Below are 53,097 nucleotides of genomic sequence, written 5' to 3'. Positions count from 1 at the left end.
GACCGGCTTCTGACGCGCTGAGCGCGTCCCGCGCGCCCGGCGCCGGTTTCGGGTCCCGCACCAGCGGCGCGATCACCTCCACGGCCGCCGGCAGGCCCCCCGACGCGCGGTGGGCGAGTTGGCACACGGGGTCGTGGCGGGTCACCCGCAGCATCTGTGCGGTCTCGTCGATCGTGAGCGGTGCCAACAGCACCGGGTAGAGCCACGAGCGTGGGGACGTCTGCCCGTTCAGCCAGTGCTGGTGGCTGCCGTCGTGGCAGGCCGGCACCGTTCGGGCTCGCTTGTTGTGGTTCGGCGCCGCCTGCCACGGAGGCCGCCAGTCCGAACTCCATGCCCGATCCCACCGTCCGCTGGTCGTGACGAGCAGCAGCGGATCATGGTCGTCCGGCTCGCGCCGGAGGTGCCGTTCGCGGGCGGCCAGGAAGTCGGACAGGAACGTGCCGCCCGCCGGATGGTCGACGTTGTCGAGCAACAGCACCCAGTTGTGCAGGTGGTCAGGGCTTTCCGGGGCGACGCACGTGCACGGGTTGTGCAGGTCGGGCTTCGCGGTGCGCGGGTAGCTGGCCTGCACGTCGGCGAGGAAGGCGTCGGTGAGCCAGTCGGTCATCTCCTTGGTGCCCAAGGCACTCAGCCTGATGAGCGCGTCGACCGGGTTGGCGCCCTCCGCGTCGTCGAACTCGGCGTGAAAGCGCATGGCTCGGCCCAACCGCCGGCGTGTCGCGGCGCCGACGAGGTCCGGCAGAACCGTCCTGATCGTCTCCGCGATCGAGTCACGGACGAGGTCGGTCTGGCTCATCACGTCGGCCAATGGTCCGACGATTCGGTTGCCGATGTCCGCGGCTCTCGGCCGCTGGGCGAATATCCGGATCGCGTCGCGTAATTTCTGTTCCGCCTGCTCGTGGGTGAGCCCGTCGAGCGGTGTCTCCACCGCGATCATGCCGAGCGTGAACCGCGTGAACCGCACCCTTCGGCGGGCACGCCACTTGCGGGACAACCAGAACGCGAGCTGGGCGAGCACCTCGACCGTCGCCGGTGCCCGCTGTTCTGCCTCTGGCGTGCGCGTCCTGGCGAAGTCGAAGAAGGCGTGCACCACCCCGGCGCCGCAGTCACGGGACAACGTCCGCAGTGCGTGTGTCTTGCCCGCGCCGCTCGGGCCCAGCAGAACCACCACGGGAGCCGGTCGGGCTCGGCCGCCGCGTCCCCTGTTGTACAGCAGGTTCTGCGCGAGACGTGTGGAGTTCGACAGTTGTGGCTCCACGACGTTCCTCCGGTTTCTGGTGGGTCCCCTACCCGCGACCAGAGCTTTCCGTGCCGCGCGACGAGCGGTGTCCAGAATGAAGGCGCGTCACCCCAATGGGCCTTGCTTTCACCCGACCGAATTAAGCCCGGCTCGGAAATCTCAACTCTGGGTTTGTCGCGGCATCTTGCGAAACATCGGAGGTCTAGACCACACTCGAATCACCCTGCGAAAGGAGCCCGCCATGTTCAGGCGGCGACTGACGAACGTCCTCTCGATCACCCTGCTGGCCGGCGGTTTGGCCGTCGTCGCGCCGAGCCACGCCGTCGCGGCGCCCACCGACGGGTGGACGCAGCGGTCCTTCACCTACAGCATGCAGAAGCCGTGGAACCTCAGCCTCAGCCAGCGCTACCGGTATGACCAGGCGGCCGGCACGCACGCCATGTGGGTGTACAACACCGACGAGTCGCACACGCAGGACAGCGGCACCGACCCGCGCACCGAGATGCGATGGCAGCAGGAATACACGTCAGGACAACACATGTGGGACGGTGACATCTACGTGCCGTCCGGCACCGACGGCGCCACCGTGATGCAGATCCTCCGCGTGAAACACCCGTCCGGTACCCCCGCGACCGACTTCATGATCAACGCCGTCAACCAGAACGGCGGCACACTGCGCTACTACGACGGCACCGTGCTGCGGACCGGGATCTACAACACGTGGTTCAACCTGAAGGTCGCGCACAACGCCGGCACCGGGAAGATCCAGGTCTACTTCAACGACCAACTCGTCACGACCGTCAACGACCGCGGCCCGGCCACCCGCCACTTCAAGAACGGCGTGTACCACCACGGCCCCGGCCGCGCGGAGGCCAGGTTCCGCGAACTCCACTACTGGACCCGCTGATCCGCCCCGAGAAATGCGATGAAGGACGCCTTGCTCACCGGCAGCGTGAGGAAGGCGTCCTTCATCGCGAAGGCACTCACGCGGTGCCGCGTAGGGGAAGGCCCGCCGTTGTGTAGATGTCGTCGATCAGGGACATCGTGGCGATCGAGTCGGATGGTGGGGTGAGGTTGGTCGGTTCGCCCTTGGTGGCTGCGGCGAAGGCGCGCAGTTGGTGGACGTAGGTGGCCTCGCGGCTGAACTGTTCCCGGCGGCGCGTTCCGGCCGTCGTGACGGTGAAGCGTGTCCACACGTGGGGGCCGACGAAGTTGTTGACCGCCAGCGTGCCGTTGTCGCCGACCACGCGAGCCTGGATGCGGAGCAGGGTGCGTGACCACATCGACGCCGTCGCGCGGCCGGTGGCGCCGTCGCCCAGGTCGAAGTCCGCGGTCATCGCTCGGTCGATGCGTCGGTCGCGGCCGAGGGACACGGCTTTCGCCGCGGTGACGGTGGGTTCGGCGGGGGAGAGGAGGCGTAGGCAGTGCACGGCATAACAGCCGGCGTCCATCAGCGCGCCGCCGGCGAGGTCGTAGTTGTAGCGGATGTTGGAGAAAACGGGCAGTGGGAAGCACAACGCCGTCTCGACGCGGCGAACCCGGCCTAACTCTCCACTGTGGACGACCTCGTGCATCCGGTTGGCCAGCGGGTGGTACCGGTAGTGGAACGCCTCCATCACCACCAGGTCGGTCTCGGCGGCGGCGTCCGCCACTACTCGTGCCTGCGCCGCGTTGGCGGTGAACGGCTTCTCGCACAGCACGTGCTTGCCGGCCTCGATGGCGGCCAGGGTCCACTGCGCGTGCAGGCCGTTGGGCAGCGGGACGTAGACCGCGTCCAGCGACGGATCTGCCACCAGGTCGGCGTAGGAGTCGTGGACCGTCGGCACACCGTGCCGTGCGGCGAAGGCCGAGGCCCGGCCGCGATCCCTCGCCGCGACGGCGGCGATCTCCACGCCGTCGACGACCCGCGCCGGCTTGACCACCGCGGCCGGGGCGATGCGGGCCGCACCAAGTATTCCGATCCTCATTCCCGCCGAGCGTACCGGAGTCAGCCCAGCGTGTGCGCCGGCGCGGAGGTCTCCGCGGCGACCTCCGCGCCGTGCCGGTGTACACGTTGCAGCGCCACCCCCGAACGCGAGCTTCGAGGTGCGCTCCGCCCACCGATGCCGTTAACCCGCCGAAGCGTCGATCCCTGTGACGTGCGCAGATCAGCCAGGTGAGCGCCACCGCGGACGCGCCGACGCGACGAACGCGGTCACGGCACGCAGGTACACCTCGCCCCGCACATCGGGTGCAACGTCCGGCAGGTCGGGCACGGCACCGCAGGCGAGTGCCGCGCCCGCCCGCGCGGCGAGCCGGCGGAACGCGTCCATGGCGTCAGGACTCTCCGCCGCGAGGCTCGCGTGCACCCACTGGTTCAACGCGCCACACATCGGCGGCGGCAAGGGGAACGTTGTCTGGCCGCCAGAAGGCAGGCACGTGGTCGAGCCGACCGCGTTCGGAACACGTCGAGTCTCGTTCGGAACACGTTCGAACTGTGCCGATGTCATATGATCGCTCCGCGTCGGGGATCGACAGTACTGGGGGTATTGCCTTGCGTTCCTTGATGTCCGCTGCTCTTGTGCCGATGCTCGCCGCCGCGGCCATGACGGTCACCGTCGTGCCGGCGACGGCGGCACCCGCCGTGCCACGCGCGGCGCAGGACTCGTTGTTCACGCCGGTCTCGCCGGTGCGCGTGCTCGACACCCGGGACGGCACCGGCGGCGTGTCCGGGCCGGTCGGTCCGGGTCGCACCGCGACGCTGGCCCTCTCCGCCCGGGTGCCGTCCACCACGACGGCCGTGGTGTTGAACGTGACCGCCGTGACGCCGACGGCACCGACGCACGTGACCGTCTTCCCGAGCGGCCAGTCCGTACCGGTCGCGTCCAACCTCAACGTGGTGGCCGGGGACATCCGGTCGAACCTCGTGACCGTGGCGCTCGGCACCGGGCGGTCCGTCGAGCTGTTCAACAACTCCGGCAGCGTCCACGTGGTCGCCGACCTGGCCGGTTACTACGCGACCAGCGCCGGCTCCCTGTACACCGCGGAGACGTACAAACGCACGCTCGACACCCGGAACGAGGGTGGCCCGCTGGGGCCGGGCGGCACCCGGGTGCTCGACCTGACCGGCAGCGTGCCCGTGTCCGCGACCGCCGTGACCTTCAACCTGTCCGCCTTCGACACCACGGCGGACACCTTCGTCACGGCGTGGCCGGCGGGCACCCCGCGCCCGACCGCGTCGAACGTGAACCTGAACGCCGGTGGCAACCGGTCGAACCTGGTGACCGTCGCCCTCGGCGCGAACCGCCAGGTGAGCTTCTACAACCTTGCCGGCGATACGAACCTGTCCGTCAACCTGACCGGCTTCTACACCCCGGAGTTCGGCTCCGCCTTCGTGCCGCGGTCGCCGACACGAGTGTTGGACACCCGCTCCGGCGCGGGCGATCCCCTGGGCGCCGGCGAGAACGTCGTCGTCCAACTGGCATCGCACGTGCCAGCCAACGCCACCTCGGTCCTGCTGAACGTCACCGGGGTCGAGCCCGCGGCATGGACCCTCGTGCAGGTCTGGTCCGGCGACTACCAGCAGTACTACGCGTCGAACCTGAACCTGGGCGTCGGGGAGACCGCCGCCGTCCTCGCCGCGGTGGCGTTCGACCCGGCCCGGCCGGTTCGTGCGTACAACAACATGGGCAGCGTGCACGTGGTCGCCGACCTGGCGGGTGTGTTCGTCCTGCCCGAGGCGACGTGCACAGTGGACTGTGCCGAGACCTGGGGCTACAACCAGAGCTGGGAGTTGGGCACCGGGTCGCATGCCGCGTACTCGGCGACCGCCGCCCCGGTCGCCGGACTGTCCGGGGTCACCGCCGTCGCCGGCGCCTCGACCAGGTATGCCCTGCGGACCGACGGCACCGTCGCGGCGTGGGGACACAACGTTTTCGGTCAACTCGGCGGCGGCTGGTCCGGCGACTGGTCACCCGCCCCCGCCAGCGTGCCCGGCCTGACCGGCGTCACCGCGATCGACGCCGGGTACTACCACGCTCTCGCCCTACTGGACGACGGCACGGTGCGGTCGTGGGGCACGATGTTCGAGGGCGGATGGGGCAACGGCATGAACCAGTCCAACGTGCCGGTGCCTGTGCCCGGGTTGACCGGGGTCACCGCGATCGCCAGCGCGGGGTTCACCGCATACGCGTTGCGTGGCGACGGCACGGCGTGGTCGTGGGGGAGCAACAGTTACGGGGTTCTGGGCAATGGTTCCCCGGCGCAGGCCGCGGACTCGCCGGTCGCGGTGACCGGACTGACGGACGTGGTCGCCATCGCCGCGGGAGCGGAGAACGCGTACGCCTTGCGCGCCGATGGCACGGTGTGGGCCTGGGGCCGGGCCGACAGGGGGCAGCTCGGCACGGGTTTCGGGTGCGCCACCTGCAAATCCGCGGTTCCCGTTCAGGTGGCCGGGTTGACGGGGGTCACGAAGATCGCCGGCCACGACGCGGGCGGGTACGCGTTGCGGGGCGATGGCACGGTGTTGGCCTGGGGCGCGAACGATCAGGGCCAACTCGGTAACGGGGTATTCTGCGACACGTGCTTCTCCGCGGCGCCCGTCCAGGTGACCGGCCTGACCGACGTCACCGCGCTCGTCGCCGACGGCTGGGCCAACGGGTTCGCGTTGCGTGGTGACGGCACGGTCTGGGCCTGGGGTGCGAACAACTCCGGCCAGCTCGGCAACGGAGTCGCCTGCACCGCGCCGGCCAACTGCAGGTCGACGGTGCCGGTGCGAGTGGCGGGACTGACCGGCGTGTCGGCGATCGCGCCGGGCGCGGCGGTCGTGCCGGACTGAGGTTGCCGAAGTGCCCGGGCGGTCCGGCCAGACCGCCCGGGCACTCCGTCAGCTCACGGTGAGGTTGGAGTTTCCGCTGCTCTGGTATCCCTCGGTCGCGAGGATCATGTAGTACCGGAATGCTCCCAGGCCCATGCCGACGCGGGACCACGCGTCGAAGTGGGTGCCCGTGGAGATGGTGCCGCCGGTCTTCTTCGACTGCCGGACACTCCAGTACTGGGGGAAGGTCTTGGTGCCTTCGACGGACGGGGCGTTATACCGCATGGTGCGGTAGATGTCGTACGTGCCGCCGTTGCTGGTGACCGTGCCCCGGAACTCGCCCGTGGGGCGGTACGTGCCCCAGTTGTCGACGATGTAGTACTCCACGAGCGGGCTCGCCGTCCAGCCGTAGAGACACAGGTAGCCGTTGCCGGACGGGCTGAAGCTGCCCGAGTAGTTCACGTTCCTGCGGCTGCCGGTGGACCATCCCTTGCCGCAGACGAAGTTCCCGGTGTTGCGCCATGACGTGCTGTAGTTGCCGCCGCCGTTCAGGCCCATGGAGATGGTGCCCTGGGAATCCGTCCAGAACGAGTAGTAATACCCGTTGTGGGTGCCGGTCTGGTTCGTGTTGATCGTCTCGGCTTGGGCGGTGCCGGGCACCACGATCGAGGACGTGACCAGCGCCAGGGCGCCGGCGCCGCCGCCGATGAAGGCTCTGCGGCTGACCGAGCGAGCGGGGGCGTTGTCCATCTCCATGCTTCCTCCTCGTTGAGGCTGGCGCGGGCCAGGCAGCGTGATACGACCCAGGGTCGACGCGGTGGGTTTGGCCGGCCGTCACGCAGGTCGACGACCGGGGGACCAGGTCGGGCGGGGGTGACCCGGATCGACGGTCCGTGAGACCGCCGACACCTACAGTGTTGGGCTGGCTCCGGGACGTTGTCAACGGTTTTCGTGAATGTTACGGAACCAATTGCCTGCTCTTGTCTTGCTGCGGTCGATTCCGAAGGTCGGAACTATCCGGAAGTTTCGGAAAATTTCCGAACGCGGATCCCCTGCTCAGGTGGGCCATGATGGCAGGAGGAGGTGCTGACATGACCGGGAAACCGTTCGCGTCCTCGGCGGACCTCGCCGCGAAGGAAGAGACGTTCGAGGTGCTGGCCGACGGTGTGTACGCGCTGACCGCGGAGGGCGACCCGAACGTCGGCGCGATCGAGGGCGAGGACTTCCTCGTCGCGTTCGAGGCGCGGGCCACGCCGGTCGCGGCCCGCGAGTGGCTGGCGAGACTGCGTGAGCACACCGACAAACCCGTGCGGTACCTGGTGTTGAGCCACTACCACGCGGTGCGGGTGCTCGGTGCGTCCGCGTTCGGCGCCGACGTGATCATCGCGCACGAGAACACCAGGAAGCTGATCGCCGAACGGGGCAAGGAGGACTGGGACAGCGAGTTCGGCCGGATGCCCCGGCTGTTCAAGCAACCCGAGTCGATCCCGGGGCTGACCTGGCCGACCGTCACGTTCTCCGACCGGCTGACCATCGACCTCGGCGGCGACCGAGGCGAGTTGGAGCTTCGGTACTGCGGGCGCGGTCACACCGCAGGCGACATCGTGGCCTGGCTGCCGGGAGAACGGGTGTTGTTCGCGGGCGACCTGGTGGAGGCGCAGGCCGCGCTGTACACCGGCGACGGCTTCCACACGGACTGGTCGACCTCCACTTTGGACCGGGTGAAGGCGCTCGGGGCCGAGGTGCTCGTCGGCGGGCGTGGCGCGGTGCCGCGCGGCCACGAGGCGGTGGCCGCGGCGATCGAGCAGACCCGTGACTTCCTGCGGGTGATGCTGGACAAGGTCGGCGCGGTGCACGCCCGGGGCGGCACCCTGAAGGAGGCGTTCGAGGCCACCCACGAGGCGCTGGCGCCGAGGTACGGCCGCTGGCCGATCTTCGAGCACTGCCTGCCGTTCGACGTGCAACGCCTGTGGGACGAGTTGGACGGCGTCGACTGGCCGCGGATCTGGACCGCGGCACGCGACCGTGAGGTCTGGGCCCGCCTGCAGGGAGAGTGAGCGTCAGCGGACGGTGACGGCCATGCGCTGCACCATGTTGTTGGCCATGCCCTGCAGGTTCCACAGTGGATCGACCGGTTGGGCGCCGACCTCGTCGGTGGCCCGCACGCACAGCTCGTACTCGCCGCGTATGGCGTCCCACCGGGCGGACCAGGAACGCCACGCGTGGCGGCCGAGTGACTCGCCGAGGGCGGCATCGGTCCAGGACTGCCCGCCGTCGGTCGACAGCTCGACCCGGACCACCGGAGCCCGACCGGACCACGCCCGACCACGCAGCACGAGCGACCCGGCGTCGACGATCCGCCTTCTGGTCATGAAGTCCGGGAAGCCGGGCGGCATCATCAGCGCCCTCGGCAGGATCCGGGTCACCGGCTCCCCGGGGTCGTCGGCGTCGGCGCGCAGCCGGTAGGCCACGGCGTTCTGGTATCCGGTGAACCGCGACGCCAGCACCGTGATGTCCCGCAGCCACTTGACGTGGGTCATCCCGTACCAGCCCGGCACGACCAGCCGCACAGGCGCGCCGTGCTGGGGTGGCAGTGGCGCCCCGTTCATCTCGTACGCCAGCAGCACGTCGCTGCCGAGTGCCTCCTCGATGGGGAGCGCACGCTGGTAGTCCTGCTCGACCCCGCGCTCGGTGCCGTGGTCGTGGCCCGTGAACACGACGTCCACCGCACCGTCCAGCAGGCCGGACTCCCGCAGCAGCGGCGCGAGCGGGGTGCCGGCCCACCGTGCCGTGCCGACCGCCTCGTCCAGCCACGGCTGGCTGACCGGCCGGGGGAGCAGCCGCGCGCGACCGTTGCCCGCGCACTCCAGCGTCACGACCGTCTCGACCCGCGGCCGCGCCGTCAGCGCCGCCAGGTCCAGCTCGATCGGCGAGTAGACGTGCCCGCCGATCGTCAGGCGCCAGGACGCCGGGTCGACGAACGGGATGTCGTAGTGCACCAGCAGGTAGTGCAGACCCGGCGGGGTGAGGTCGTCACGCAGCGCTTCGAGCGGCATCCCGTGGTTGCGTGCCGCCAGCCGCAGTTCGTCAAGGGACACCGCCTCGTCCAGCGCGGCCACCCGAGCCTGTTCACCAAGGCGCACGGTCGACGTCATGACGACGCACCTCCTAATGCGACAGTCCAGCCTGACACCCGGGCCGGTGGTGCGCTACTCGTGGCCGGTCACCGGTTGGTGATGTCCTCGAAGACCAGGAACGTGCGGGTGCCGAGTACGCCGGGGATGTTCGGCAGCTGGTCGAGCACGAGGCGGCGCAGGTGCTGGTTGTCGACCGCGCGGACGAGGAGGATCACGTCGAACTCGCCGCCGACGAGGGCCATGTGCTTGATCTCCGGGATGCGGCGGAGGTGCTCGATGAGGTCGTGCCACGAGTTCTGCCGCACGGTGAGCGTCACATAGGCCGAAGTGGACAGTCCGGCGCGCGTGGGGTCGACCACGGCGGTGAACCCGACGAGCACACCCGACTCCCGCAGCCGTTCCAGGCGCACGTAGGCGCTGGCGCGGGAGATGTTGAGCCGTTCGGCGAGCACGCGGACGGCGAGCCGGCCGTCGCGGGTCAGCTCGCGCAGGATCGCCTGGTCGATGTCGTCGAGCGCCGGGGCAATCTGTCCAGCACCGGCGGTCTGGCTGGGTGTGCTGCTGGACATATGGCTCCATGGCGTTCGTGGGTCGGCACTCTGTCTTGAGTATGCGCCCCGTTCTGGTCAGAACGTAGCCGCTGGCCGCAGGATCGGAAGCGTTCTGTCTCGGGCGGAGGGTACGAATGGATGAACTGGGGTTGGTACGTCTGCTCGACGCCGACGGCGCCGTGCTCGCCGACGACCGGTACGTCATGCCGTCATCGGCGGTGCTGGTCGACCGGTACCGGGACCTGGTGCTCGGCAAGCGACTGAACGAGCAGGCGAGTGCGCTGGTGCGGCAGGGCCGGCTCGCGGTGTACCCGTCGTCGCGTGGGCAGGAGGCCTGCCAGGTGACCGCCGCCGCGGCGTTGCGGCCCGGTGACTGGCTGTTCCCGACCTACCGGGACACCGTCGCGATCGTGGCGCGTGGGGTGGACCCGGTCGAGACGCTCACGCTGCTGCGCGGGGACTGGCACTGCGGCTACGACCCGCGCCACCACCGCGTGGCCCCACAGGCGACGCCGCTGGCCACACAGCTCCCGCACGCCGTCGGGGTGGCGCACGCCGCGCGCCTGCGGGGTGAGGACACCGTGGTGATGGCGTTGTGCGGGGACGGCGCGACCAGCGAGGGCGACTTCCACGAGGCACTGAACTTCGCGGCGGTGTTCACCGCGCCGGTCGTGTTCCTGGTGCAGAACAACAAGTACGCGATCTCGGTGCCGCTCGCGAGCCAGTCCGTGGCGCCGTCGTTGGCGCACAAGGGAATCGGCTACGGCGTGCCGGCGGTGTTGGTCGACGGCAACGACACCGCCGCGCTGACGGCGGTCCTGGCCGCCGCGGTCGACCGTGCCAGGTCGGGTGGCGGCCCGACGCTCGTGGAGGCCGACACCTACCGGCTGGAGGCGCACACCAACGCCGACGACGCGACGCGTTACCGCCAGGACGACGAGGTGGCCGAGTGGGTGGAACGGGACCCGCTGCGTCGCCTGTCCGCACACCTCCGGGCACAGGGCGCGCTCGACGACGCCCGTGAGACCGCGCTGACCGAGGAGGCCGAGGCCGTCGCCGCCCGGATCCGGGCCGCCTTCGGCGAGGAGCGCCGACCCGACCCGGGCGAGCTGTTCACGCACGTCTACGCCACTCCCACGCCGCAGCTGGCCGCGCAGGCGGCGTTGTTGCGTGCCGAACTGGCCGCGAGTGGGCCGCCGGTGTCTGGACTGACGAGCAGCGCAGGCCCCGCGACCAAGGAGCCGGGTCGTGCAGCGCAGGAGGGAGGACACCGGGTACAGGCCCACTCGCCGGCGAGCGGAGCGAGCCGATCGAGCTCCAGCCCGGTGAAGCTGACGATGGCGCAGGCGATCAACGCCGCGCTGCGGGACGCGCTGGGCTCCGACGAGTCGGTGGTGGTGTTCGGCGAGGACGTCGGCCCGCTCGGTGGGGTGTTCCGGGTGACCGACGGGCTCACCGCCGAGTTCGGCGACCAGCGTTGCTACGACACGCCGCTGGCCGAGTCCGGCATCGTCGGCATGGCGATCGGCATGGCCATGAACGGGTTCCGACCGGTGGTCGAGATGCAGTTCGACGCGTTCGCCTACCCGGCGTTCGAGCAGATCGTCAGCCATCTCGCGAAGATGGCGAACCGCACGCGTGGCAGGGTGCGGCTGCCGGTGGTGGTACGGGTGCCGTACGCGGGCGGGGTCGGCGGCGTCGAGCACCACAGCGACTCGTCCGAGGCCTACTACGCACACACGTCGGGCCTGACCGTGCTGGTGCCGGCGACGAACCAGGACGCATACGGGCTGCTGCGTGCCGCGATCGAGAGCCAGGACCCGGTGATCTTCCTCGAACCCAAGAAGCACTACTTCACCGCCGAGGAGGTCGACACCGCGCTGTCGGTGCCGCCGATCGGCCGTGCCACGGTTCGCAGGCGAGGTGCGGACGCCACGCTGGTCGCCTACGGCCCGGCGGTGGCCGTCGCGCTCGCCGCCGCCGAGCTGGCCGCCACGGAGGGCCGCGACCTCGGGGTCGTGGACCTGCGCTCGATCGTGCCGTTCGACGACGACACCGTGATGGCGGAGGTCCGGCGCACCGGCCGCGCGGTCGTGGTCGCCGAGGCGCCTGGCTTCGCCTCGGTCGCCTCGGAGATCGCGGCCCGGATCGCCGAGCAGTGCTTCCACCACCTCGAGGCCCCGGTCCGGCGCGTCACCGGGTTCGACATCCCGTACCCGCCGCCGAAGCTCGAACACCACCACCTGCCCGATGCCGAACGCGTCCTCGACGCCGTCGACGACCTGCAGTGGGAGGTCTCATGAGCGGAGCTTGCGGAGCGAATCATCGAGCACAGCGGCGCCACGGAGCGGGCGAGGGGGCGGCATGAGCGTGGAAACCTTTACCCTGCCCGATCTTGGTGAGGGACTCACCGAGGCCCAGCTGGTCCGCTGGCTGGTCGGGCCGGGTGACCGTGTGGCCGTCGACGCGCCGGTGGCCGAGGTCGAGACCGCGAAGGCCATGGTCGAGGTCCCGTCGCCCTACGCGGGTCTCGTCGCCGCGCTCCACGGCGACGAGGGCGCCACGATCACCGTCGGCGCACCGCTCATCTCGATCACCACCGAGGCCACAGCCGCCTATGTCGAGGAGGAACGCGCCGGCTCCGGCAACGTCCTCATCGGCTACGGCACCGGCGGTGCGTCGACCACCCGCAGGCGCCGTGCGAAAGCGCCCGTTGTCGCCGCGTCCCACACGAGGGCGGCCGTGTCCTCGCCCGTGGTGCGGAAACTGGCCAAGGACAACGGGATCGCCCTCGACACGGTCCCGGGCACCGGCCCGGACGGCCTGATCACCCGGGCCGACGTCCAGCGGGCGATGACCTCCTCGACCTCGGACGCGCGGACCGGTCTCGGTGTCGCCGAACGCATCCCACTGCGTGGCGTGCGTGCCGCGATCGCCGCCACACTGTCCCGCAGCAGAGCCGAGATCCCCGAGGCGACGACCTGGGTCGACGTCGACGCCACCGAACTCGTCCGGCTCCGCGCCGAGCTTTCCGACGGTCCCGGCCTGCTGGCGCTGGTGGCCCGGTTCGTGGTCGCCGGGTTGCTTCGGCACCCGGTCCTGAACTCCACAGTGGACAAGGACGAGATCCGGGTCTTCGACGGCGTCAACCTCGGCATCGCGACCCAGACCGACCGCGGCCTCGTCGTGCCGGTCGTGCGTGACGCGCACCGGCAGACCGCACGCCGGCTCGGCGCCGAGATCCGCCGCGTCACGGCCGCCGCCCGCGACGGTTCCGCCGCCGTCCTGAATGGAGGGTCGTTCACACTCAACAACTACGGGTCATTCGGGGTGGACGGCAGTGCGGCCATCATCAACCATCCGGAAGTCGCCATCCTGGGCATGGGTCGCATTATGGAACGCCCATGGATCGTCGACGGCGAGATTCTCCCCCGGCACATCACCCAACTCTCGCTCGTGTTCGATCATCGCGTCTGCGACGGCGGCACGGCCGCGGGCTTCCTGCGTTTCGTCGCCGACGCGATCGAGTCGCCGAAGTCCGTGCTCGCCGATCTCTGATCAATAAAAAACCAAATCGCCGAAAATTTACGAAAATACGCCACTACTGCAACGATATTGTTGCTCGGAGCGACTCCCTCGTTGGCACGAACGACACAGGGGAATCACTGTTCCGGAGGACGGTATGGCTGGTGCGCGTGCATTGTCACTGGTAATTTCCCTGGCGTTGTTACCCGGTGCCAGTCCGGCGGTGGTGTCGGCGGAGGACGAACGAAGTCCCGGCGCGTGCGGCACCGTGGTCGGTGTGCCGACGCCGCCAGACGGCGCCCAGATCGTCGCGCCCGGCAGCGATCTGTCGGCCAGGACCAGGACAAGCCCGGCAGGCACGACGTTCTGGCTGAGCCCCGGCACGCACACCCTGGCATCGGACCAGTTCGGGCAGGTCATCCCGAAGGACGGCAACGTCTATCTCGGCGCGCCCGGCGCGGTGCTCGACGGGCAGGGGATCAACCGGGCCGCTTTCACGCAGCAGGCCGCCGACGTGGTGATCCGTGGCCTGACCATCCGTAGGTTCGTCCCGTCGGTGGACCAGGGCGTGGTCAACCACGACTCCGCGCCGCGCTGGGTGATCGAGGAAAACGTCATCGAGGACAACGACGGCGCCGCGATGATGGCCGGGAACGGTCAGCAGGTGCGTGGAAACTGCCTGCGGAACAACGGGCAGTACGGGATCAACGCCTACCGTCCCGGCGGGCTGTCGGACCTGGTCATCGAGGACAACGAGATCGTCGGCAACAACACCGACGACTGGGAGGTCCAGATACCCGGCTGCGGCTGCACCGGCGGTGTGAAGTTCTGGGCCGTGAACGGCGCCGACGTCCGCGGCAACTGGGTGCACCACAACCACGGCGCGGGAATCTGGGCCGACACCAACAACAACGACTTCATCATCGAGGAGAACCTGATCGAGGACAACGAGGCCGAGGGCGTGTTCTACGAGCTCTCGTACAACCTCATCCTGAGCGGGAACTCCTTCCGGCGCAACAATCTCGTGAAGGGCCGGTGGCGCGCCGAGCGTGGCGACAACTTCCCGGTCGCCGCGGTGTACATCAGCGAGTCCGGTGGGGAACCGCGGCTACCCGCCCGCACCGACATGATCGACATCCGGGGCAACATGTTCTCGGACAACTGGTCGGGCGTGACGTTGTGGGAGAACGCGGACCGGTTCTGCAACAGCCCGGCCAACACGTCCGGGCTGTCGTGCACCCCGTTCGTGCCGCTGGTCTCCAACTGCGCCGACCCGGGCATCACGTCGGCGCCGCTGTACGGCGACTGCCGCTGGAAGACGCAACGGGTGCACGTCCGCGAGAACACCTTCGAGTTCGACTCGGAGACGCAGGGATGCCGGTCGCTGTGCGGGCGGATGGCGGTGCTGTCGAACTACGGGACGTTCCCCACCTGGTCGCCGTACAAGGCCTGGACGGTCTCGGACGCGATCACCTTCCAGCAGCAGAACCGGTGGTATGACAACCGGTACTACGGACCGTGGACGTTCGTCGCGCACAACACCTCTCGCGGGTTGTCGGTCGACCAGTGGTTGGCGGCTCCGTACAACCAGGACGTGTGCAGCACCTTCGGCGATTCGACCGGCTGTTAGCGGGATCGCCTGCGGCCCCGGGACGGCGCGGGTTGGCGGCGGGGAGAGGGCTTGCGGGTCGCGGCCTTCCTCTCCGCCTGCGGCTGGGGGCGTCCCCGCGTGCTGTTGACGGTGCGGCCCCGGACGATGCCGATGAACTGCTCCATCAGGTCGGTGGTCTCCTCCTCCAGCCACGTCAGCGCGACACGTGACTCCGGGGCGAAGGTGACCGGCCGGTACGTGAGGTCCCTGCGGTGGTGCAGCCGCGCGAGAGACTGCGGGACGACGAGCAGCCCGACGCCGGCCGCGACCAACTCGACGGCGTCCTTGGTGGTGGCGGGGCGGTCGATCGCCTCGCGGCCGGGTGGGCGCGCCCAGTCCAGTGTGTCGTCGATGGGGTGGAGCACGACGGCATCGGCCACGTCCTCGACCGAGACCTCGTCCGCCGTGGACAGTGGATGGTCCTTGCCCACCACGATCACGGTCGTCTCGGTGTAGAGCGGGATCGCGTGCAGGCCCGTCCGGTCGATCGGCAGGCGCAGGAGGGCCGCGTCGGCCAGGGCGTCACGTACCAGTCCGGCGGCGTCGGCGTTGGGGACCTGGTCGAGGACCAGCGGCACGTCGGGCACCCGTTCCTGCCAGATCCGCACCCACTTGGCCGGCGTCACCCCGGGGACGTACGCGAGCCGGAACGATGAAGAAGCGCCCGTCACGACCGGCAGGCTACCGGGTCTGAACAGCGTCTCCAGCGCCGCCCGCTACCCTTCGGCAATGACGCGTAGGACGCTCCAGACGATGAAGCCCGCGACCGCGGCGAAGAAACTGGGCGTGTACCTCGAGGCAACGCCCACGGAGTTCCGGGAGGGTGTCGTCTCGCGCGACGAGCTGAACGCCCTCCAGGCCGACCCGCCAGAGTGGCTGCGTGAGCTGCGCCGCAACGGTCCGCATCCCCGCTCGGTCGTCGCGGCGAAGCTGCGGGTCTCGATCAGCGGGCTCGTGCGTGGCGGTGTCACCGACCCGCTGACGACCGAGCAGATCGAGGCGCTCAAGGCGGACAACCCCGACTGGCTGCAGCGGGAACGCACCACACAGGTCGAGGCCAGGAAAGAGTCCGCCCGCCTCAAGGCGGCGGCGGAGAGCATTCCCCGCCGCCCGAAGCGTGCCTAACCATCCAGTCTGTCCAGTGCCCCGGCGTACCCGGGCGAGTAGTGGGTGGCGATGTCCTGGCCGATGACCCCGCTGTCGCCGCCGACGTGGTGGGCGACGGGCTCCAGGTAGCCGGTGTCCGGCGACCACCAGTACACGTGCCTGCTGAGCGGGCGCTGACTGTCCTCATAGCACTCGGTGGCGACCCGGGCGATCTCGCCAACCGCGTACCCGGCCGCGGCGCCGTCCTTCAGCGCGTGGAAGATCAGCATGTTGTCGTTGGGCACCGCGACCAGCACGCCGTGTGACACGTCGGGGTCGCCGGTGACGGCCTCGACGACCCAGGGCAGGACCATCACGGTCGACGCGAGGTAGTCCGAGCCCTCGATGATGAAGATGCCGGCGTGGGTGGCGCACTCGTTCGGCACCTGGCCGTACATGTTGTTCATGCCGGCCTCGAGGAGCCGGTCGAACCCGTGCTGGCGCACCCGGTCACCGTTCAGGAGCGCGATGTAGTTGGGATAGTCGAGGGCGAGCACCATGAGCAGGTCCGGTGCCACCTCCAGCGCGTAGGGCCACATCTTCCGCGCGTCACCGTCGAGCGGCCGTAGCTTCACGTACATGCGGTCGAGCAGTTGCTCGGTCGGTCCGTCGAGATCCGCGTTCTTGCCCGTCAGCGCGTCGAGGATCTGGCCGAGGCAGTCGTCGACCAGCTTCGGCCACTGGTCGGTGGGGGCGCCGGCCACGGCGTCGAACACCGGGCCGAGACCGAACTCGAGCTCCTCCGGTGAGACGACCTCCATCCAGTCGTCATGGACCACCACCCGCATGCCGATGAAGACCGGGCTGCGCCGGACCAGGTTCCGCAACCGTTCGTGCTGGTTCGTCGTCAGGCTGTACACGGCGGAGAACGTACAAGATCAGCTCGTGCCGCTCAGGCGTTTGCCGGAAGCGGCGCAGCGGTGGCCGGAACTGGCCGCCGAGATCTGGATTTGGGCGTAAGGTTCGCCCGATGTGTGGTTGACGTCACCTGGCTTTATCTACATACTGCTGCCGCATCGGACGTTCGATGTAGAACGTTGATGCCCGAAGTGAGGTGTCATGAGTGGCTTGGTGATCACCCGCCGGCGACTTCTCGGCATGTTCGGTGCCACGGGTGCCGCGGCCGCGTTGTCCGCGTGTGGCAGCAGTCTCGGCGGCGGCGGCGAATCCTCCTCGGGAGGTGAGCAGGGCGGCGCGGTCAAGATCGGCCTGGTGGTCCCGCAGGCCGGGGTCTACGCGCCGGTCGGGCTCGACCTCCAGCGTGGCTGGGACCTCTGGCTGGAACAGCACGACGGCAAGATCGGCGGGTTCACCGCGACGACGGTCGTCGGCGACGAGGGCGAGACCCCGCAGACCGGTGTCGCCGCCGTGCAACGCCTGCTCCAGTCCGACAACTGCGACGTGCTGGTCGGTGTGGTCAGTTCGGCCACCGCGCTCGGAGTGCGAGACCTCGTGACCGAGTCGAAGAAGCTCCTGCTGGTCGCGAACGCCGGCGCCGAGGACATCACCGGGAAGGCCGCGTCGCCCTACATCTGGCGCACCTCCTTCACCAACGGGCAGGTCTCCGGGGTGATGGGCCGCTACCTGGCCGAACAGGGCACAAAGGACGGCGTCTTCGTGCTCGCGCCCGACTACGCCGCCGGCGCGGAGGCGACCGCGGGGTTCCAGACCGCGTACGAGGCGGCCGGCGGCGCGATCGCCGGCTCCGCGAAACCGCCCTTCGGCAAGACCCAGGACTACCAACCGTTCCTGTCGCAGATCCAGTCGTCCGGGGCCAAGGCCACGTTCTGCTTCTTCGCCGGCGCGGAGGCGGTCGCGTTCGTCAAGCAGTACCGGCAGTTCGGGCTTGCCGACACGATCCCCTTGTACGGTTCGGGATTCCTCACCGAGGGCGGCGTGCTGACCGCGCAGGGCGCCGCGGCGCTGGGTGTGCAGACGTCGCTGCACTACACAAGCGAGCTGGACAACGAGCACAACAAGGACTTCGTCGCGGCGTACAAGAAGAAGTACGACGCCGTGCCGACCGTCTACTCGGTACAGACGTGGGACGCGGCAGGCGTTCTGGACCGTGCGCTGAAGTCGGCGAAGGCCACCGACGGTGACGCGCTGTCGAAGGCGCTCGACGGTGTCGGGTCGATCGACGACAGCCCGCGCGGCGAGTGGAGCTTCGAAGGGCAGACACCGAAGCAGAAGTTCTACGTCCGCGAGGTCAAGCAGGCCGGCGAGGGCTTCGTCAACGCCGTGATCGCCGAGACCGAACCCGTCGGACAGGACAGCTGAGCCGCGCATGGGTGCCTGGTTCGACGCCAACCTGGTCAGCGTGCTCAACGGGGTCGCGATCGGCTGCCTGCTGTTCATCCTGGCCATCGGGTTGTCACTGGTGTTCGGGATGATGGACGTGCTGAACCTGGCGCACGGCGCCACCTTCCTGGTCGGCGCCTACACCGGCTGGGTCGTGGGCGGCACGGACCCCACCTGGGCCACGTTCCTGCTCGCACTGGCGGTGGCACTGGGCATCGGGCTCCTGGTGGGCGCCGGCATGTCGCTGCTGACCGAGCCGTTGCGCCGCCGCTCCCACCTGGACCAGGCACTCCTCACGCTCGGCGTGGCGCTGATCGTCGCCGAGCTGCTGTCGATCGCGTTCGGCAACGACGTGCAGGCCGTCGACGCGCCACCGGGGCTCGACGGCACCGTGACGCTTCTCGGCAGCGCCTATCCGACCTACCGGCTCGTGCTGATCGTCGTCGGCGCGGTGTTCGCCGTGGTGCTGTGGGCGCTGATGAGCCGGACGATGATCGGCACGGTCATCCGCGCCACGGTGGCCGACCGGGACATGGTGTCCGCCATCGGCATCGACAACCGCAAGGTCAAGCTCGCCGTGTTCGCGGCGGGCTCGGCGCTGGCGGCCGTCGCCGGTGTGCTCGGCGGCCCGATCTACGGCGCCAGACCGGGACTCGACTCCACCGTGCTGATCCTCGCGCTGGTCGTCGTGGTCATCGGCGGGCTCGGTTCCGTGCGCGGTGCGCTCGTCGGCGCGCTCGTGATCGGGCAGATCGAGTCGCTCGGCCGGGCCGTGCTCGCCGACGCGGCGTCGTTCCTGCTGTTCGGCGCGCTGGCCGTGGTGCTGGTGCTCAGACCGCAGGGCCTGTTCGCGGGAGCCGCGCGATGACCCGGGTGGTGCGGACCGGAATGCCGGTGGTGGCGTGGCTCGCCCTCGCGGCCGCGCCGGTGTTCCTCGCCCCGTACGCGACGACCACGCTCGCCAGGATGTTGGTGTTCGGGCTGCTGGCCGCGAGCCTCGCGTTGCTCGTGGGTGTCACCGGACTGCCGTCGCTGGGCCACGCCGCCTACTTCGGCGCTGGCGCCTACGCGGCGGGCTGGTTCGCCAAGAACGTCTCGACCACGGCGCCGCTCTCGCTGCTGATCGCCGCGGCGACCGGTGGTGTGGTGGCCGCCGCCACCGGGTGGGTCGCGGTCCGGGCTCGGGGCGTGTTCTTCCTGGTGCTCACCCTCGCCATCGGTGAGATCGTGCTCCAGGTCGCCGAGGTATGGGAGTCGATGACCGGCGGGTCCAACGGCCTGTACGGGATCCCGGCGACCACGATCGGCGGCGAGCCGGTCGTGCATCCCGCGTACCTGTACTGGTTCGTGCTGGCAGTGTTCGCGGTCGGTTTCGCGGTGCTGTGGCTGGTGGTCCGGTCGCCGTACGGGACCGCGCTGCGGGGCATCCACGACAACGAACCGAGGATGCGCGCGATCGGTTACCCGACCGCGCTGTACAAGTACACGGTCTTCGTCATCGCGGGGACCGTGGCCGGACTCGCGGGCGGCCTGTTCGCTGTGCAGCAGCGGCTCGTCACACCGGCCGACGTCGGGTTCACCACCGCCGCGCTGGCGCTCCTCGCCGTGATCATCGGCGGTGCCGGCAGCCTGTGGGGCGCCTGCGCCGGTGCGGGCCTGGTGATCCTCGTCCGCGACTCACTCGGGCCCACGCTCGACGGCCACGGCCCGCTCGTGCTGGGTGTCGTGTTCGTGCTGGTGGTGTACTTGATGCCGAGAGGTGTCGCCGGCATACGTCTGCGGAGAGCGTCGTGACCGTTTCCCTTACCTGCACCGGGCTCAGCAGGTCGTTCGGCGCGCTCAAGGCGGTCGACGACGTCGACCTGGCGGTGGCCCCGGGCAGCCGGCACGCGCTGATCGGCCCGAACGGCGCCGGCAAGACCACACTCATGCACCTGATCACCGGGGCGCTGCGTGCCGGCGCGGGGTCGGTGCGGTTGGGTGACGAGGACATCACCACGCTCTCGGTGGTCCGCCGCGCGCGGCTCGGCATCAGCCAGACCATGCAGCACGCCAGCCTGTTCCCCACGATGTCCACATCGGACAACGTGTTGCTCGCCGTGCAGCGTCGCCACGGCCGGATCGGGCTGTGGCCACAGCGGGCGTTGCGTGGGCGGGTGGAGACCTTGTTGGACCGGACCGGCCTCGCGGGTCGCGGCGACGTGCTCGTCGCGAGCCTGTCCCACGGCGAGCGCAAACAGCTCGAGTTGGCGGTCGCACTGGCATGCGAGCCGCGGCTGCTCCTGCTCGACGAACCGGCCGCCGGCATGTCACCCGCCGAGTCGGCGCGGCTGGCCGAGCTGGTCGAGGAGCTGCCCGCCGACGTGACCGTGGTGTTCGTCGAGCACGACCTGGACCTGGTGTTCCGGCTGGCCACCACGGTGACCGTGCTGCACCTGGGCCGTGTGCTGCTGACCGGCTCCCCCGAGGAGGTACGCGCCAGCGAGGCCGTGCGGGAGGCCTACCTCGGCAGCGGCCGGGACGAGCCGCTGTTCGTCGAGCGTGCGGAGGCATGAGCCATGGACCTTCGGATCTCCGGCCTGGTCTCCGGCTACGGTGGCAGCACGGTGCTGACCGGAGTGGACCTGGCACTCGGCGGCGGCGGCGCGTTGGCGGTCCTCGGTCGCAACGGCGTCGGCAAGAGCACACTGGCGATGACGGTGGCCGGCCTGGTGCGTCCCCGTGCCGGGTCGATCACGCTCGACGGCCACGAGGTGGCCGGCCGCCGCGCCGACGAGATCGCTCGCCGCGGTGTCGGCCTCGTGCCGCAGGGCAGGCGCCTGTGGGCCTCCCTGACGGTGCGCGAACACCTGGAACTGGCGGCACGGCGCGCCAACGCTCCACAGTGGACGATCGAGCGGGTCTACGAGGTGTTCCCCCGCCTCGCCGAACGCAGACGACACCTGGGCAGCCAGCTCTCCGGCGGCGAGCAGCAGATGGTCGCGATCGCCCGTGCCCTGCTGACCGGACCGTCGCTGGTGATCCTGGACGAGCCATCCGACGGCCTGGCACCCGTCGTGGTCGACCGGATCGCCGAGGTGATCCTGGACCTACGCGCGGACGGGGTGACCGTGCTGCTCGTCGAGCAGGATCTCCACCTCGCCTTCTCGGTGTGCGAACAGGTCGCGGTGATGGAGAAGGGTCGCGTCGTGCACGCAGCGTCCACATCGGACTTCCGAGGAGACCCGGACACCGCGCACCGCCTACTGGGCGTCGGCTGACCCAGTGCTGTGGCGGAATGCGTCCGCCGAACGGGAGTGTGGCCCGGTGGACGCGCGTTCACGCTGCGGGCAATGTCTCGAAAGACGCGCTTATGTCGTTGAACGTCCCCATCGCGTCTTTCAGGACACCAGCCACAGCGCGGCCCGGCGAGCCTTCGTGTCGCTAGAGCGTGGGGCTCGCGACCGTGACCGGCGCGCCGTCGCGACTCGCTGACGTGTACGCGGCCTCCAGGAAGGCGACCGTGTCGGCGGCCGGGCCGGCCGGGGACAGGTTCTCCGCCGCCGGATCCGCGATGAGGTCGGCGAAGGCGCGGATGGGCCGCTCGGCCGGGTAGATCTCGTCCTCGGCGAGTGGCGGGTCGAGACGTTCCACCGTGCCGTCGTTGCGGTGGATGGACAGTGTGCCGGCGAGCAGGTCCTGCAGCGCGTACCCCTCGGTGCCGTAGTAGCGCAGTTCCTGCTGGCTGTCCTGTCCTGGCCGGATCGAGCCGGTGGCCGCCATCGTGCCGATGCCACCCCCGGTGAACTGGAACGACATCGCGTCGACCACGTCGACCGCGAGGCCGAGGTTGCTCATCACCGCGCTGACCGACGCGACCCGCTTGCCGGTGACGTACAGGACCATGCCCATCGAGTGCGTGACCTGGGTCTGCCCGTGGCCGCCGCCGGAGATCTCCGGGTCGGCGTACGTGGACGCGGCCGGGCCGGTCACCGGGAACTGGAACACCGGCTCGTAGCGCTCCGGGCGACCCCGGTAGTACTCCTCGACCATCGACACGTACAGCCCGGACGTCAGCAGAACCTCGCCGATCTCCCCGCCCAGCACGGCCTTCCGCAGCCGCTGCGCTGCTCGCGTGTGCTGGTAGGTCAGGCCGACCATGAGTGTGCGGCCGGCCTTCTCGGCACGCGTGACCAGGTCGTAGGCGTGGTCGGCACGCAGGGTCATCGGCTTCTCGATCAGCACGTGCAACCCGGCGTCGAGCGCGGCCTTGACGTGTTCGTAGTGGTACACATGGGGAATCGCGATCACCACGCCGTCCACCAGCCCGGACGTGTACAGCTCCCGCGGGTCCAGGAACGTCTTCGCGACGTCGTAGGTGTCCGCCGCCCGTTGTAGGGCCGTCGCGTCGGGGTCGGCGAGCGCGGCCACCTCGGCGCCGTCGTACGCCTTCAGGCTGGGAATGTGGTGCTGCGTCGCCCACCAGCCGGTGCCGACGACGCCGATCCGAGGCTTGTTCATCGAATCCCCCTAGTCGAGGTGCCAGACCTCGTCGGCCCAGAACAGCTCGCCGTCGTCGTCGGTGATCCGCGCGATGATGTCGGTGAACCATTCCTGCCAGCGCTTGTTGACATCGGTCGCGCCCATCGCGGCGGTGGCCGTGGCACGGTCCGGATGGCACTCGGCGTACGCGTAGACCGTGGTGCCGCGCCGGAACAGCGTGTAGTTCGACCAGCCGGACGCGGTGAGCGCCTCGACCATCTCCGGCCAGATCTCGTCGTGCCGGCGCTGGTATTCCTGCTCCGTGCCGGGACGGAGCTCGAAGGTGAAGAAAGCACGTTCCATCGCGTCATCCCTTCTCGCGGTCGAGCCGGTAACGGTTCACCCAGTCCCAGTCGAACTCGATGCCGAGACCGGGGCGGTCGGGCACGGCCAGGTGGCCGTCCCGCAGAGGTGCGCGACCCGCGTCGATGTGCCAGAAGACCGGGTCGCGGTCCGGGTGGAACGCCTCGACGTACGTACCGTCCGGAGTGGACGCGATGAGGTGCACCGCGACCTGTGATTCCTCGTGGTGCCCCATCTGCACGCCGTAGCAGGCGGCCAAGCCTGCGACCCGGCGCCACTCGGAAGGCCCGCCGGACCACGAGGCGTCGTAGTTGCACACGTCGATGGCGCCTTCGGCGATCAGGTCGCGGGCCCCCGCCCTGCCGATCTCGCTCTGCCCGGCGCACACCGCGACCCCGGCCTTCAACCGCACGTCACGCATGCCGAGCCGGTCGTTGTACCAGCGGACCGGTTCCTCGAACCAGCGCAGGTCGTGTTCGGCGACAAGCCGGCAGAAGGTCAACGCCTCCTGGACCGTGTAACCCTGGTTGGCGTCGGCCATCAGCACGAAGTCCGCACCGCCTGCCTTGCGCGCGGTGGCGAAGCGCTCGGCGTCCTCGACCGGTGACGCGCCACCGACCTTGACCTTGCAGCCGGCGAAGCCAAGCTCGCGGTAATGCTCGATCTCGGCGCCGAGGTCGGCAAGCGACTGCCCGTAGTACCCACCGATCGCGATGATCGGCACCGACTTCCGGTAGCCACCCCACACGGTCGCCAGCGGCAGCCCGGCCACCTTGCCCACGATGTCCCACAGCGCCGAGTCGATCGCCGCCACGGCCATGATCGGCAACCGCCGGTAGGACAGGATGTCGAAGGTGGCCGGCACCATGTCCTCGTAGCGCGCCTCGACCTCGCGAGGGTCCTTCCCGATCAGCCGGGGCGCCAGCTGGTCGGCGATGATCCGCTGGATCGTGGCCTGCGCGGTGTCCTCGTCGCCGTTGTACGACTCGCCGACCACCCCCTCGTCGGTGTGCACCCGGGTGATCAGGGTCGCGCGATGGGACATCGAGTAGTACGAGCCCTTGAACGTGCGGACAAGTGGAACGGAGACGGGAATCGTGTCAACAGACGTGATTTTCACACTGTCTCCTTCATCGCGGCGGCTCTGGTCAGTCGGGCCCGGTCGGCCTCCGCGCGGGTCAGCTCGGCGGAGACGCGACCGCGGGAGAACACGACGATCCGGTCGGAGACGCGCAGCACCTCGTCGATGTCCGAGGACACCACGATGATCGCGACGCCGCGGCCGGCGAGGTCGGACAGGATGCGGTAGATCTCGGCCCTGGCACCGACATCCACCCCTCTGGTCGGTTCCGCGAGCAGCAGGACGGTGGCGCCGCGTTCCAGCCAGCGGCCCAGCATGATCTTCTGCTGGTTCCCGCCGGACAGCGTCTCGATTGGCTGACCGGCGCCCTTCGGCGCCACGATGCGCAGCTCTTCCTGCCAGCGCTGGAAAGCGGCCCGGGACGCGCGCGGGCTCAGCATGCCGAACCTGGCCTTGCGGGACCAGTCGGCCGCCGCGATGTTCTCCGCGGCGGACAGTCCATTGAGGACTCCCTGGGTCTTCCGGTCGACCGGGAGGAACCCGATGCCGGCCCGGATGGCCGCCCACGGGCCGGCCGGCTGGCCCGTGCTGTCCGCGACCGTCATCGTGCCGGCGTCGAACCGCCGCAGCCCGAACATCGCCTCGGCCAGCTCCAACGCGCCGCAGCCCAGCCGGCCGAACAGCGACAGCACCTCACCCGCGTGCGCGGTCAGGCTCACACCGTCGACATGACCGGCGAGGTGGACGTCCCGGACGGTCAGCGCGGCGTGCGCCGGCGGGTGCCGGGGCAGGTCGATCGAGGCGCCGATGTCCTGCCCGACCATGGCGGTGACCAGGGCGTGCTGGTCGAACTCGGTGACCGGGCCGGCGGCGGCGACGCGGCCGTCCCGGAACACCACCACGTCGTCCGCGATCTCGGCGACCTCGTCGAGCCGGTGGGTGATGTAGATGATCGCGACCCCGTCGTCCCGCAGCCGGCGCACGAACCGGAACAGGTTCTCGACCTCGGCGGCGGCCAGTGCGGAGGTCGGCTCGTCGAGGATCAGCAGTCGGGCGTCCGCGACAAGGGCCCGCGCGATCTCGACGATCTGCCGCTGTGCCACGCCGAGTTGTTCCACCGGGCGGTCCAGCGGCAGGTCGACACCGAGCTGGTCGAGTACGGTCCGCGCGGTGCGGCGAACGGCTCGCCAGTCGACCCGCCAGCCGCGCCGCGGCAGCCTGCCGAGGCAGATGTTCTCGGCGACGGACAGCTGCGGTGCGTCGAGGAACTCCTGGAAGATGGCCCGGATTCCGATCGCCTCGGCATCCCGCGGCGAACGGATGTCCACCGGTCGACCCGACACGCTGATCGTGCCGGCGTCGCAGCGGTGGTCCCCGGCGAGGATCTTGACCGTGGTGGACTTGCCCGCGCCGTTCTCGCCGAGGAGCGCGAGCACCCGGCCGCCGACGGCGTCCACGTCGACGCCGTGCAGCACCGGCACGTTGCCGAAGCTCTTGTACAGACCGCGAACTTCCAGACGGAACATGGATCAGTCCCGTCGCAGGCGACGAAGTTGGTCGAGGCCCACCGCGAGGATCAGCACCCCGCCGCGGGCGACCTCCTGCCAGAACGACGTGACGTTCAGGATGGTGAGTCCGTTGTTCAGCGTGCCGAGGATCAGCACGCCGACGAGCGTCCCGACCACCGTGCCCCGGCCGCCCGTGAGGCTGGCGCCGCCGAGCAGCACGGCGGCGACCACCGAAAGCTCCAACCCCTCGGCGGACAGGGGAGTGGCGGCCCGCAGTTGGGAGGTGAGGATCAGCCCGGCGAGCGCCGCGAGTCCGCCGCTGATCACGAAGAGCGCGAACAGATTGGGTGCCGGGCGGATGCCGACCAGGCGTGCGGCGTGCGGGTTGGCGCCCAGCGCGTAGATCCCGCGACCGAACGCGGTGTAGCGCATCAGCACGACGAACGCGGCGGCGACCAGCGCGAAGATCCACACCGGGGTCGGGACGCCGGCCAGTGAGCCGGAGCCGAGCCCTCGGAAGCCGTCGATGCCCACGGTCTGGCCGTTCGACACGAGCTTGGTGGCCCCGCGGAGCACCGACAGCATGCCGAGCGTCGTGATGATCGAGTTGATGCCGATCAGTGCGACCAGCCCGCCGTTGACCGCGCCGGCCAGCAGCCCACCGGCCAGCGCGGCGGCGACGCCCAACGCGAGCCCGTGGTCCTCGGCGACGACCGCGAAGAGCATGCCGCAGAACGCCGCCGCCGACCCAACGGACAGGTCCACGTTGGCCGACACCATGAGCAGCGTCGCCGGGACGGCCACGACGCCGAGGACCGCGACGGACAGCAGGATGTTGCGGAAGTTGTCGACGGACAGGAAGTACGGGGAGCTGACGGAGAAGTAGACGACCAGCGCCACCAGGAACAGGCCGAGGAGCAGTTGGGTCGGCAGCGCCGGCGCCCGCCGCCGAGGGGGTGCCTCGTCCGTGTGCTCGTTCGACATCACCGTGGCCACGGCCTACTTCTCCGCGGGGTAGATGTCGTCGATGTTCGCCGCGGTGATGAAGGTGTGCTCCATGAGCAGCGGGTCGGCTGCCGGCTTCTCGCCGTTCATCATCCGGATCATGTTGGGGACGACCAGTTCGCCGTAGTTCTCCGGGAAGAACCCGGTCGCGCCGGCGTAGAACTCGTCGGTGCGGATCAGGTCGTGCGCGCTGGGGTCGCCGCCGTTGCTGGCGAAGATGACCTGGCCCGCGCGGCCTGCCTGCTCGACGGCCGAGTGGAAGCCGAGGCAGGCGTCCTCGTTGAGGCAGAGGGCGACGACGTGGTCGGCGGCCGGGTGGGCGGTCAGCCAGTCCCGGCCCTTGGTGAACGCCGGCTCGGTGCGGTCCGCGTCGACCCTGGTCACGATGGAACCGGGCACGGTCTCGGCCCAGTCGTCGAAGTCGCCGTACTCGAGGTCCGGGCAGACCTGTTCGAGCCCCGCGATCGCCCCGTTGAGCCTTTGGATGCTCGGCTCGCCGGAGGCGAACCCCTCGAAGGTCACCACGGCGTCGAGGTCGCAGTTCCACTTCTGTTTGGCGAGTTCGCCCGCTCCGGCCCCGGTCATCTCGCCGGCGCCACGGTTGTCCGCGCCCATGAACGTCGCGCACGGCTTGTGCGGGATGTCGATCGCGATCACGGGACGGTCCCCGGCGAGGTCGCAGATGGCCTCGGCGATGCCGGCGTCGACCTGGAACTCGACGAGCGCGTCGACGCCCTGGGTGACGAACGTTCGCACGTTGTCGAGCGCGCGCTGCGGGTCGAGCTCGTTGTCGGCGTTCAGGATCTGGACGTTGCACTGTTCCGCGACGCGTTCGATGCCGGTGCGCACCTGCACCGCGAACGGCACCGACTCGCCGAGGTTCGCGAACCCGACCCGGCGACCCGCGCCGTCCTGACCCTGGCAGACCTCGGGCAGCTCGCCCCCCGCCGCTCCGGAACCCCCGGCACCGGAGTCGCACGCGGACAACAGCAGGACAGCGAGGAGGAGAGCGATCGGACGCATTCGACTCCTTCGTTGGAATCGATTCCTGTCGCAGCAAGACGCTAAGCGGCCTTCCTAGTAGGGTCAAGGGGTTGACAACGCGTGAACCGTGGCTTGTTGTGGAACCGTTTCGATGACCGGGGAGCGGACATGGCTGAACTGCAGATCGTCGACGCGCACTTCCACCTGTGGGACCACACGGCCGAGGGGCTCGCCTGGGACTGGCTCGTGCCCGGCACCGCACACCCGCTGCTCGGCGACATCAGCCCACTGCAGACCCGTGAGTACACAGTGGACGATTACCTTTCTGACGTTCGCCAGCACCGCGTGACGAAGGCTGTGCACGTCCAGGCGGCCATCGGCTCACCCGACCCGGTCCGGGAAACCGAATGGCTGCAGGAGTACGCCGACCGCACGGGTTTTCCGCACGGCATCGTGGCCCACGCCGACCTGAAGGACCCGGACGTCGAACGCGTGCTGGAACGGCACCGCGCCCACCGCAACATGCGGGGTGTCCGCGACTTCTCGTACGGCGACTACCTCGTGGAGGACTCCTGGCACCGCGGGTTCGCGTTGCTGGCCAAACACGAGCTGAGCTGCGATCTGGACTGCACCTGGGAGCGGATGGGCAAGGCGCGGAAGCTGGCCGACCGGTTCGACAACACGCTGATCGTGCTGGACCACGCCGGCCTACCCGAGGACCGCACCGACGAGTACTTCGCGAGCTGGCGGGCCGGGATGGCCACACTGGCGGGTGCGGACAACGTGGTGTGCAAGATCTCCGGCCTTGGCATGGGCGACCACATGGCCGGCGGCAGGTGGAGCGTGGACTCGATCCGCCCGTACATCCAGGGCTGCCTGGAGATCTTCGGCGTCGACCGCTGCCTGTTCGGCAGCAACTGGCCGGTGGACAGCCTGTTCGCCGACTACGGCCCCACGCTGGCCGCGTACCTGGAAGCCACCGCCGAACTCACCGAGGGTGAGCGTGCGGCGGTGTTCCACGACAACGCCATCCGCGTCTACCGCCTCTGAGAATTCTTCGTCGGTGGTGTCGGATGGCGCCGAGTGTGTTCGTAGCCAGGGTGAAGGACCGGCAACGGGCCGGTCGCCACTCACCGGAGGCCCACGATGTCCGCCACCACCGCCCCCGCGAAGCCCACGACCGACCAGGAGAACGTGAGCGCCACCCTGGTCGTCGCCGCGCCAGCCGCGCGGGTGTTCGCCGTACTGGCCGACCCGACGACCCATGCCGCGATCGACGGCACCGGCTGGGTGCAGGAATCCGCCGACCAGGCACCGCTGACCGAGGCGGGCCAGATCTTCCGGATGGACATGCATCACCCCGACCATCCCAACGGCGACTACCAGGTGGTCAACAAGGTCGTGGTGCTCGACCCGCCGCACGCCATCGGCTGGCTGACGGGCCAGGAGACCGACCACGGTGACCTGGAGTTCGGCGGCTGGATCTGGTGCTACGACCTGGCACCGCTCGGTCCGTCCGAGACCGAGGTCACGCTCAGCTACGACTGGTCGGCCGTGCCGCAGCACATCCGGGAATATCTCCAGTTCCCGCCGTTCGGCCCTGACCATCTCATCAACTCACTGCACCACCTGGCCGACCTCGCCGCACAAGCCCGGAGGACATCATGACCGCTACGTACACCTTCGACGTCTTCACCAGCCTCGACGGCTTCGGCGCCAACAACGGCGACTGGGGCGGCTACTGGGGCAAGCAAGGCCCCGAACTGCTCGAGCGCCGCCTCGCCTTGTACAGCGCGGAGCAGCGGATGGTCTTCGGCGCCAACACGTATCGCGCGCACGCGCAGATGCTGGCCTCGAGCACCGAGGAATCCGAGTCCTTTGACCCATGGGTCACCCGGATGAGGAACCTGCCGGCGACGGTGGTGTCGAGCACCCTGGTAGGACCGCTTGACTGGCCGGACGCGACGCTCGTGAGCGGAGACGCCGTCGAAATCGTCGCCCGGCTCAAGGAGGAGTCCGAGGTGCCGTTGCGCTCGCACGGCAGCCTGTCGCTGAACCGGGCGCTGATGGCCGCGGGTCTGGTCGACCTCGTCCAGGTGACGCTCTTCCCGGTGATCACCGGTCAGACCGGAGTGGACCCGATCTTCCGGGGTGGAGCCGACTTCGACCTCGAGCTGATCGAGAGCCGAACCCTCGACGGCCACACCCAGGAGCTCACCTACCGGCCCACCCCGCACGCCTGAGTCCTGCTCGACAGCGCAGGCCCGCTTCGCGGGCCCCCATAATCCCGCGAAGCGGGCCTCGCCCCGTCCGCCTCGGTTGACGCAACCCCCAGTGCGGCGGAGCGGGCTCTGCCGCCGGGCGCTCGGGCCCGGCGGAGCCTGTCAGCTCTCGGCGACCACGTTGCGGAACATCGCCTCGATCGGCGGTGCCGGCGCGGCCTTCACCTCGGCCACCGCGGCGTCGAGCTGGGCGATGACGTCGGCGCGGATCGCGTCGAGCTCGCGGAGTAGGCCGGCAGACTCGGCGTAGAGCGTGATCGGGTCCCGTTTCGACCAGGCCTCCAGCTCACCGTCCGGGCGGTACGGTCCGGTGTCGGTTCGCGAATGGCCGGAGTAGCGGTAGGTCTTCATCTCCAGCAGGGTCGGGCCGCCGCCGTCGCGGGCCCGGGCGACCGCCCGGCTGACCGCGGCGGACACCTCGTCGAGTGACTGGCCGTCGACTATCTCGGCGGGAATGGCGTACGACGCGGCCCGGTCCGCGAGGTCGGAAATCGGGGTCGTGCGGGGGAGCGGGGTGTACTCGCCGTAGAGGTTGTTCTCGATCACGAACAGCACCGGCAGTCGCCACACGGCGGCCAGGTTGAGCGTCTCGTGGAAGGCGCCGATGTTCGTCGCGCCGTCGCCGAAGACCGCGACCGCCACGTCGTCGCGGTCGCGGACCTGCGCGGTCAGTGCCGCGCCGGCGGCCACCGGGATGCCGGCGCCGACGATGGCGAACGTGGGCAGCAGGCCGACGTCCGGGTCGCACAGGTGCATCGAACCGCCGACACCGCCCAGCAGACCCACCGAGCGACCCATGATCTCGCCGAGCACGGCCGTCGGCGTGCAGCCGAGCGCCAGGGCCACGCCATGACCCCGGTAGGTGCACGTGACCGGGTCGGTCGGCCGCAGAGCGGCGGCGAGCCCGACAGCGACCGCCTCCTGACCCTCGCACAGGTGTGTCGTGCCGGACACGGTGCCTTCCAGGAACAGCGCCTTGACCCGGCCCTCGAACTCCCGGATCTCGATCATGCGCGCGAGCCGGCCGACCGGGTCGCTCAGCTGCTGCCTGCGTTCCAGGTTCGTGCTCATGACGCCCCCGCTCCCGCTCCGTGGCACCGGAACGTTCCGCAGGCTCCGCTCCACCGGCGCCCTCCGCGGGCTCGGTGACGTCCTGATTGTTGCCGTTTCGCTCCGCAAGCTCCGCTCATCGGGCCTCCCACCACGGTTTCGGCAGCCGGCCGGAGCTGATCAGCTCGCCGACCTGTTCCCGCACGTACTCCGCGCCCGGCACGTACCGTTCCTCCAGGGGTTTCGCGTACGGCACCGGCACGTCCGGCGCGGTGACGCGCACCACCGGCGCGGCCAGCACACCGAACAGCTCGGCCGCCACCCGGGACGCGACCTCGGTGCCCCAGCCACCGGTGAACGGGCCTTCCTCCACGATCACGAGTCTTCTGGTCCGGCGTACCGAGTCCAGTACGGCCTCGACGTCCCAAGGCAGGAGCGTGCGCAGGTCGATCACCTCGGCCGTCCAGCCGTCCGCGCCCTCGGCGGCGTCCAGGACCGTCGGCACGGTGCCGCCGAGGCCGAGGAGCGTCACGTCCTCGCCGGTGCGCCGCACGTCGGCGACCCCCAGCGGGATGACGCCGGCCTCGCCGGTGGTCACCTCGGTGCGCTCGGGGTAGAGCCGCCGCGGCTCCAGCACCACCACCGGGTCGTCGTCGCGGATCGCGGCCCGGAGCAGCCCGTACGCGGTCTGCGGCCCGGACGCCACGGCGAGCTTCAGCCCGGGGGTGGCGTAGCACCACGTCTCCAGGCACTGCGAATGCTGCGCGCCGAACCCGACGCCCGCACCGACCGACACCCGCACGGTCATCGGCACCGGGTAGTGGCCAGCGGACAGGTACCGGAACTTGGCGGCCTCGGTGACCAGCTGGTCCAGCGCCACCCCGAGGAATTCGCCGAACATGATCTCGACGACGGGGCGCAGCCCGGTCGCGGCCGCGCCAACGGCGGCCCCGAGAAAACCCATCTCGGAGATGGGGGTGTCCCGTACGCGCTTCGGGCCGAACTCGGCGAGCAGGCCGTCGGTCGCCTTGAACACCCCACCGGCCTCGGCGACGTCCTCGCCGAGCACCACCACCGTGGGGTCGTCGCGCATCTCGTCGGCCAGTGCCGTGGCCACGGCCTGCCGCATCCGTAGCTTCGTCATTGAGGCTCCTAGTGCATGAGGAATCCGCCGCTGACGTCGATCGTCGCGCCGCTGATGAACGACGCGTGGTCGCTGGCGAGGAAGACCACCGCGCCGGACACCTCCTCGGGCGACCCGAGCCGCCGCAGCGGTGTGTTGGTCACCAGCCGGTCCCGGACCTCGTCGTCGAGCCCGGTGACGAGCATCGGCGTCGTGATGTGCCCGGGTGCCACCGTGTTCACCCGAATCCCCTGTGGACCGTACGTGCGGGCGAGTCCCCTGGTGAGGCTGACGACCCCGCCCTTGGTGGCGCCGTAGACGGTCGACCCGCCGAACCCGCCGGTCCACGCGGCCTGTGAGGCGAAGGTGACGATGCTGCCGCCGCCGTGCTCGCGCATCGCCTCCGCCACCGCACGGCAGAGGAAGAAGGTGGCCTTGAGGTTCACGTCCAGCTGCCGGTCCCAGTCGTCCTCGGTCACGTCGGTCACCTCGGCGCGGCGGCGCAACACGGCGGCGAGGTGCGCGAGACAGCGCAGCGAGCCGAGGTCGGTCACGGCCCGCTCGATCAGCGTCTGGTGCGTGGCCAGATCGCACAGATCCGCCGCCACGCCGACATGTCCGTCGCCGGGCAGGCTCGCGACCGTGCGGTCCACGGCCTCCTGCTGGAGGTCCACGACCATGACCCGCGCACCGCACTGTGCGAAGGTCGTCGCCGTGGCGGTGCCGATGCCGCCGGCCGCACCCGTGACCACGACGCCCTGTCCCTCCAGCCCTGCGCCGAGACCGACCACGCTCATGACGCCGAGTCCATGCGGTAGCGGGCCACGACGTCCTCGCGGACCTCGATGCCGAGACCGGGTGCGCGCGTCGGTGGGCGCACCCAGCCTCGGTCGTGCCGGATCGGCACGGTGACCAGCTCGTGTTGCATGGGGTTGTCCAGCGGCTTGAACTCGATCAGCTTGGCCGCGGGCGTGCTGAAGCTCGCCGCGACGCTGGCCGCCGTGCAGATCGCCGAGGACCAGGCGTGCGCGTTGACCTGCCGGCGCCGCGCCTCGACCCGTTCGGCCACCCGGCGGAACCCGGTGAGGCCCTCCGCTCTCGCCGGGTCGACGCCGACCACGTCGACCGTGCCGGTGGACAGGATCCGCTCGAACCCCTCGACGGTCCATTCGCGTTCGCCGTACGCGATGAGCGTCTCGGTCTTGGCCCGCAGCGTCGCGTAGCCCTCCGGATCCCAGCCGCCGAGCGGCTCCTCGATCCACTCGATCGCGTACCCCTCGAACGCGCGAGTGCGTCGAACAGCCGTGGCGACGTCCCACCTGACCGCGTTGCCGATGTCGATCATGATCCGGGCGTCGGCGCCGAGCGTCGACCGCAACGCACGCACGTAGGCGACGTCGCGGTCGTGCTCGTAGCCGAGGCGGGCGTTCCCCCGCTTGCCGAACCCGACCTTCACCCCCTGCAGGCCGGTGGCCAGCCAGCCCTTGGCCTCGTCGGCCATCTCGTCGATGGACTCCCGGCTCGCGTGGCACGACGCGATGGCGGGCAACCGCTCGTGCACCGGCCCGCCGAGCAGGTCGAGCACGCTTCGGTCGAGCGCCTTGCCGGCCAGGTCCCACAACGCGATGTCGATGCCGGCGATCGCGTACGACGCGATCCCGCCGCCGTGGCCGTACCACCACGCGTGTTCCTTGAGCGCTCGCCAGATCGCGCCGGTCTGTGTGGGATCCCGCCCGACCACGAGGTCGGTCATCCCCTCCACGATGGCCTTCGTGGCCAGGGTGGCCTCCGGGAACTGGGTGATCGCCTCCCCCCAACCGACGGCGCCGTCGGTCGAGGTGATCCTGACCAGACACAGGTACCGCGTGGCGCCGAAGTCGTTCGGCTCGGGATAGCTCACCGGGATGGCCTCGACACGCGCGACCTTCACCAGCACCTCCGACTTCCACCGAAATCGATTCCAGAACACTATCAGCTTTGTTGCCCAGTGCCGAGAGGCTTGGTCGGCAGCCGTACAGTGGCCCGGTAACGGTTCCGAAGGTGGCGAACATGGGACGTGCGGAGAAGGTCACGGTGCGCGCGGTCGCGGAACGCGCTGGGGTGGCGGTCTCGTCGGTGTCCCGCGTGCTCAACGACCACGCCGACGTCAGCGATGGTCTGCGGGCCAGGGTGCTCGCGGCGGTCGAGGAGCTGGGCTACCAGCCTGACCCGGTCGCGCAGAGCCTGCGCAGCGGGGCCACCCGCACGATCGGCTGCATCGTCAGGGACATCGCGAACCCGCTGTTCGGTGACATCGTCAAGGGCGCGGAGAACGTGCTGCACGACGCGGGCTACTCGCTGCTGGTCAGTAACACCGACGGCGACATTCGCCGGGACGTCGACTACATCGAGCTGTTCCTGCGCAGGCGCGTGGACGGGCTGCTGCTGTCGCTGCAGGCCGAGGACAACGCCGACATGATCGCCGCGCTGCGGCAGGCCAGCTGCCCGCTGGTCCTGCTGGACCGTGACGTGCCGGGTCTGTCGGCCAGTGCCGTGCTGTGCGACCACTTCACCGGCATCGTGGCCGCGGTAGGGCACCTGGTCGCACTCGGCCATCGGCGGATCGGGCTCATCGCGGGGCAGCCGGTCATCCGGGCGTCGCGGGAACGCAAGCGCGGCTTCGACGAGGCCCTCGCGAAGGCCGGCCTCCCGGTGGCGCCCGAGCTGGTGCGGCTCGGCCCGTACGCCGCCGAGTTCGGCCACGCGAGCACACTCGAGCTGCTCGACCTGGCGGACCCGCCGACCGCGCTCGTGGCCGGCGGCATCCAGTTCACCATGGGCAGCCTGCGCGCCCTGCACGAACGCGGCGTGCGCATCGGCGCCGAGCTGTCGTTCATCTCCGCGGACGACATCGACTGGCTCGAACTCCACGACCCACCGATCAGCGTGGTGAAACGCGACCACATGCGCATGGGTCACCTCGGCGCCGACCTGCTGCTACGCACCCTCGGCGGCGAGGCGCACCCATGCTTCGAACCCGTTGGCACGACGTACATCCACCGCGCTTCGGTGCAACCGCCCGGCGTCAGTCGCTGAACACGAAGTCGTCGACGTAGGGCCGGCACTGGGTCATGATCGGCCTGGCACGCAGGTCGGTCCAGCAGGTGCGCCACCGGAGGGGGTGCGCGTTCGAGCCGAGCGGCTCGATGGAGATGACCCGTTCCGCACCGCAGCGGCCCGATTCGGTGTCGGTTCCGCCGTCCCAGGAATAGCTGAGCAGCAGAAGGTACCGGTCGCATTCGGAATCTCTGATAATGAACGAGTTCGGACCGTAGGTCAGGTCGTGGTCTCCGGCGTTGTACAGGACCGTGCCGGCACTGTTGCCCTGGCTGGAGGTCGCGGCACTGGCCGGGATGGCGAGGAACAAGGGTAAGACGAGCGCGGCGAGTAAAACGGAAAACCAGCGTTTTGACGACATCGGGAAGGTTCCTTCCGGTGAAAACAAACAGGGTCGAATTCCTGTTTAACGGACGCCGGGAACCCCCGCACGACGTCGCCCATTTATTGGGACGACGGCTGAGTGGCGCTCATGGACAGTCGGTCGGCGAGTTTCGTGACCTCGGTCCGTAGTTCGTCCGGGTACTCGATCCGGAACGGGCAGCCCAGCCAGGCGAGTACCGCCGCCGCCCACGCCAGGGTGTTGCCGCGGAGCAGCATCCGGACACCGTCGGGTGTCTCGGTGAGCGTCGCGACGGTGGCCGGCAGTTTCGTGCGCACGTCGGCGACCGTCGAGTCCAGGAGGACGGACACCTCCCGCGGGTAGGGCACGTCGGCGAGTCCGGACAGCACCCGGTGGATAGGGTCGAAGTCGGCCGGTACCTCGAACGTGCCGGGGACGAGGGTCGCGGTGGCGACGCGGTCGAGGCGGAACGTGCGCACCTCGCCGCGCAGGGAGTCCGCGCCCGTCACGTACCAGCGGCCGGAGTGGAACACCAGGCCGTACGGCTCGACGCGTCGCTCGCTCGCCCCGCCGCGCCAGCTCGTGTACGTGATCTCGACCGGCTGGCGGCGCCGGGCGGCGTCCGCGAGCACCAGCAGCACCGCGGTGCCCGGCGGGTTCGCCGACCACGCCGGCGCGGTGAAGTCCGCCGCGGACAGCAACGCGTCGAGCCGTCCGGCGAGCGCGAGCGGCAGCACCCGGCGCACCTTGGCGGACGCGCTGTCCGCCGCCTCGGCGGCCGCCGTGACCAGGCCCGCCCGGCGGCCGGCGACGAGACCCAGGACGACCGCCACCGCCTCGTCGTCGGTGAGCATGAGCGGCGGCAGCTTGTAGCCGGGGGCCAGCCGGTATCCGCCGTACCGTCCGCGCCGCGCCTCGATCGGGATGCCCAGATCGGTGAGGTGCTGGGCATACCGGCGCAGGGTCCGTTCGTCGACGGCCAGACGGTCCGCCAGTGCGCGCACGGTGTGCGTGCCACCGGTTTGCAGCAGCTCCAGAAGCGCCAGCACGCGCGCTGTGGGACGGGTCACACCGACGATAATACCGGGCGGATTCTGCCCGGTATTCGGCCTACCGTTCCTGGCATGACGACTTACGTGTTGGTTCCCGGTTTCTGGCTCGGTGGATGGGCGTGGCGTCCGGTCGCGGACGCGCTGCGTACACACGGGCACGAGGTGCACGCGTTGAGCCTGACCGGCATGGGGGAGCGGGTGCACCTGGCGCGGCCGGACACCGACCTGGAGGTGCACGTCACCGACGTGGTGAACCTGTTGCGCTACGAGGATCTCACCGACGTGGTGCTGGTCGGGCACAGCTACGCGGGCGCGGTGGTGATCACGGCGGCGGCCGACAGGATGCCGGACCGCGTCGCGAAGCTCGTGTTCGTCGACACCGGCCCGCTGCCGGATGGCGTCTCGCAGTCCGAGTTCGACGAGCCGGACGAGCAGGCGGCGAACGCGGCGATCGTCGCCGAGCACGGTGACGGCTGGCGGCTGCCTCCGCCGCCCTGGGCGGAGATGGGTGCCGACCTCGACCCGGACATTCTCGCGACGCTCATCGAGCGGTCGGTGCCACAACCGTGGTTGACCGCGACCACGCCGGTGTCGCTGACAGGTGCCTGGGAGAAGCTGCCGCGGCTGGGCATCCTGTGCGGCTTCACCGAGGAACAGGCCCGCGCCATGGCCGCCGCGCCGATGTTCCGGCACATGGCCGACGAGCAGTGGCGGTTCGAGGAACTGCCGACGTGGCACTGGCCGATGTTCACCCGCCCGCTCGATCTCGCGGAGATACTGCACAGCGCGGGGGAATAGCCATCGGTGGTGTGCCGACCTAGGCTGGGTTTGGTCGCATCCTTGGGGGAACGCATGGGACAGCTGCACGTCAGCGCCGAGTTCGACGAGATGGCACGGCGAGTCGAGGAGATCGCGCCCATCCTGCGTGATCAGGCCGAGGCGAGCGAGGAACTGCGCCGGCCCACGGACGAGGTGGTACGCGCGCTGACGGCGGCCGAGGTGCTGAAGATCAGCATTCCCCGGGCGTTCGGTGGCTACGAGTTCTCGCCGTCACAGGTGGTACAGACCATTGAACGGTTGTCGTACCACGAGGCTTCCGTTGGCTGGGCGGTGATGGCGGCGCAGATGGTCACCGGCTGCACCGGGGCCTACCTCGGTGCGGAGGCCGCCGCCGACCTGTACGCCGACGTGCCCGCCGGGCGGCACGCCATCATCGCCGGGCAGGGCACGCGGTTGGGTCAGGCGGTGCGCGTCGATGGCGGTTTCCGGATCAGCGGGCACTGGGGCTTCGCCTCCGGAATCCCGCTGGCCACCCACATCCACACCGCCGCCTTCTGCGCCGAGACCGGCCAGCCGTTGGTGTTCACGTTCCCCAAGGAGCTCGCGACACTGGTCGACAACTGGGACGTGCTGGGGCTTCGCGCGACCCACAGCATCGACTACGTGTGCGAGGACGTGTTCGTCCCGGCGACACACGTCTACGAGGCCACCACGACGGAGAACGTGCACGGCGGCGCGGTCTACCGCCTCGGTCTGGTGAACCTCGCGGCCGTCTGCCACACCGGCTGGGCGCTCGGCGTCGGCAGGCGGCTGCTCGACGAGCTCAAAGCCCTGGCACAGACCAAGACGGGCACGCACAACGCCTCGGTGGACACCGGCCACTTCCACGCCTCCTTCGCGCAGGCCGAGGCGAGGTTCCGGGCGGCACGCGCGTGGGTGATGGAGGTCTGGGCCGACAACGAGGCGACGCTGGACCGCGGCGAACACCTGAGCACGGAACAGGAAACGCTGACCCGGTTGATGCTCAACAACACGACCTGGTCCGTGCAGGCCGTCGGTCAGACCGTGTACCAGTGGGCCGGCACGACCGCCATGCGCCGGGGCGACCTGCAGCGGTACTTCCGCGATCTCAACGCGGGCACGCAGCACGTCACGTCCGGCCCGGTGGTGTTGCAGCACACCGGTAGGTGGTTGGCCGGCCTGGCCCCGGACGCCCACTGGCAGTTCCTGGACCTGGTGTCTCCCGAGTAGCGGTCACCGGTGCTCCTCCGCCCATGGGAGCAGCCGGCGCTCCAGGTACGCCAACCCGTAGAACAGCACGATGCTCATGACGCCGAGCAGTCCCATGGCGGCGAACGCCAGTGCGGTGTCCGCGCTGGACCCGGACGAGACGATGACGAAACCGAGACCGGCGCTGGCACCGACGAACTCCGCGATCACCGCCCCGATCACGGCCAATGAGACGGCCGTCTTCAGGCCGACGAAGATCTGCGGCAGTGCGTACTGGAAGCGCAGCTTGAAGAACTCCTGCCGACGCGTGCAGTCAAGGGAGCGCATCAGCTCGACGAGCTCCGCCGGCGTGGACTTCATCCCGGACGCGGTGGAGATGACCACCGGGAAGAAACACACCAGGAACACCAGGAGGACCTTCGGCGCGGGCCCGAACCCCAGCCACACCACCAGGATCGGCGCGATCGCGATCTTGGGGACCGCGTTGAGGGCGAGCAGCAGCGGGTAGATCGTGCGCTCCAGGATCGGTGAGGTCACGATGAGCAGCGCGATCGGTATGCCCACCACAATGGACAGTCCGAAGCCCTGCACCGTCTCCAGCAGCGTCACCCACGTCTGCTCCAGCAGGTAACCGGGGTACTCGCCGAACGCCGCCAGCACGTCGCCCGGGCTGGGCAGCAGGAACTCCTCGATCGCGAACACGATCGTGGCCAGCCACCACAACGCCAGCACGGCCAGCAGACCGAGCACCGGGAGCACGATGTTGGCCACCCGGGTCCGCACGGTTCGCTCACTCACCGGTCAGCAACTCGTGCAGCGCGCCGCTGACCGCGGCCACCCTGGCGGTGTGCGCGGTTCGCGGACGAGGGATGTCGACCTCGACGAGCTCGTGCAGCCGGCCGGGTCGCGGGGTGAGCACCGCGACCCGGTCCGCGAGCACGACCGCCTCCTCGACGGAGTGCGTCACGAACACGACCGTCCTCGGGTGTTCCCACCAGATTCGTTGTAGCTCTGCCGAAAGCTCGGTCCTGGTCAGCGCGTCCAGCGCGGAGAACGGCTCGTCCATGAGCATCACCGCCGGATTCTGGATGAGGGAGCGGCACAGCGACACCCGCTGCTGCATCCCGCCGGACAGCTCGTGCGGGAGCCGCGCGGCGAACCCGGCCAACCCCACCAGCTCCAGCAGCTCGTGCGCGCGTGCGATGTGCTTCTGCCGGTCCAGACCGTGGACCTCGACCGGCAGCAGGACGTTGCCCAGCACCGAACGCCACGGCAGCAACGCCGGACGCTGGAACATGACCGCCACGTCGCGACGTGGTCTCGTCACCGGCTCGCCGGCGACCAGTACCCGGCCGGCGGTCGGTGCGAGCAGTCCGGCGACGATCCGCAGCAGCGTCGACTTGCCGCAGCCGGAACGTCCGATCACCGCGACGAACTCGTGCTCGCCCACCTCGAGGTCGATGCCGTCCAGCGCCACGATCGGCTCGGCCTTCCCGTCGAAGACCCGGGACACCCGCTCCACGACGATCATCGAGTCAGGACGTCGGGGCCAGGTCGAAGGCCGCGATCTCGTCCGGCCGCAGCGTTCCCGGCGGAATCGCCCGCGCCTCGTCGAGCAGCTCGATGATCGTCGAGACCCGGTTCCGGTCGATCTCACCGAGCGGCCCGGTGAACCCGTCCGGCCTGGAGTACTCGGTCATCAGCCGCATCTCGGCGGCGGCCACCTCGGCGTTCTGTGTCGGTTGGTACTTACGGAGAATCCGGCCGGCCTCGTCGGGATGCTCGATGGCGTACCGCAGCCCGTCGAGCAGCGCGCCGCTGAACCCGCGCACCAGCTCGGGATCGCGGCCGGCCAGTTCCTTCGACGTGACAAGCATGTTGCCGTACAGGTCGGGCAGAAGATCCCCGTAGGGCAACACGATCGCCGCGCGGCCCTTCGCCGCCGCCTCGATCAGCGGCTTGCCGACCACGAACTGGCCGATCCCGTCGACCTGCCCGGACACCAGCAGCTGCGGCAGCGCAGGCGGAGCCGACGGCACGAACTGGACCGTGCTCGCGTCGATGCCCGCCGCCCTGGCGTACAAGGGGAACATCACCTGGATCGTCGAGCCAGGCGGGTCGCCGATCCGTTTGCCGACGAGGTCCGCCGGCTTGGTGAGGCCGCCGCCTTCGAGCCCGATGATCGCGGCGACGGTGCGTTGGTGGATCGCGGCCACCGCGGTGACCGGCAGCTCCTCCTTCGCCACCGTGATCATCGTGCCGGTGAAGTCGCCGATCCCGAAGTCCGCGCGACCGCCGGCCACCAGCTTGAGCACGTCCACCGTGCCACTGCCCGGGTTGATCGTGACGGCGAGCCCCGCATCGGCGAAGAAACCCTTCTCCTGAGCGACATACGCGTACGCGTCCCGCCCGAAAGTGCTGAACGACGTGAGATAGGTGACCTCGGTGGCGTCGGCTCGCGTACCCGGCTCGTCGCCGCAGCCGGCAACGGTCGCGGCCATGATGATCGCGAGACAAACTGAACGAATGGACCGCATGAGCGGCCTCCTTCCCCAGATGTCTCGACGAAACAACACCGCCGGGACTCCGGTCAAGAGCCGCCGGGATCCGGTGCCTCAGTGGCGTCCGGTTCCGAACCGCGCTTCGTCTCGCGCAGGACGAGCTTGCCGCGTTCGGCCGCCAGCCACTCGCTGACCACGGGGTCCATCACGTCGCCGCCCTGGCTCAGATGATCGGCGATCGCGTCCCTCAGCCGCTCGCTGCCGGCCATGGTCTCGACTTCCAGTACCGTGGTGGAGAACCGGGCGTGCCTCATCAACACCGTGCCGGTCTTCTCCTCGACCGCGACGGGTTTCGCCGTGTTCAGCACGACGACCCGCCAGCCCGTCACCTTCGTCACACGCAGCAACAGCGCCACCGGCGTCGCCAGGAGCAACAGCGCCAGTTCGACCAGCGCGAGCGCGAGCAGGATCAGTGCGATCACGAGGAAAAACATGGAGATCGCGTACCAGACGGGGTCGTTGCTCAGCCTTTTCGGCATCATCCGCCACGCCCAACCGACCCTGCTCTCCCGCCGCCAGGCCCCGACCTGTCGGACGACCAACCACGTGCCACCCATGGGATCGGTGATCTTCATTCAGCAATGATCGCGCAACGCCGCGCGCCGCGATGACGAAATCGGCAAGAGAACCGCGGCACACTCCCGAAACGCGCTCTAGTCGATGACCGCGGTTGCCTCGACTTCGACCAGGAGGTCGGGTTCTCCCAACGCCGAGACACCGAGCAGCGTGATGGGCTTGACCGGATCCACGCCCATCTTCTCGGCGGCCCGTGCGACGCCCTCGCCGAGCAGGGGCATCTTCTCGGGCTTCCAGTCCACGACGTAGATGGTCAGCTTCGCGACGTCGTCGAACGACGCGCCGATGGCATCAAGTGCCGTGCCGATGTTCAGGTAGGACTGTTCGACCTGAGCGGCGAGGTCGCCGTCACCCACGGGTCGCCCGTCGGCGTCGCGGGCGACCTGCCCAGCGAGGAACACCATCCTCGACCCGGTGGCGATCGAGAGTTGGCGGTACACGTCAGGCTTCGGCAACCCGTCCGGGTTGACCAGTTCCACGGCCATGTCTGCTCCTTTTGTCGGTGAGCTGAACATAGCATTGCCATGTATTGTGGCGTCGTGGTGAGGACGAAGGACCCCGCGGTGCGTGCCATGCTGATCGACCGCGCCGCACGGATGCTGCGGGAGCGGCAGCCGGTGACCCTTCGGACGGTGGTAGCCGGCACCGGTGTGTCCACCATGGCGGTCTACACCTACTTCGGTGGCATGGACGGCTTGTGGAAGGCCATGCGGCAGGAGGGTTTCACGCGTCTGGCGGCCAGGCTGACCACCGTCAGGACGACCGCGGACCCTGTCCGCGACCTGGCCGCCCTCGGCGCCGCGTACCTGTCCAACGCGCTGGCCTGCCCGGACCTGTACCGGGTCATGTTCGACGACGGCTTCGACCTCGAGGACCTGCCGGCCGCCGACGAGACCCTGCACACCCTGGTACGGGCCGTCGAGAGAGCCAGAGCGCAGGGCCGGTTCCGCGACGACGTCGATCCGCTCGAACTGGCCACGCAGAGCTGGATGATCGGTCACGGCCTGGCCTCGTTGGTCGTGACGGGACCCTTGCCGCGACAAACCCTCGCCCACGGCGTCCCCATGCTGACCGCGTTGTTCACCAGCGCAGGGGATGACCAGCCGACATGCCGTCGCTCCGTCGGGCGTGGCTGGCGGATCAAGTGAGCTTTTGTACGAGTCTTGTACTCGGTGTCGTCAGCATGCCCGCTGAACTGGACGAACGGAGCACGTTGATGAACGAGGTCTACACGAGACGCCGCCTGTTCACCCGAGGCGCGGCGTTCGGGGCGGCGCTGGCCGTGCCGGCGCTGGTGGGCGCACAGAGTGCCGCCACGGCCGACGTCACGGCGCTGGCGACGGTGGACATGGAGCTTGTGCTGCTGGCGGCCCAGGTCGATCCACCGAAGTCGGGCACGGGCACGACGCCGGGCGCCGCGTCACACGTGCTCGCCGTGGAGCAGGCGTTGCAGGCCAAGGGACTGCTTTCCTCGGCGCAGAGCGACGGGCACTACGGCACGTCGACGCTGGACGCGTACGCCGCGTGGCAGCGCAGCCTGGGCTACAGCGGGCTCGACGCCAACGGTGTCCCGGGGCGCTCCTCACTGACGCAGCTGGGCGCCGGCCGGTTCGACGTGACGCGGCCGGTGACGGTCGGGTCCAACACCGACTCCTACGGCGGTAGGCGGGTCAACACCCGGACCGCCGACATGCTGCGCAAGGCGGACAGCACACTTTCCTGGAGCCTGACCCTGACACAGGGTTCCTACACCTCCTCCAACCCCGACTCGGCCGGCACCCACGACGGCGGTGGCGTGGTCGACATCAGCGTGAGCGGCCTCACCACCACCCAGCGATGGCAGACCGTCAAAGCCCTGCGCACGGTCGGTTTCGCGGCCTGGCTGCGCACGCCGGAGCAGGGTTTCGCCTACCACATCCACGCCAACGCGGTGTCCGACCCGGACATGTCCCGGCAGGCCCGCGACCAGGTCCACGACTACTACTTCGGCAGGAACGGCCTGGCCACCCACGCCGCGGACAACACCCCGGAGGCGTACCGAGTCGCCTTCACATGGTGGGAGAAGTCCCAACGCGGCTGAACAGCACACACGCTGAGGGCCCGCTGGGCGGGCCCTCAGCGTCGGGTGATTCAGCCCAGCCGGGTCTCGATCGCCTCGATGATCTTTGGGCGGAGTTCCGCGGCGCGGATGACGGCGTCGACGGAGCCGACCTCGACCGCGCGTTGGATGTTGTGCACGCGGTCGAACTCGGTGGCCACCTCGCCGAGTTTTTCCGCGCGGACCGACGCGCGTAGTTCGTCCAGTTCCGCGGCCAGTGTGGCACGGTCGGTGCCGGCGGCGGCGGCCACGCGGGCCTCCAGGTCCCGCACCCGGGGGTCGGCCGCGGTGCGGGCGTTGACGTCGCCGGAGAACACCACCGCGGCGGCGGGTGCGCCGCCCAGTACCGAGGCGAACGAGCCTTCCAGCGCGAGCACGGTCATGTTCGGGTTCAGTGCCTTCGAGAACACCACGAACGCGCCGCCGTGGTACCGCGAAATGACACAGAAAACAATGGGCCCTCGGAAGTTCACGATCGAGCGGCCGATTTCCGCTCCGTACTCCAACTGCAGCTTGCGCATCGACTCCGGGGAGCCGTCGAAGCCGGACAGGTTCGCCAGCACCACCAGTGGCCGGTTGCCGGACGCCGCGTTGATCGCGCGTGCCGCCTTCTTCGACGAACGCGGGAACAGCGTGCCCGCGGTGTAGGTGTCGGGGCCGTCCGTTGGCGGGAAGCCGCGTCGCGGCACCGAACGCGACTCGATGCCGAGCAGGCACACCGGCAGGCCGCCGAGGTGCACGTCGGCCACCACCGCGGTCTCCGCGTCGGCCATGCCGGCCCAGCGTTCCAGCATCGGGTGGTCCTGGTCCGCGAGCGCGCGCATCACGGTCCGGATGTCGAACGGCTTCTTGCGGTCCGGGTTGGCCGTCGCCGAGAAGATCTCGCCCACCGTCGTGAAGTCGCCGATGGTGTGCGGGAAGTCGGAGATGTCGCGGTCGACGGGGTCAGTGGTGGTCACCCGCCGTGGCGCGGTCTCGCCTGGGGCGACGTAGCTGTGGTCGTAGTGCGCCATCAGCACGTCCCGGGCCGCGGGCAGGTTCGGCGCCCAGTACTGGGCCTGGCCGTTCGGGCCCATCACCCGGTCGTAGCCGCCGATGCCGAAGTTGTCCTCGGCCGACACACCGCCGGAGAAGTCGAGCGACTGCTTGCCGGTCAGCACCATCGCCGAGTCCGGCGTCATCACCAGGACGCCCTTGGTGTGCATGAGCATCGTGGCCTCGGCGTTCCAGTACGGCTGGGCGCCGACGTTGATGCCGGCGACCACGATGTTGATCTCGCCGCCGTCCTGGGTGAACTCGACGATCCGCTTGAGCGCCGCGGCCACCCAGTCCATGTTCTCCGTGCCCGACGACATGGAGATCCGCGCGCCGGCGGACAGCGCGTACCACTCCAGCGGCACCCCCATCCGCTCGGCCAGGTCCAGCGCGGCGATCACGCGGCGGCACTCCGGCTCCGACAGCGCGCCGAGCGCCTTCGTCGGGTCGCCGAGCAGCACGACCCTGGTGACGCCCTGAGGGTGCCGCTCGGTCGGGGTGGTCACCACGCCCGCGACGATCGCCGCGCTGTTGTGGCCCTTCGGCCGTGCGACCGGCACGAGCGCGTGGTGCTCGTCGAGGTCGTGCTCGACGAACCGGCCGAGCAGACCGGTCAGCTCATACGGGTACACCGTGTTGCGGCTCGCCGCGCGCAGCACCTTCAGCCGGTAGTCGTCGAGCGGCTCGACCGGCTCGTCCGACGGCTCGCCGACGGTCAGCTCGCGGCCACCGGTGGCGTCGAAGGTGATGCGTACGGCGATCTTGTTCAGCTCGCCGGTCTTCGGCACCCGCTGCCGAGCGATGAACAGGATCTCCTCGAGGCCTGCGCCCGCGGCGGTCGGCAGCACGCGGTCGGCGATCATCGCCAGCTCCGTGCGCCTGATGTCGCTCGGCGGCCAGACGTAGACCACGATCCGGTTGGTGTTGAAGCGGTTCCGGGTCCTGGTGCGGCGGATCGAGTCGAGGCAGGCGGCGATGGCGTCCTCGGCCGTCGGCAGCGCGACGAGCCTGCCGTCGTGCTCGCGCAGCTCGGTCAGGTCACGCACCTGGGTGAACGCGACGAGGCGTTCGTCGGACGGGTTCTCCCGCGCCACGCACCGGAACAGGTAGACCTCCTCGTCCGACGACGGCAGCCGGGTGAGGTCGAACTTGCGCAGCCGTTCCAGCTGCATCCGCTGCGCGATGTAGGGGTGCAGGCCGCGGATCAGCCGTTCCTCGGTCATCCCGGTGCTTGTCGGGCGGAACGTGACGTGGTGGTGCATCACCGCGCCGCTGCGGCCCGCGATGGTGGCGGTGAGCCTGCGGACCTGGTCCGGCAGTGGGTGCGCGCTGACGACCCGCTGCAGCGCGGCCACCAGCTCGTCGGAGTCCTCGGGCTGCTTCTCCCACGCGAGGTAGATGTCGGCGTCGATGACGTCGAGGTTGCCCCGGCTACTCGTCAGCTCCGCGAGCCCGCGCAGCGCGTCGGGCAGCGCCGAATAGCTCACCGCGGCGGAGACGACGCACGAGCCCGCGCGCTCGGCGACCACGAACGTGCACCCCGCGACCTCGTCGGTACGGACACCGGTGAGGCCCTTGTTGCCGTAGTACCGCCGGGTCAGCACCTCCAGCATGATCGCGTTGTCGAGGTCGTCGCGGAGGAGTCGTTGACCGAGAAGCCGCACCAGCGGCTCGGTGCTGCGCACCATCTCGGCGACCCGCTCGGCGCGGTCCGGCGCGGCCGGGTTCGCGTCCAGGTGGCGCAGGTGACCACGAACCGCGGCGTACACGCGGGCGCGGTTGCGGCGCAGCAGCGGCTGGCCGAACCAGGCGTACACGACGCCCCGCGCGAGGTCGGCGACCACGGGGAACCGGACCTGCGTCGCCGCGACCAGCCGCTCCAGCGCGATACCGGCGGGGTCGCGCAGCGTGTCGTCCGGCGGCGCCTCCTTCAGCCACGCACGCAACAGGGTCGTGACGACACCGACGTCGGTGGCCGCGCGCTGTTGGGCCAGGAAGATCCGGAACACGGCGGCTTCGAGCTCGGGGGTGCGGTCCAGTTCGGTGACGCCGTAGTGCCCGAGCACCTTGCCGAGCTTGGCCTGGAACGTCTCCGGCAGCCCGGCCCGCTCCACGTCGAGGCTCTGCAGGTAGGTGTGGAAGTACTCGCGGGCGCTGTGCACGTGCGTGTCACTGCCGGTGTCCTCGCCCGTCTGCCGGTTGCGGCTCAGCTCGGCGAGGTCGGCGAACACGCCAACGAGCTCGAGCTCCTCGACCAGCGGCCGGTGACCGTCCTCGGTGGCCGCCCGGCGCGCGGCGAGGTACCCGTCGAGCACCCGGCGTTCGTCGAGTGGGTCGACGTCGAAGCCCAGCAGCAGGTTGCGCAGGTCCTCCTGGCCACGGCGGGTGCGTTCCCGCGACGGGACCGTGCGGGGGGCGACGGGCAGGTCGATCTCGACGGACTCGCTGGCCGCGGTGTCCTCGGCCTCGTCGCCGCCGAGCGGTTCCAGCCGCAGCAGCGGGGCGCCGGCCGCCACCTGGCTGCCCACGGACACGACGCATTCCTTGAGGCGGGCCTTGAACGGCGCCCGCAGCACCGCCTCCATCTTCATGGCTTCCAGCACCAGTACCGGCGCGCCAGCCTCGACCTCGTCGCCGACCCGCAGCGGTGTGGCGACCACGAGCGCTGGCATGGGGGAGCGCAGGACGCCGCCCTCGTCGCGGCTGACCCGGTGCGTCACGCCGTCCACCTCGATCAGGTGGATCGGCCCGTGTGTGCCGGTGAGCAGGCGGTACCTGTTGCCGTTGACGACGATCTGCCCGGTGTGCCGGTCGAAACGGTCGAGATCGACGTCGGCGGTACGCACGTCCCCGCCCGCCTCGATGCCGACGCGGAACCTCTGCGCGCCGACCCGCGCGACCCGGACGCGGTAGGCGGCGCCACGGAGCTTGAGGTCCAGCGGCTGGCCGCTCTCGTGCCGCGCCTGGGGACGGCCGCCGAACGCGGTGGACAGCAGCCGCTGCTGCTCGGCGCGTTCCTCCTCCTCGTACGCCTCGATGGCGGCGGCCGCCAGCGCGATGCCGGAGTGTCGGTGCGAGACGAGCCTGCCCTCGCCGCGGACGCGGTCGATCCAGCCGGTGTCCGCGCTGGCGTCGATCACCTCGGGCTGGTCGAGCAGGTCGAGCACGAAGCTCTTGTTGGTGGCGCCGCCCTCGATGATCACCGTGGTCTCGGCCATCGCCCGCCGCAGCCGCCCGAGCGCCTCGTCACGGTCGCGTCCGTAGGCGATGATCTTGGCGATCATCGAGTCGAAGTCGCCCGGGATGGTGTCGCCCTCGCTGACGCCGGTGTCTACCCGGATGCCCGGCCCGCTGGGCAGGTCCAGCCGCGCGATGCGGCCGGGGGAGGGCGCGAAGTCGCGGTCGGGGTCCTCGGCGTTGAGCCTGGCCTCGATGGCATGCCCGCGTTCCACCGGCGGCTCGCCGACGAGCCTGCCGCCGCCCGCCACGTGCAGCTGCGCCTTGACCAGGTCGAAGCCGGTCGTGGCCTCGGTGATCGGGTGCTCGACCTGCAGGCGGGTGTTGACCTCGAGGAACGCGAAGAGCCGGTCGCCGGGGTGGTAGAGGAACTCCACGGTCGCCGCGCCGCGGTAGCCGACCGCGACGGCCAGCCGCTCGGCCGACGCCTTGAGTTCACCGGCCTGCTCCGGGCTGAGCACCGGCGATGCCGACTCCTCGATGACCTTCTGGTTGCGCCGCTGCACCGAGCAGTCGCGGACGCCCAGCGCCCACGCGGTGCCCTGGCCGTCGGCGATCACCTGGACCTCGACGTGCCGGGCGCCGGTGACCAGGCGCTCCAGGAACACGACGCCGCTGCCGAACGCCCTGGCGGCCTCCTGGCTGGTGCGCTCGTAGGCGTCGACCAGCTCGGCCTCGCTGGTGATCATGCGGATGCCACGGCCGCCGCCGCCCGCGGTCGCCTTCAGCATCAGCGGATAGCCGATCTCGGTCGCCGCCTGCTTCGCGGCGTCGAGCGTCTCCACGGCGCCGCGACTCCACGGCGCGACCGGCACGCCGACCTCCTCGGCGAGCAGCTTCGCGCCGATCTTGTCGCCGAGCTTCTCCATGGCCGCGGCTGCCGGCCCGACGAACGTGATGCCGATCCGCTCGCACAGCTCCGCGAAAGCGGGGTCCTCCGCGACGAAGCCCCAGCCGACCCACGCGGCGTCGGCCTTGGTCTCCACGAGGGCACGTTCCAGCAGTTTCAGGTCGAGGTACGGCCGCGCGGACGCCGGCCCCAGGTCGTAGGCGACGTCCGCCTCACGCACGAACGTGGCGGTGCGGTCGACGTCGGTGTGGAGAGCGACGGTCTCGATCCGCGCCCCGGTCTCCGCGGCCAGTTCCCGGACGGCGTGGATGAGCCGCATCGCGGCCTCACCACGGTTGACGATGGCGACACGACTGAACACCCGGACCGAGCCCTCCAAGTTGGCGGTGTGCGTTACCCGCGCCATTGTCTAGCGCCTCTACAGCCTTCCCGGTACCGGCTGGTCGGGGTATGTCGCCTCGGACGCATGCTATGGCTCCCCGGTTGTGGGGATCGGCCAACTTCGGCCGTGTACGGCAGGACGATCCACTGCGCAAGTCGTTGTGGAAGGAGATTCCACATTGCGGACAGATGTTGTCGGGTTCCTGGCCGTGTGGGTTGATGAGTGCCATGGCTCGGTTGTTGCGTCGGTTCCACACGTTGGCTCGCTTCGAGGCTGACGCCTGGGCGGCCCTGCGGTTCGCGACGTCCTGAGGTGCGGCGGTGACGCCAGCATCGCCGCCCCTCGCCGGTCAGGGGATGGGGCCATGAGCGTCGAGGCGTTCCTCGCGAGCGCACGGGCCGAGATCGACCGCGTCGACCCGCACCGGGCGCGCGAGCTGCAGTGGGAGGGCGCCCTGCTCGTGGACCTCCGGCCGTATCACAACCGGCTCGCCGAGGGCGAGATCGAGGGCGCGCTGCCCATCGAGCGGGTCGCGCTGGAGTGGCGTCTCGATCCGGCCGGCCAGCACCGCATCCCGGAGATCACGGCGGACCGCACGGTGATCGTGTTCTGCGACGAGGGCTTCGCGTCCAGCCTCGCAGCCCGTGACCTACGGCGCATCGGCCTGCCCCACGCCACCGACATGATCGGCGGGTTCCGCGCGTGGGACCAGGCAGGCCTGCCGGTGATGGCCGGGGGCTCACTCGCGATCAGTTAGGTCGGCCGGTGCCCTGAAAGACGCGATCGGGACGTTCAGCGACATGAGCGCGTCTTTCAGGACATCGCCCGCTCCCGGAGTCGGCGGAGTCACAGCGCCAGCCCGGTGATGAGTAGCCCGACCAGTCGGCGTGCGTCGTAGTCGGGATCGCTTTCAGAGCCTATGCAGAGGTTGCCGACGCCGCGCATGAGTTCGTAGGCCGCCACGTCGGCGCGGATCTCGCCGGCGGCGGCCGCGGCGTCGAGCAGTTGGGCGCACACCGGCACGAGGCGGTCGAGGAAGTAGGCGTGCAGCGTGTCGAAGCCGGCGCTGTCGGACCGCAGCACAGCGGCGAGCCCGTGCTTGGTGACCAGGAAGTCGACGAACAGGTCGATCCACCGCGTCAGTGCGGCGTGCGGTGTCGCGCTGCTGGCCAGCAGGGTCGGACCGGCCTCGGCGCACGCCTCCACCTGGTGCCGGTAGACGGCGACGATGAGGTCCGCCCTCGTCGGGAAGTGGCGGTAGATCGTGCCCATCCCGACACCGGCCCTGGCCGCGATGTCGCGAACCGGCGCGTCCACGCCCGAGGTGACGAAGACCGCGGCGGCCGCCTCGAGCAGGGTCCTCTCGTTGCGCCGGGCGTCCGCCCGTTTGGACCGGGCCGCGCCCGCGTCGCTGTCGTTCACCGTGCTGCCTCCACTACCCAGCTTGCCAAAACGGAACAGTGCTCCGTATCGTTAACGGAGCAGCGTTCCGCTTGCTCATGATGGCAGACCACTGGAGGAACACAGTCATGCAGTACCGCACCCTGGGCCGCACCGGTGTCCAGGTCAGCTCGCTCGCGCTCGGCGCGATGAACTTCGGCAAGATCGGGCGTACCAGCCAGGAGGAGGTCACGGCGGTCGTCGACGCCGCGCTCGAGGGCGGGATCAACGTCATCGACACCGCCGACATGTACAGCGCCGGCGAGTCGGAGGAGATGGTCGGCAAGGCCGTCGCCGGTCGCCGTGACGACATCGTGCTGGCCACGAAGGCGACCATGCCCATGGGGGATGAGCGCAACCATCGTGGCAGCTCTCGGCGCTGGCTGGTCACCGCGCTGGAGGACAGCCTGCGCCGACTCGGTGTCGACCACGTCGATCTCTACCAGGTCCACCGGTGGGACCCGGCCACCAGCGACGAGGAGACGCTGTCGGCGTTGACCGACCTGCGGCGCGCGGGAAAGATCCGGTACCTCGGCTCGTCGACCTTCCCCGCCTACCGGATCGTGCAGGCCCAGTGGGCCGCCCGCGAGCATCACCTGAGCCGTTACGTCACCGAACAGCCCAGCTACTCGATCCTGCAGCGTGGTGTCGAAGCGCACGTGTTGCCCGTGACCGAGGAGTACGGGATGGGCGTGCTGGCGTGGAGCCCGTTGGCCTCCGGCTGGCTGTCGGGTGCGGTCCGGGAGGGCCGGGAGATCACCACCAGCCGGTCGACGTTCATGCCGGACCGCTTCGACCTCGCCGTCCCCGCCAACAGGGCCCGGCTCGAGGCCGTCGAACAGTTGGCCAAGGTCGCCGACCAGGCCGGCCTGACCATGATCCAGCTCGCGCTCGGGTTCGTGACCGCGCACCCGGCCGTGACCAGCGCGATCATCGGCCCCCGGACGCTGGAGCACCTGCACTCGCAGTTGGCCGCCGCGGACACCGTGCTGCCCGCCGACGTGCTCGACGCGATCGACGGCATCGTTCCACCCGGGGTCGACCTGGCACCGGACGAGAAGTTCGACACCCCGCCCGCGCTGCTCGACCCGGCCCGGCGGCGCCGCTGATGTCGCACACCCGGTTCGGGATCATGACCGCGCCCATGCAGGTCGACTACCACGACGTCCTGCGGGTCTGGCGCGAGGCGGACGAGATCCCCGAGATCGAGCACGCCTGGCTGTTCGACCACCTCATGCCGATCGGCGGCGACCCGAACGGGCCGGCCTACGAAGGCTGGACAATGCTGTCCGCCCTCGCGGCGCTGACCCGACGGCTGCGCCTCGGCCTGCTCGTGACCAGCAACCGCTTCCGGCCGCCCGCGGTGCTGGCCAAGATCGCCGCGACCGTCGACGTCGTCTCCGGCGGACGGCTCGACTTCGGTATCGGCGTCGGCTCACGCCCCGGCCACCCACTGGCCCGGCGCGAGTACGAGGCCCACGGCCTGCCGTTCCACGACTCGGCGCACGCCGTGGGGAGCCTCGCCGAAGCGTGCGTGGTGATCCGTCGCCTGTGGACCGAACAGGAACCGTTCGACTTCGCGGGTACCCACGTCCAGCTCACCGGGGCGTACGGCAACCCCAAACCCGTCCAGCGGCCCCACCCGCCGATCCTCATCGGCGGACGCTCGGCGCCGACGCTCCGCGTGGTCGCCGAGCACGCCGACCTGTGGAACATCCCGGGTGGCGACATCGACGACGCAGTTCGTCGCAGCACACTGCTGGACCGCTACTGCGCCGAGATCGGTCGCGACCCCGCGTCGATCACCCGCTCGATCCACCTGCCCGTCTCCTACGACCGCCCCGGCGTCACCCGCGACGCGATCGACCAGGCAGTGGACGCCGGCTTCGAACACATCGTCCTCGGCCTCCCCGCGCCCTACCCCGCCGGCGTCGCACGATGGGTCTCTGACGAACTCATCAGCCCCCGGCCTAGATGATTGATTCCGTGAAGTTGGTGTTAGTGGTCGTAGGCGATGAGTGATGGTTTGCTGGTCACGCCGGTGGTCCAGTTGTGCCAGATGGCTGCTGCCATGGCCAGGAGGCGCTGGGCGACGCGGGTGAACACGCCCGCGGGGGTGCGTCCGCCGTGGTGTTCGAGGCCGAGTTGGCCTTCAATGTTTGGTTGACCGACTCGATCCACTGGCGGACGCCGCCGAGGTTGCCGTTGCGGTAG

Annotated in this window: 49 protein-coding genes and 3 pseudogenes; 24 read left to right on the top strand and 28 right to left on the bottom strand. The window is 69.9% G+C overall.

Annotated features, from left to right (window positions below; translation table 11 throughout):
- Nucleotides 1–1,258 (bottom strand): annotated as a pseudogene (locus VF106_RS19735) (hypothetical protein); the annotation flags it as partial.
- 223 nt (nucleotides 1,259–1,481) lie between these two features.
- Here VF106_RS19735 and VF106_RS19730 point away from each other — a divergent pair.
- Nucleotides 1,482–2,147, top strand: a complete 666-nt coding sequence (locus VF106_RS19730; RefSeq protein WP_330841226.1) for a hypothetical protein — start codon at nucleotides 1,482–1,484, stop codon at nucleotides 2,145–2,147.
- A 76-nt stretch (nucleotides 2,148–2,223) separates the two neighbouring features.
- On the opposite strand, the gene VF106_RS19725 is transcribed toward VF106_RS19730, so the two are convergent.
- Nucleotides 2,224–3,207, bottom strand: a complete 984-nt coding sequence (locus tag VF106_RS19725; RefSeq protein ID WP_330841225.1) for a Gfo/Idh/MocA family protein — start codon at nucleotides 3,205–3,207, stop codon at nucleotides 2,224–2,226.
- 180 nt (nucleotides 3,208–3,387) lie between these two features.
- Nucleotides 3,388–3,600 (bottom strand): hypothetical protein, encoded by a 213-nt coding sequence (locus VF106_RS19720; protein WP_330841224.1) that lies wholly within the window; start codon nucleotides 3,598–3,600, stop codon nucleotides 3,388–3,390.
- Between the two features lie 185 nt (nucleotides 3,601–3,785).
- Between VF106_RS19720 and VF106_RS19715 the strand changes: the two genes are divergently transcribed.
- Nucleotides 3,786–6,056: an RCC1-like domain-containing protein gene (locus tag VF106_RS19715; RefSeq protein ID WP_330841223.1), complete on the top strand. Its 2,271-nt coding sequence runs from the start codon at nucleotides 3,786–3,788 to the stop codon at nucleotides 6,054–6,056.
- Between the two features lie 48 nt (nucleotides 6,057–6,104).
- On the opposite strand, the gene xynA is transcribed toward VF106_RS19715, so the two are convergent.
- Nucleotides 6,105–6,791 carry an endo-1,4-beta-xylanase XynA gene (gene xynA, locus VF106_RS19710; protein ID WP_330841222.1) on the bottom strand — a complete coding sequence of 229 codons (687 nt, stop codon included), beginning with the start codon at nucleotides 6,789–6,791 and terminating at the stop codon, nucleotides 6,105–6,107.
- A 335-nt stretch (nucleotides 6,792–7,126) separates the two neighbouring features.
- Between xynA and VF106_RS19705 the strand changes: the two genes are divergently transcribed.
- Nucleotides 7,127–8,092 (top strand): MBL fold metallo-hydrolase, encoded by a 966-nt coding sequence (locus VF106_RS19705; RefSeq protein WP_330841221.1) that lies wholly within the window; start codon nucleotides 7,127–7,129, stop codon nucleotides 8,090–8,092.
- Between the two features lie 3 nt (nucleotides 8,093–8,095).
- On the opposite strand, the gene VF106_RS19700 is transcribed toward VF106_RS19705, so the two are convergent.
- A complete protein-coding gene (locus VF106_RS19700) occupies nucleotides 8,096–9,190 on the bottom strand; it encodes a sulfite oxidase (RefSeq protein ID WP_330841220.1) in 1,095 nt (364 codons plus the stop codon).
- A gap of 68 nt (nucleotides 9,191–9,258) precedes the next feature.
- Nucleotides 9,259–9,741, bottom strand: coding sequence for an Lrp/AsnC family transcriptional regulator (locus tag VF106_RS19695; protein WP_330841219.1), 483 nt, complete (start codon nucleotides 9,739–9,741; stop codon nucleotides 9,259–9,261).
- 116 nt (nucleotides 9,742–9,857) lie between these two features.
- On the opposite strand from VF106_RS19695, the pseudogene pdhA reads away from it, so the two are divergent.
- The 4 genes and pseudogenes from pdhA to VF106_RS19675 all read left to right on the top strand — a co-directional run.
- Nucleotides 9,858–10,910, top strand: a pseudogene (pdhA, locus tag VF106_RS19690) (pyruvate dehydrogenase (acetyl-transferring) E1 component subunit alpha); the annotation flags it as partial.
- Nucleotides 10,911–11,060: 150 nt separating this feature from the next.
- The gene (locus VF106_RS19685; protein WP_330841227.1) at nucleotides 11,061–12,026 is read left to right on the top strand and encodes an alpha-ketoacid dehydrogenase subunit beta; all 966 of its coding nucleotides are present in this window, start codon (nucleotides 11,061–11,063) and stop codon (nucleotides 12,024–12,026) included.
- 61 nt (nucleotides 12,027–12,087) lie between these two features.
- The gene (locus tag VF106_RS19680) at nucleotides 12,088–13,281 is read left to right on the top strand and encodes a dihydrolipoamide acetyltransferase family protein (RefSeq protein WP_330841218.1); all 1,194 of its coding nucleotides are present in this window, start codon (nucleotides 12,088–12,090) and stop codon (nucleotides 13,279–13,281) included.
- A 124-nt stretch (nucleotides 13,282–13,405) separates the two neighbouring features.
- Nucleotides 13,406–14,878 carry a right-handed parallel beta-helix repeat-containing protein gene (locus tag VF106_RS19675; RefSeq protein WP_330841217.1) on the top strand — a complete coding sequence of 491 codons (1,473 nt, stop codon included), beginning with the start codon at nucleotides 13,406–13,408 and terminating at the stop codon, nucleotides 14,876–14,878.
- Here the strand turns inward: VF106_RS19675 and VF106_RS19670 are convergent.
- Entirely contained in the window at nucleotides 14,875–15,570 is a 696-nt protein-coding gene (locus tag VF106_RS19670) for a LysR substrate-binding domain-containing protein (protein WP_330841216.1), read from the bottom strand. The two genes, VF106_RS19675 and VF106_RS19670, sit on opposite strands and share 4 nt — an antisense overlap.
- A gap of 82 nt (nucleotides 15,571–15,652) precedes the next feature.
- On the opposite strand from VF106_RS19670, the gene VF106_RS19665 reads away from it, so the two are divergent.
- A complete protein-coding gene (locus tag VF106_RS19665; RefSeq protein WP_524535858.1) occupies nucleotides 15,653–16,024 on the top strand; it encodes a DUF5997 family protein in 372 nt (123 codons plus the stop codon).
- On the opposite strand, the gene VF106_RS19660 is transcribed toward VF106_RS19665, so the two are convergent.
- Nucleotides 16,021–16,905: a DUF1444 domain-containing protein gene (locus VF106_RS19660; protein WP_330841214.1), complete on the bottom strand. Its 885-nt coding sequence runs from the start codon at nucleotides 16,903–16,905 to the stop codon at nucleotides 16,021–16,023. The genes VF106_RS19665 and VF106_RS19660 overlap by 4 nt on opposite strands.
- A gap of 199 nt (nucleotides 16,906–17,104) precedes the next feature.
- Between VF106_RS19660 and VF106_RS19655 the strand changes: the two genes are divergently transcribed.
- Genes VF106_RS19655 through VF106_RS19635 form a run of 5 tightly spaced genes read left to right on the top strand, consistent with a single transcriptional unit; the run spans nucleotide 17,105 to nucleotide 21,606 of the window.
- On the top strand, nucleotides 17,105–18,325 hold the full coding sequence (locus tag VF106_RS19655; RefSeq protein ID WP_330841213.1) for an ABC transporter substrate-binding protein: 1,221 nt from the start codon (nucleotides 17,105–17,107) through the stop codon (nucleotides 18,323–18,325).
- Between the two features lie 7 nt (nucleotides 18,326–18,332).
- Nucleotides 18,333–19,214 (top strand): branched-chain amino acid ABC transporter permease, encoded by an 882-nt coding sequence (locus VF106_RS19650; RefSeq protein ID WP_330841212.1) that lies wholly within the window; start codon nucleotides 18,333–18,335, stop codon nucleotides 19,212–19,214.
- Nucleotides 19,211–20,140, top strand: coding sequence for a branched-chain amino acid ABC transporter permease (locus VF106_RS19645; protein ID WP_330841211.1), 930 nt, complete (start codon nucleotides 19,211–19,213; stop codon nucleotides 20,138–20,140). Before VF106_RS19650 ends, VF106_RS19645 begins: the two co-directional genes overlap by 4 nt.
- Nucleotides 20,137–20,901, top strand: coding sequence for an ABC transporter ATP-binding protein (locus VF106_RS19640; RefSeq protein WP_330841210.1), 765 nt, complete (start codon nucleotides 20,137–20,139; stop codon nucleotides 20,899–20,901). The genes VF106_RS19645 and VF106_RS19640 overlap by 4 nt, the downstream gene beginning before the upstream one ends.
- A 3-nt stretch (nucleotides 20,902–20,904) precedes the next feature.
- Complete coding sequence (locus VF106_RS19635) at nucleotides 20,905–21,606, top strand: ABC transporter ATP-binding protein (protein ID WP_330841209.1); 702 nt, start codon at nucleotides 20,905–20,907, stop codon at nucleotides 21,604–21,606.
- Between the two features lie 163 nt (nucleotides 21,607–21,769).
- Here VF106_RS19635 and VF106_RS19630 read toward each other — a convergent pair whose 3' ends face one another.
- Genes VF106_RS19630 through VF106_RS19605 form a run of 6 tightly spaced genes read right to left on the bottom strand, consistent with a single transcriptional unit; the run spans nucleotide 21,770 to nucleotide 27,787 of the window.
- Nucleotides 21,770–22,846 (bottom strand): Gfo/Idh/MocA family protein, encoded by a 1,077-nt coding sequence (locus VF106_RS19630; RefSeq protein ID WP_330841208.1) that lies wholly within the window; start codon nucleotides 22,844–22,846, stop codon nucleotides 21,770–21,772.
- 9 nt (nucleotides 22,847–22,855) lie between these two features.
- Nucleotides 22,856–23,170: an L-rhamnose mutarotase gene (locus VF106_RS19625; RefSeq protein ID WP_330841207.1), complete on the bottom strand. Its 315-nt coding sequence runs from the start codon at nucleotides 23,168–23,170 to the stop codon at nucleotides 22,856–22,858.
- Nucleotides 23,171–23,174: 4 nt separating this feature from the next.
- Nucleotides 23,175–24,290, bottom strand: coding sequence for a mandelate racemase/muconate lactonizing enzyme family protein (locus VF106_RS19620; protein ID WP_330841206.1), 1,116 nt, complete (start codon nucleotides 24,288–24,290; stop codon nucleotides 23,175–23,177).
- On the bottom strand, nucleotides 24,287–25,777 hold the full coding sequence (locus tag VF106_RS19615) for a sugar ABC transporter ATP-binding protein (RefSeq protein WP_330841205.1): 1,491 nt from the start codon (nucleotides 25,775–25,777) through the stop codon (nucleotides 24,287–24,289). Before VF106_RS19615 ends, VF106_RS19620 begins: the two co-directional genes overlap by 4 nt.
- 3 nt (nucleotides 25,778–25,780) lie before the next feature.
- Nucleotides 25,781–26,755, bottom strand: a complete 975-nt coding sequence (locus tag VF106_RS19610) for an ABC transporter permease (RefSeq protein ID WP_330841204.1) — start codon at nucleotides 26,753–26,755, stop codon at nucleotides 25,781–25,783.
- A gap of 3 nt (nucleotides 26,756–26,758) precedes the next feature.
- Nucleotides 26,759–27,787, bottom strand: a complete 1,029-nt coding sequence (locus VF106_RS19605) for a sugar ABC transporter substrate-binding protein (protein WP_330841203.1) — start codon at nucleotides 27,785–27,787, stop codon at nucleotides 26,759–26,761.
- Between the two features lie 129 nt (nucleotides 27,788–27,916).
- Here VF106_RS19605 and VF106_RS19600 point away from each other — a divergent pair, with 129 nt between their 5' ends.
- The 3 genes from VF106_RS19600 to VF106_RS19590 all read left to right on the top strand — a co-directional run bounded on the left by VF106_RS19600 (nucleotide 27,917) and on the right by VF106_RS19590 (nucleotide 29,991).
- Nucleotides 27,917–28,798, top strand: a complete 882-nt coding sequence (locus VF106_RS19600; protein WP_330841202.1) for an amidohydrolase family protein — start codon at nucleotides 27,917–27,919, stop codon at nucleotides 28,796–28,798.
- A 96-nt stretch (nucleotides 28,799–28,894) separates the two neighbouring features.
- On the top strand, nucleotides 28,895–29,416 hold the full coding sequence (locus VF106_RS19595; protein WP_330841201.1) for an SRPBCC family protein: 522 nt from the start codon (nucleotides 28,895–28,897) through the stop codon (nucleotides 29,414–29,416).
- Entirely contained in the window at nucleotides 29,413–29,991 is a 579-nt protein-coding gene (locus VF106_RS19590; protein WP_330841200.1) for a dihydrofolate reductase family protein, read from the top strand. The genes VF106_RS19595 and VF106_RS19590 overlap by 4 nt, the downstream gene beginning before the upstream one ends.
- A gap of 141 nt (nucleotides 29,992–30,132) precedes the next feature.
- Here VF106_RS19590 and VF106_RS19585 read toward each other — a convergent pair whose 3' ends face one another.
- The 4 genes from VF106_RS19585 to VF106_RS19570 all read right to left on the bottom strand — a co-directional run bounded on the left by VF106_RS19585 (nucleotide 30,133) and on the right by VF106_RS19570 (nucleotide 34,133).
- Nucleotides 30,133–31,101, bottom strand: coding sequence for a thiamine pyrophosphate-dependent dehydrogenase E1 component subunit alpha (locus tag VF106_RS19585; protein ID WP_330841199.1), 969 nt, complete (start codon nucleotides 31,099–31,101; stop codon nucleotides 30,133–30,135).
- Nucleotides 31,102–31,216: 115 nt separating this feature from the next.
- Nucleotides 31,217–32,224 carry an alpha-ketoacid dehydrogenase subunit beta gene (locus VF106_RS19580; RefSeq protein ID WP_330841198.1) on the bottom strand — a complete coding sequence of 336 codons (1,008 nt, stop codon included), beginning with the start codon at nucleotides 32,222–32,224 and terminating at the stop codon, nucleotides 31,217–31,219.
- Nucleotides 32,225–32,232: 8 nt separating this feature from the next.
- Nucleotides 32,233–33,000, bottom strand: coding sequence for an SDR family NAD(P)-dependent oxidoreductase (locus VF106_RS19575; protein ID WP_330841197.1), 768 nt, complete (start codon nucleotides 32,998–33,000; stop codon nucleotides 32,233–32,235).
- Nucleotides 32,997–34,133, bottom strand: coding sequence for a mandelate racemase/muconate lactonizing enzyme family protein (locus VF106_RS19570; protein ID WP_330841196.1), 1,137 nt, complete (start codon nucleotides 34,131–34,133; stop codon nucleotides 32,997–32,999). Before VF106_RS19570 ends, VF106_RS19575 begins: the two co-directional genes overlap by 4 nt.
- Before the next feature lie 119 nt (nucleotides 34,134–34,252).
- Here VF106_RS19570 and VF106_RS19565 point away from each other — a divergent pair, with 119 nt between their 5' ends.
- A complete protein-coding gene (locus tag VF106_RS19565) occupies nucleotides 34,253–35,278 on the top strand; it encodes a LacI family DNA-binding transcriptional regulator (RefSeq protein ID WP_330841195.1) in 1,026 nt (341 codons plus the stop codon).
- Here VF106_RS19565 and VF106_RS19560 read toward each other — a convergent pair.
- Entirely contained in the window at nucleotides 35,268–35,660 is a 393-nt protein-coding gene (locus tag VF106_RS19560) for a hypothetical protein (protein WP_330841194.1), read from the bottom strand. The two genes, VF106_RS19565 and VF106_RS19560, sit on opposite strands and share 11 nt — an antisense overlap.
- Before the next feature lie 83 nt (nucleotides 35,661–35,743).
- A complete protein-coding gene (locus VF106_RS19555; RefSeq protein ID WP_330841193.1) occupies nucleotides 35,744–36,712 on the bottom strand; it encodes a helix-turn-helix transcriptional regulator in 969 nt (322 codons plus the stop codon).
- A gap of 54 nt (nucleotides 36,713–36,766) precedes the next feature.
- Here VF106_RS19555 and VF106_RS19550 point away from each other — a divergent pair, with 54 nt between their 5' ends.
- Together VF106_RS19550 and VF106_RS19545 are read left to right on the top strand one after the other, a co-directional pair.
- Nucleotides 36,767–37,492 (top strand): alpha/beta hydrolase, encoded by a 726-nt coding sequence (locus VF106_RS19550; RefSeq protein ID WP_330841192.1) that lies wholly within the window; start codon nucleotides 36,767–36,769, stop codon nucleotides 37,490–37,492.
- Between the two features lie 54 nt (nucleotides 37,493–37,546).
- On the top strand, nucleotides 37,547–38,725 hold the full coding sequence (locus tag VF106_RS19545) for an acyl-CoA dehydrogenase family protein (RefSeq protein WP_330841191.1): 1,179 nt from the start codon (nucleotides 37,547–37,549) through the stop codon (nucleotides 38,723–38,725).
- A gap of 3 nt (nucleotides 38,726–38,728) precedes the next feature.
- Here the strand turns inward: VF106_RS19545 and VF106_RS19540 are convergent, their stop codons facing one another.
- From VF106_RS19540 to VF106_RS19520, 5 genes are all read right to left on the bottom strand, one after another.
- Complete coding sequence (locus tag VF106_RS19540; protein WP_330841190.1) at nucleotides 38,729–39,502, bottom strand: ABC transporter permease; 774 nt, start codon at nucleotides 39,500–39,502, stop codon at nucleotides 38,729–38,731.
- Nucleotides 39,495–40,235, bottom strand: a complete 741-nt coding sequence (locus VF106_RS19535; RefSeq protein ID WP_330841189.1) for an ABC transporter ATP-binding protein — start codon at nucleotides 40,233–40,235, stop codon at nucleotides 39,495–39,497. Before VF106_RS19535 ends, VF106_RS19540 begins: the two co-directional genes overlap by 8 nt.
- Before the next feature lie 4 nt (nucleotides 40,236–40,239).
- Entirely contained in the window at nucleotides 40,240–41,241 is a 1,002-nt protein-coding gene (locus VF106_RS19530) for an ABC transporter substrate-binding protein (RefSeq protein WP_330841188.1), read from the bottom strand.
- Nucleotides 41,242–41,294: 53 nt separating this feature from the next.
- Nucleotides 41,295–41,840: a hypothetical protein gene (locus VF106_RS19525; RefSeq protein WP_330841187.1), complete on the bottom strand. Its 546-nt coding sequence runs from the start codon at nucleotides 41,838–41,840 to the stop codon at nucleotides 41,295–41,297.
- Nucleotides 41,841–41,918: 78 nt separating this feature from the next.
- Nucleotides 41,919–42,326 carry a RidA family protein gene (locus VF106_RS19520; protein WP_330841186.1) on the bottom strand — a complete coding sequence of 136 codons (408 nt, stop codon included), beginning with the start codon at nucleotides 42,324–42,326 and terminating at the stop codon, nucleotides 41,919–41,921.
- Nucleotides 42,327–42,380: 54 nt separating this feature from the next.
- On the opposite strand from VF106_RS19520, the gene VF106_RS19515 reads away from it, so the two are divergent.
- Together VF106_RS19515 and VF106_RS19510 are read left to right on the top strand one after the other, a co-directional pair.
- Entirely contained in the window at nucleotides 42,381–42,989 is a 609-nt protein-coding gene (locus VF106_RS19515; RefSeq protein WP_330841185.1) for a TetR/AcrR family transcriptional regulator, read from the top strand.
- Nucleotides 42,990–43,024: 35 nt separating this feature from the next.
- On the top strand, nucleotides 43,025–43,921 hold the full coding sequence (locus VF106_RS19510; RefSeq protein WP_330841184.1) for a peptidoglycan-binding protein: 897 nt from the start codon (nucleotides 43,025–43,027) through the stop codon (nucleotides 43,919–43,921).
- 50 nt (nucleotides 43,922–43,971) lie between these two features.
- Here the strand turns inward: VF106_RS19510 and VF106_RS19505 are convergent, their stop codons facing one another.
- Nucleotides 43,972–49,422 carry an ATP-binding protein gene (locus tag VF106_RS19505; protein ID WP_330841183.1) on the bottom strand — a complete coding sequence of 1,817 codons (5,451 nt, stop codon included), beginning with the start codon at nucleotides 49,420–49,422 and terminating at the stop codon, nucleotides 43,972–43,974.
- Between the two features lie 385 nt (nucleotides 49,423–49,807).
- On the opposite strand from VF106_RS19505, the gene VF106_RS19500 reads away from it, so the two are divergent.
- Nucleotides 49,808–50,200, top strand: a complete 393-nt coding sequence (locus VF106_RS19500) for a rhodanese-like domain-containing protein (protein ID WP_330841182.1) — start codon at nucleotides 49,808–49,810, stop codon at nucleotides 50,198–50,200.
- A gap of 89 nt (nucleotides 50,201–50,289) precedes the next feature.
- On the opposite strand, the gene VF106_RS19495 is transcribed toward VF106_RS19500, so the two are convergent.
- Nucleotides 50,290–50,865 (bottom strand): TetR/AcrR family transcriptional regulator, encoded by a 576-nt coding sequence (locus tag VF106_RS19495; RefSeq protein WP_330841181.1) that lies wholly within the window; start codon nucleotides 50,863–50,865, stop codon nucleotides 50,290–50,292.
- Between the two features lie 107 nt (nucleotides 50,866–50,972).
- On the opposite strand from VF106_RS19495, the gene VF106_RS19490 reads away from it, so the two are divergent.
- Nucleotides 50,973–51,992, top strand: a complete 1,020-nt coding sequence (locus VF106_RS19490; RefSeq protein WP_330841180.1) for an aldo/keto reductase — start codon at nucleotides 50,973–50,975, stop codon at nucleotides 51,990–51,992.
- Nucleotides 51,992–52,861 carry an LLM class flavin-dependent oxidoreductase gene (locus VF106_RS19485; RefSeq protein WP_330841179.1) on the top strand — a complete coding sequence of 290 codons (870 nt, stop codon included), beginning with the start codon at nucleotides 51,992–51,994 and terminating at the stop codon, nucleotides 52,859–52,861. The genes VF106_RS19490 and VF106_RS19485 overlap by 1 nt, the downstream gene beginning before the upstream one ends.
- A 20-nt stretch (nucleotides 52,862–52,881) precedes the next feature.
- On the opposite strand, the pseudogene VF106_RS19480 reads toward VF106_RS19485, so the two are convergent.
- Nucleotides 52,882–53,097, bottom strand: a pseudogene (locus tag VF106_RS19480) (IS982 family transposase); the annotation flags it as partial.

Origin of the sequence: Actinophytocola sp., assembly GCF_036378875.1 — a bacterium.
Classification (GTDB): domain Bacteria; phylum Actinomycetota; class Actinomycetes; order Mycobacteriales; family Pseudonocardiaceae; genus Actinophytocola.
Note: the sequence above shows the minus strand (reverse complement) of the source record. Positions and strands in the feature narration are given on the sequence as shown.

What these genes read in the sequence shown, in the direction of transcription:
- VF106_RS19615 (WP_330841205.1), bottom strand. Translation starts at nt 25,777, where the DNA reads ATGTTCCGTCTGGAAGTTCGCGGTCTGTACAAGAGCTTCGGCAACGTG.
- xynA (WP_330841222.1), bottom strand. Translation starts at nt 6,791, where the DNA reads ATGGAGATGGACAACGCCCCCGCTCGCTCGGTCAGCCGCAGAGCCTTC.
- VF106_RS19585 (WP_330841199.1), bottom strand. Translation starts at nt 31,101, where the DNA reads ATGAGCACGAACCTGGAACGCAGGCAGCAGCTGAGCGACCCGGTCGGC.
- VF106_RS19705 (WP_330841221.1), top strand. Translation starts at nt 7,127, where the DNA reads ATGACCGGGAAACCGTTCGCGTCCTCGGCGGACCTCGCCGCGAAGGAA.
- VF106_RS19535 (WP_330841189.1), bottom strand. Translation starts at nt 40,235, where the DNA reads ATGATCGTCGTGGAGCGGGTGTCCCGGGTCTTCGACGGGAAGGCCGAG.
- VF106_RS19520 (WP_330841186.1), bottom strand. Translation starts at nt 42,326, where the DNA reads ATGGCCGTGGAACTGGTCAACCCGGACGGGTTGCCGAAGCCTGACGTG.
- VF106_RS19625 (WP_330841207.1), bottom strand. Translation starts at nt 23,170, where the DNA reads ATGGAACGTGCTTTCTTCACCTTCGAGCTCCGTCCCGGCACGGAGCAG.
- VF106_RS19490 (WP_330841180.1), top strand. Translation starts at nt 50,973, where the DNA reads ATGCAGTACCGCACCCTGGGCCGCACCGGTGTCCAGGTCAGCTCGCTC.
- VF106_RS19595 (WP_330841201.1), top strand. Translation starts at nt 28,895, where the DNA reads ATGTCCGCCACCACCGCCCCCGCGAAGCCCACGACCGACCAGGAGAAC.
- VF106_RS19645 (WP_330841211.1), top strand. Translation starts at nt 19,211, where the DNA reads ATGACCCGGGTGGTGCGGACCGGAATGCCGGTGGTGGCGTGGCTCGCC.
- VF106_RS19560 (WP_330841194.1), bottom strand. Translation starts at nt 35,660, where the DNA reads ATGTCGTCAAAACGCTGGTTTTCCGTTTTACTCGCCGCGCTCGTCTTA.
- VF106_RS19635 (WP_330841209.1), top strand. Translation starts at nt 20,905, where the DNA reads ATGGACCTTCGGATCTCCGGCCTGGTCTCCGGCTACGGTGGCAGCACG.
- VF106_RS19500 (WP_330841182.1), top strand. Translation starts at nt 49,808, where the DNA reads ATGAGCGTCGAGGCGTTCCTCGCGAGCGCACGGGCCGAGATCGACCGC.
- VF106_RS19510 (WP_330841184.1), top strand. Translation starts at nt 43,025, where the DNA reads ATGCCCGCTGAACTGGACGAACGGAGCACGTTGATGAACGAGGTCTAC.
- VF106_RS19725 (WP_330841225.1), bottom strand. Translation starts at nt 3,207, where the DNA reads ATGAGGATCGGAATACTTGGTGCGGCCCGCATCGCCCCGGCCGCGGTG.
- VF106_RS19695 (WP_330841219.1), bottom strand. Translation starts at nt 9,741, where the DNA reads ATGTCCAGCAGCACACCCAGCCAGACCGCCGGTGCTGGACAGATTGCC.
- VF106_RS19655 (WP_330841213.1), top strand. Translation starts at nt 17,105, where the DNA reads ATGAGTGGCTTGGTGATCACCCGCCGGCGACTTCTCGGCATGTTCGGT.
- VF106_RS19700 (WP_330841220.1), bottom strand. Translation starts at nt 9,190, where the DNA reads ATGACGTCGACCGTGCGCCTTGGTGAACAGGCTCGGGTGGCCGCGCTG.
- VF106_RS19675 (WP_330841217.1), top strand. Translation starts at nt 13,406, where the DNA reads ATGGCTGGTGCGCGTGCATTGTCACTGGTAATTTCCCTGGCGTTGTTA.
- VF106_RS19605 (WP_330841203.1), bottom strand. Translation starts at nt 27,787, where the DNA reads ATGCGTCCGATCGCTCTCCTCCTCGCTGTCCTGCTGTTGTCCGCGTGC.
- VF106_RS19630 (WP_330841208.1), bottom strand. Translation starts at nt 22,846, where the DNA reads ATGAACAAGCCTCGGATCGGCGTCGTCGGCACCGGCTGGTGGGCGACG.
- VF106_RS19590 (WP_330841200.1), top strand. Translation starts at nt 29,413, where the DNA reads ATGACCGCTACGTACACCTTCGACGTCTTCACCAGCCTCGACGGCTTC.
- VF106_RS19530 (WP_330841188.1), bottom strand. Translation starts at nt 41,241, where the DNA reads ATGCGGTCCATTCGTTCAGTTTGTCTCGCGATCATCATGGCCGCGACC.
- VF106_RS19575 (WP_330841197.1), bottom strand. Translation starts at nt 33,000, where the DNA reads ATGAGCGTGGTCGGTCTCGGCGCAGGGCTGGAGGGACAGGGCGTCGTG.
- VF106_RS19715 (WP_330841223.1), top strand. Translation starts at nt 3,786, where the DNA reads ATGTCCGCTGCTCTTGTGCCGATGCTCGCCGCCGCGGCCATGACGGTC.
- VF106_RS19680 (WP_330841218.1), top strand. Translation starts at nt 12,088, where the DNA reads ATGAGCGTGGAAACCTTTACCCTGCCCGATCTTGGTGAGGGACTCACC.
- VF106_RS19685 (WP_330841227.1), top strand. Translation starts at nt 11,061, where the DNA reads ATGGCGCAGGCGATCAACGCCGCGCTGCGGGACGCGCTGGGCTCCGAC.
- VF106_RS19730 (WP_330841226.1), top strand. Translation starts at nt 1,482, where the DNA reads ATGTTCAGGCGGCGACTGACGAACGTCCTCTCGATCACCCTGCTGGCC.
- VF106_RS19650 (WP_330841212.1), top strand. Translation starts at nt 18,333, where the DNA reads ATGGGTGCCTGGTTCGACGCCAACCTGGTCAGCGTGCTCAACGGGGTC.
- VF106_RS19525 (WP_330841187.1), bottom strand. Translation starts at nt 41,840, where the DNA reads ATGAAGATCACCGATCCCATGGGTGGCACGTGGTTGGTCGTCCGACAG.
- VF106_RS19545 (WP_330841191.1), top strand. Translation starts at nt 37,547, where the DNA reads ATGGGACAGCTGCACGTCAGCGCCGAGTTCGACGAGATGGCACGGCGA.
- VF106_RS19550 (WP_330841192.1), top strand. Translation starts at nt 36,767, where the DNA reads ATGACGACTTACGTGTTGGTTCCCGGTTTCTGGCTCGGTGGATGGGCG.
- VF106_RS19665 (WP_524535858.1), top strand. Translation starts at nt 15,653, where the DNA reads ATGAAGCCCGCGACCGCGGCGAAGAAACTGGGCGTGTACCTCGAGGCA.
- VF106_RS19580 (WP_330841198.1), bottom strand. Translation starts at nt 32,224, where the DNA reads ATGACGAAGCTACGGATGCGGCAGGCCGTGGCCACGGCACTGGCCGAC.
- VF106_RS19485 (WP_330841179.1), top strand. Translation starts at nt 51,992, where the DNA reads ATGTCGCACACCCGGTTCGGGATCATGACCGCGCCCATGCAGGTCGAC.
- VF106_RS19565 (WP_330841195.1), top strand. Translation starts at nt 34,253, where the DNA reads ATGGGACGTGCGGAGAAGGTCACGGTGCGCGCGGTCGCGGAACGCGCT.
- VF106_RS19600 (WP_330841202.1), top strand. Translation starts at nt 27,917, where the DNA reads ATGGCTGAACTGCAGATCGTCGACGCGCACTTCCACCTGTGGGACCAC.